Source organism: Salinivibrio sp. MA607, from assembly GCF_001996245.1.
In the GTDB taxonomy this organism is placed as follows: domain Bacteria; phylum Pseudomonadota; class Gammaproteobacteria; order Enterobacterales; family Vibrionaceae; genus Salinivibrio; species Salinivibrio costicola.
This window is the reverse complement of the sequence record NZ_MUFJ01000004.1, coordinates 57,672-115,342: the sequence shown is the minus strand read 5'-3', so window position 1 is coordinate 115,342 and position 57,671 is coordinate 57,672. Positions and strand designations below refer to the sequence as shown.

At 50.1% G+C, this 57,671-nt stretch carries 50 protein-coding genes, 1 tRNA gene and 1 pseudogene (2 of these 52 cut by a window edge); 22 read left to right on the top strand and 30 right to left on the bottom strand.

Annotated features, from left to right (window positions below; genetic code table 11):
• Together BZG81_RS03350 and BZG81_RS03345 are read right to left on the bottom strand one after the other, a co-directional pair.
• On the bottom strand, window positions 1-1,773 hold the 5' portion of the coding sequence (locus BZG81_RS03350; RefSeq protein ID WP_077676730.1) for an MFS transporter. The gene continues 90 nt to the left of window position 1, outside the view; the window shows 1,773 of its 1,863 coding nt (coding positions 1-1,773); the start codon lies at window positions 1,771-1,773; its stop codon lies off the left edge, out of view.
• Between the two features lie 115 nt (window positions 1,774-1,888).
• On the bottom strand, window positions 1,889-2,284 hold the full coding sequence (locus BZG81_RS03345) for an NINE protein (protein WP_077660660.1): 396 nt from the start codon (window positions 2,282-2,284) through the stop codon (window positions 1,889-1,891).
• A gap of 188 nt (window positions 2,285-2,472) precedes the next feature.
• Between BZG81_RS03345 and BZG81_RS03340 the strand changes: the two genes are divergently transcribed.
• Window positions 2,473-3,342 (top strand): Tim44 domain-containing protein, encoded by an 870-nt coding sequence (locus BZG81_RS03340; protein ID WP_077676729.1) that lies wholly within the window; start codon window positions 2,473-2,475, stop codon window positions 3,340-3,342.
• A 97-nt stretch (window positions 3,343-3,439) separates the two neighbouring features.
• On the opposite strand, the gene BZG81_RS03335 is transcribed toward BZG81_RS03340, so the two are convergent.
• Window positions 3,440-3,706: a YkgJ family cysteine cluster protein gene (locus tag BZG81_RS03335; protein WP_021022267.1), complete on the bottom strand. Its 267-nt coding sequence runs from the start codon at window positions 3,704-3,706 to the stop codon at window positions 3,440-3,442.
• 164 nt (window positions 3,707-3,870) lie between these two features.
• Here BZG81_RS03335 and BZG81_RS03330 point away from each other — a divergent pair, with 164 nt between their 5' ends.
• The 8 genes from BZG81_RS03330 (at window position 3,871) to BZG81_RS03295 (ending at window position 10,407) form a co-directional block, all read left to right on the top strand.
• Window positions 3,871-4,311 (top strand): YcgN family cysteine cluster protein, encoded by a 441-nt coding sequence (locus BZG81_RS03330; RefSeq protein ID WP_021022268.1) that lies wholly within the window; start codon window positions 3,871-3,873, stop codon window positions 4,309-4,311.
• Window positions 4,312-4,412: 101 nt separating this feature from the next.
• Window positions 4,413-4,772 (top strand): hypothetical protein, encoded by a 360-nt coding sequence (locus BZG81_RS03325; protein ID WP_077460358.1) that lies wholly within the window; start codon window positions 4,413-4,415, stop codon window positions 4,770-4,772.
• A gap of 49 nt (window positions 4,773-4,821) precedes the next feature.
• Entirely contained in the window at window positions 4,822-6,945 is a 2,124-nt protein-coding gene (locus BZG81_RS03320; RefSeq protein WP_108743462.1) for a protein-disulfide reductase DsbD family protein, read from the top strand.
• Window positions 6,942-7,460: a protein disulfide oxidoreductase gene (locus tag BZG81_RS03315; protein ID WP_077676728.1), complete on the top strand. Its 519-nt coding sequence runs from the start codon at window positions 6,942-6,944 to the stop codon at window positions 7,458-7,460. Before BZG81_RS03320 ends, BZG81_RS03315 begins: the two co-directional genes overlap by 4 nt.
• Window positions 7,461-7,489: 29 nt before the next feature.
• Window positions 7,490-8,221, top strand: coding sequence for a DsbA family protein (locus BZG81_RS03310; protein ID WP_021022272.1), 732 nt, complete (start codon window positions 7,490-7,492; stop codon window positions 8,219-8,221).
• Between the two features lie 119 nt (window positions 8,222-8,340).
• Window positions 8,341-9,321, top strand: a complete 981-nt coding sequence (dusC, locus tag BZG81_RS03305; RefSeq protein ID WP_021022274.1) for a tRNA dihydrouridine(16) synthase DusC — start codon at window positions 8,341-8,343, stop codon at window positions 9,319-9,321.
• 8 nt (window positions 9,322-9,329) lie between these two features.
• On the top strand, window positions 9,330-9,965 hold the full coding sequence (locus BZG81_RS03300) for a YecA family protein (RefSeq protein WP_077676727.1): 636 nt from the start codon (window positions 9,330-9,332) through the stop codon (window positions 9,963-9,965).
• Window positions 9,966-9,969: 4 nt separating this feature from the next.
• Window positions 9,970-10,407, top strand: coding sequence for a (deoxy)nucleoside triphosphate pyrophosphohydrolase (locus tag BZG81_RS03295; RefSeq protein WP_077646359.1), 438 nt, complete (start codon window positions 9,970-9,972; stop codon window positions 10,405-10,407).
• A 72-nt stretch (window positions 10,408-10,479) separates the two neighbouring features.
• On the opposite strand, the gene dsbB is transcribed toward BZG81_RS03295, so the two are convergent.
• Both dsbB and nhaB read right to left on the bottom strand, forming a co-directional pair.
• Complete coding sequence (gene dsbB / locus BZG81_RS03290) at window positions 10,480-11,019, bottom strand: disulfide bond formation protein DsbB (protein WP_077460364.1); 540 nt, start codon at window positions 11,017-11,019, stop codon at window positions 10,480-10,482.
• An 88-nt stretch (window positions 11,020-11,107) separates the two neighbouring features.
• Window positions 11,108-12,700 (bottom strand): Na(+)/H(+) antiporter NhaB, encoded by a 1,593-nt coding sequence (gene nhaB / locus BZG81_RS03285; protein ID WP_077460365.1) that lies wholly within the window; start codon window positions 12,698-12,700, stop codon window positions 11,108-11,110.
• A 393-nt stretch (window positions 12,701-13,093) separates the two neighbouring features.
• Here nhaB and fadR point away from each other — a divergent pair, with 393 nt between their 5' ends.
• Window positions 13,094-13,945, top strand: coding sequence for a fatty acid metabolism transcriptional regulator FadR (gene fadR, locus BZG81_RS03280; RefSeq protein WP_077660655.1), 852 nt, complete (start codon window positions 13,094-13,096; stop codon window positions 13,943-13,945).
• A 113-nt stretch (window positions 13,946-14,058) separates the two neighbouring features.
• Here fadR and BZG81_RS03275 read toward each other — a convergent pair whose 3' ends face one another.
• The 3 genes from BZG81_RS03275 to BZG81_RS03265 are packed head-to-tail and all read right to left on the bottom strand — an operon-like array spanning window position 14,059 to window position 18,887.
• Window positions 14,059-15,606: a SpoVR family protein gene (locus BZG81_RS03275; protein ID WP_077576297.1), complete on the bottom strand. Its 1,548-nt coding sequence runs from the start codon at window positions 15,604-15,606 to the stop codon at window positions 14,059-14,061.
• Between the two features lie 41 nt (window positions 15,607-15,647).
• Complete coding sequence (locus BZG81_RS03270) at window positions 15,648-16,919, bottom strand: YeaH/YhbH family protein (protein ID WP_077460368.1); 1,272 nt, start codon at window positions 16,917-16,919, stop codon at window positions 15,648-15,650.
• A gap of 33 nt (window positions 16,920-16,952) precedes the next feature.
• Window positions 16,953-18,887 (bottom strand): PrkA family serine protein kinase, encoded by a 1,935-nt coding sequence (locus BZG81_RS03265; RefSeq protein ID WP_021022282.1) that lies wholly within the window; start codon window positions 18,885-18,887, stop codon window positions 16,953-16,955.
• 279 nt (window positions 18,888-19,166) lie between these two features.
• Between BZG81_RS03265 and BZG81_RS03260 the strand changes: the two genes are divergently transcribed.
• Window positions 19,167-19,925 (top strand): MipA/OmpV family protein, encoded by a 759-nt coding sequence (locus BZG81_RS03260; protein WP_158009961.1) that lies wholly within the window; start codon window positions 19,167-19,169, stop codon window positions 19,923-19,925.
• 133 nt (window positions 19,926-20,058) lie between these two features.
• Here BZG81_RS03260 and BZG81_RS03255 read toward each other — a convergent pair whose 3' ends face one another.
• Together BZG81_RS03255 and gap are read right to left on the bottom strand one after the other, a co-directional pair.
• Window positions 20,059-20,940, bottom strand: coding sequence for a D-hexose-6-phosphate mutarotase (locus tag BZG81_RS03255; protein WP_077676726.1), 882 nt, complete (start codon window positions 20,938-20,940; stop codon window positions 20,059-20,061).
• Between the two features lie 113 nt (window positions 20,941-21,053).
• Complete coding sequence (gap, locus tag BZG81_RS03250) at window positions 21,054-22,049, bottom strand: type I glyceraldehyde-3-phosphate dehydrogenase (protein WP_021022285.1); 996 nt, start codon at window positions 22,047-22,049, stop codon at window positions 21,054-21,056.
• Window positions 22,050-22,234: 185 nt separating this feature from the next.
• Between gap and BZG81_RS15575 the strand changes: the two genes are divergently transcribed.
• Window positions 22,235-22,411, top strand: coding sequence for a hypothetical protein (locus BZG81_RS15575; protein ID WP_158011824.1), 177 nt, complete (start codon window positions 22,235-22,237; stop codon window positions 22,409-22,411).
• On the opposite strand, the gene BZG81_RS03245 is transcribed toward BZG81_RS15575, so the two are convergent.
• Window positions 22,385-23,233, bottom strand: a complete 849-nt coding sequence (locus BZG81_RS03245; RefSeq protein ID WP_077676725.1) for a DUF2989 domain-containing protein — start codon at window positions 23,231-23,233, stop codon at window positions 22,385-22,387. The two genes, BZG81_RS15575 and BZG81_RS03245, sit on opposite strands and share 27 nt — an antisense overlap.
• Window positions 23,234-23,386: 153 nt before the next feature.
• On the opposite strand from BZG81_RS03245, the gene BZG81_RS03240 reads away from it, so the two are divergent.
• On the top strand, window positions 23,387-23,668 hold the full coding sequence (locus BZG81_RS03240) for a YeaC family protein (protein ID WP_077460372.1): 282 nt from the start codon (window positions 23,387-23,389) through the stop codon (window positions 23,666-23,668).
• A 154-nt stretch (window positions 23,669-23,822) separates the two neighbouring features.
• Here the strand turns inward: BZG81_RS03240 and ansA are convergent, their stop codons facing one another.
• Entirely contained in the window at window positions 23,823-24,836 is a 1,014-nt protein-coding gene (ansA, locus tag BZG81_RS03235; protein WP_077576339.1) for an asparaginase, read from the bottom strand.
• A 132-nt stretch (window positions 24,837-24,968) separates the two neighbouring features.
• Window positions 24,969-26,855: a signal peptide peptidase SppA gene (gene sppA / locus BZG81_RS03230; RefSeq protein ID WP_077676724.1), complete on the bottom strand. Its 1,887-nt coding sequence runs from the start codon at window positions 26,853-26,855 to the stop codon at window positions 24,969-24,971.
• Between the two features lie 215 nt (window positions 26,856-27,070).
• Here sppA and BZG81_RS03225 point away from each other — a divergent pair, with 215 nt between their 5' ends.
• The 3 genes from BZG81_RS03225 (at window position 27,071) to BZG81_RS03215 (ending at window position 31,772) form a co-directional block, all read left to right on the top strand.
• A complete protein-coding gene (locus BZG81_RS03225) occupies window positions 27,071-29,083 on the top strand; it encodes an NADPH-dependent 2,4-dienoyl-CoA reductase (RefSeq protein WP_077676723.1) in 2,013 nt (670 codons plus the stop codon).
• A 72-nt stretch (window positions 29,084-29,155) separates the two neighbouring features.
• Window positions 29,156-29,704 (top strand): NAD(P)H nitroreductase, encoded by a 549-nt coding sequence (locus BZG81_RS03220; RefSeq protein WP_021022292.1) that lies wholly within the window; start codon window positions 29,156-29,158, stop codon window positions 29,702-29,704.
• 115 nt (window positions 29,705-29,819) lie between these two features.
• On the top strand, window positions 29,820-31,772 hold the full coding sequence (locus BZG81_RS03215) for a DNA topoisomerase III (protein WP_077676722.1): 1,953 nt from the start codon (window positions 29,820-29,822) through the stop codon (window positions 31,770-31,772).
• A gap of 59 nt (window positions 31,773-31,831) precedes the next feature.
• On the opposite strand, the gene BZG81_RS15845 is transcribed toward BZG81_RS03215, so the two are convergent.
• Together BZG81_RS15845 and BZG81_RS15840 are read right to left on the bottom strand one after the other, a co-directional pair.
• Window positions 31,832-32,155, bottom strand: a complete 324-nt coding sequence (locus BZG81_RS15845; protein WP_274533580.1) for a sulfite exporter TauE/SafE family protein — start codon at window positions 32,153-32,155, stop codon at window positions 31,832-31,834.
• 95 nt (window positions 32,156-32,250) lie between these two features.
• Window positions 32,251-32,589, bottom strand: a pseudogene (locus BZG81_RS15840) (sulfite exporter TauE/SafE family protein); the annotation flags it as partial.
• 232 nt (window positions 32,590-32,821) lie between these two features.
• On the opposite strand from BZG81_RS15840, the gene BZG81_RS03205 reads away from it, so the two are divergent.
• Window positions 32,822-35,782 carry a bifunctional diguanylate cyclase/phosphodiesterase gene (locus BZG81_RS03205; RefSeq protein WP_077676721.1) on the top strand — a complete coding sequence of 987 codons (2,961 nt, stop codon included), beginning with the start codon at window positions 32,822-32,824 and terminating at the stop codon, window positions 35,780-35,782.
• Window positions 35,783-35,893: 111 nt separating this feature from the next.
• Entirely contained in the window at window positions 35,894-37,972 is a 2,079-nt protein-coding gene (locus tag BZG81_RS03200; RefSeq protein WP_077676720.1) for an alpha-amylase, read from the top strand.
• Window positions 37,973-38,059: 87 nt separating this feature from the next.
• Here BZG81_RS03200 and BZG81_RS03195 read toward each other — a convergent pair.
• The 3 genes from BZG81_RS03195 to BZG81_RS03185 all read right to left on the bottom strand — a co-directional run bounded on the left by BZG81_RS03195 (window position 38,060) and on the right by BZG81_RS03185 (window position 40,379).
• Window positions 38,060-38,136 (bottom strand) — tRNA-Pro (locus tag BZG81_RS03195).
• Window positions 38,137-38,240: 104 nt separating this feature from the next.
• Window positions 38,241-40,121, bottom strand: a complete 1,881-nt coding sequence (locus tag BZG81_RS03190) for a DUF3413 domain-containing protein (RefSeq protein ID WP_077676719.1) — start codon at window positions 40,119-40,121, stop codon at window positions 38,241-38,243.
• A gap of 39 nt (window positions 40,122-40,160) precedes the next feature.
• Window positions 40,161-40,379 carry a YejL family protein gene (locus BZG81_RS03185; RefSeq protein ID WP_021022298.1) on the bottom strand — a complete coding sequence of 73 codons (219 nt, stop codon included), beginning with the start codon at window positions 40,377-40,379 and terminating at the stop codon, window positions 40,161-40,163.
• A 77-nt stretch (window positions 40,380-40,456) separates the two neighbouring features.
• Here BZG81_RS03185 and yejK point away from each other — a divergent pair, with 77 nt between their 5' ends.
• Complete coding sequence (yejK, locus tag BZG81_RS03180) at window positions 40,457-41,476, top strand: nucleoid-associated protein YejK (RefSeq protein ID WP_077676718.1); 1,020 nt, start codon at window positions 40,457-40,459, stop codon at window positions 41,474-41,476.
• A 56-nt stretch (window positions 41,477-41,532) separates the two neighbouring features.
• On the opposite strand, the gene nhaC is transcribed toward yejK, so the two are convergent.
• Window positions 41,533-42,975: a Na+/H+ antiporter NhaC gene (nhaC, locus tag BZG81_RS03175; RefSeq protein WP_021022300.1), complete on the bottom strand. Its 1,443-nt coding sequence runs from the start codon at window positions 42,973-42,975 to the stop codon at window positions 41,533-41,535.
• 563 nt (window positions 42,976-43,538) lie between these two features.
• Between nhaC and asd the strand changes: the two genes are divergently transcribed.
• On the top strand, window positions 43,539-44,663 hold the full coding sequence (gene asd, locus BZG81_RS03170; protein WP_021022301.1) for an aspartate-semialdehyde dehydrogenase: 1,125 nt from the start codon (window positions 43,539-43,541) through the stop codon (window positions 44,661-44,663).
• Between the two features lie 212 nt (window positions 44,664-44,875).
• Here the strand turns inward: asd and sodB are convergent, their stop codons facing one another.
• Window positions 44,876-45,460 (bottom strand): superoxide dismutase [Fe], encoded by a 585-nt coding sequence (gene sodB / locus BZG81_RS03165; protein ID WP_021022302.1) that lies wholly within the window; start codon window positions 45,458-45,460, stop codon window positions 44,876-44,878.
• Window positions 45,461-45,762: 302 nt separating this feature from the next.
• On the opposite strand from sodB, the gene grxD reads away from it, so the two are divergent.
• Window positions 45,763-46,101 carry a Grx4 family monothiol glutaredoxin gene (gene grxD, locus BZG81_RS03160; protein WP_021022303.1) on the top strand — a complete coding sequence of 113 codons (339 nt, stop codon included), beginning with the start codon at window positions 45,763-45,765 and terminating at the stop codon, window positions 46,099-46,101.
• Window positions 46,102-46,227: 126 nt separating this feature from the next.
• On the opposite strand, the gene BZG81_RS03155 is transcribed toward grxD, so the two are convergent.
• The 3 genes from BZG81_RS03155 to rnt form a co-directional block, all read right to left on the bottom strand.
• Window positions 46,228-47,550, bottom strand: coding sequence for a Na+/H+ antiporter family protein (locus BZG81_RS03155; protein WP_021022304.1), 1,323 nt, complete (start codon window positions 47,548-47,550; stop codon window positions 46,228-46,230).
• 361 nt (window positions 47,551-47,911) lie between these two features.
• Window positions 47,912-49,198 (bottom strand): outer membrane protein transport protein, encoded by a 1,287-nt coding sequence (locus BZG81_RS03150; RefSeq protein WP_077676717.1) that lies wholly within the window; start codon window positions 49,196-49,198, stop codon window positions 47,912-47,914.
• Between the two features lie 421 nt (window positions 49,199-49,619).
• Window positions 49,620-50,303, bottom strand: a complete 684-nt coding sequence (gene rnt, locus BZG81_RS03145; protein ID WP_077676716.1) for a ribonuclease T — start codon at window positions 50,301-50,303, stop codon at window positions 49,620-49,622.
• Between the two features lie 213 nt (window positions 50,304-50,516).
• Between rnt and motY the strand changes: the two genes are divergently transcribed.
• Entirely contained in the window at window positions 50,517-51,428 is a 912-nt protein-coding gene (gene motY, locus BZG81_RS03140; RefSeq protein ID WP_021022307.1) for a flagellar protein MotY, read from the top strand.
• Window positions 51,429-51,620: 192 nt separating this feature from the next.
• On the opposite strand, the gene gloA is transcribed toward motY, so the two are convergent.
• The 7 genes in view from gloA to rsxB are tightly spaced (at most 44 nt apart) and all read right to left on the bottom strand, a layout consistent with a single transcriptional unit that may run on beyond the window.
• Entirely contained in the window at window positions 51,621-52,037 is a 417-nt protein-coding gene (gene gloA, locus BZG81_RS03135) for a lactoylglutathione lyase (RefSeq protein WP_021022308.1), read from the bottom strand.
• Between the two features lie 44 nt (window positions 52,038-52,081).
• Entirely contained in the window at window positions 52,082-52,723 is a 642-nt protein-coding gene (nth, locus tag BZG81_RS03130; RefSeq protein WP_021022309.1) for an endonuclease III, read from the bottom strand.
• A gap of 12 nt (window positions 52,724-52,735) precedes the next feature.
• Window positions 52,736-53,434 (bottom strand): electron transport complex subunit E, encoded by a 699-nt coding sequence (locus BZG81_RS03125; protein ID WP_021022310.1) that lies wholly within the window; start codon window positions 53,432-53,434, stop codon window positions 52,736-52,738.
• A complete protein-coding gene (gene rsxG / locus BZG81_RS03120; RefSeq protein ID WP_077660640.1) occupies window positions 53,431-54,069 on the bottom strand; it encodes an electron transport complex subunit RsxG in 639 nt (212 codons plus the stop codon). The genes BZG81_RS03125 and rsxG overlap by 4 nt, the downstream gene beginning before the upstream one ends.
• A complete protein-coding gene (gene rsxD, locus BZG81_RS03115) occupies window positions 54,066-55,145 on the bottom strand; it encodes an electron transport complex subunit RsxD (RefSeq protein WP_077676715.1) in 1,080 nt (359 codons plus the stop codon). The genes rsxG and rsxD overlap by 4 nt, the downstream gene beginning before the upstream one ends.
• A 5-nt stretch (window positions 55,146-55,150) precedes the next feature.
• Window positions 55,151-57,454, bottom strand: a complete 2,304-nt coding sequence (gene rsxC, locus BZG81_RS03110) for an electron transport complex subunit RsxC (protein ID WP_077676714.1) — start codon at window positions 57,452-57,454, stop codon at window positions 55,151-55,153.
• Window positions 57,454-57,671, bottom strand: the end of a protein-coding gene (gene rsxB, locus BZG81_RS03105) for an electron transport complex subunit RsxB (protein ID WP_021022314.1). The gene runs 358 nt beyond the window's last position; only the last 218 of its 576 coding nucleotides appear in the window; its start codon lies beyond the right edge, outside the window; its stop codon occupies window positions 57,454-57,456. The genes rsxC and rsxB overlap by 1 nt, the downstream gene beginning before the upstream one ends.

The window sequence follows — 57,671 nt, the reverse complement described above, 5'->3', positions numbered from 1 at the left end:
CGTCACCTTAGACCAAAACCGTTTTGGAAGCTTTAACATCGCTTTGCCGCCATGGCGGCTGAAGTAACTGCCCCACAATCCTTGCAATGCAAGGGGCACAACGGGGACCGGTGAGCGTTGCAATATCATGTCCATACCCCGGCGGAACTGATCAACCTCCCCATCATAAGTAAGGTGTCCTTCAGGGAAAATGAGCACGACTTCGCCATTATCCAGCGCACGTTGGATCTCATTCATCGCGGTACGAATTGTGCGGCCACGATGACTAATGGGGATCACTTTTGAGGTGCGGAAAAACCAATGGAGAACCGGGATCTTGTATAAGTCTTCAAACATCACAAAGCGTATAGGGCGATGACAGGCGCCCGCGAGTAAAGGGGCATCCATGTAACTGACATGATTACAAATCAGCAGTGCGCCCCCTTTGTCCGGAATATGGTGCAGATCTTTGTGCGTCACACGGTATAAGGTGTGCGTGATCATCCAGGTAAAAAAGCGTAGAGCAAAAATAGGCACGAGCTTACTGACGTAAAGTGCGACCACCAGATTGAGTGAAGTGAGCAACAGGAAAAATTCCGCAATCGAGAGCTCAACGACCACCAACATGGTGATCCCCAGTATGGCACTGGCCACCATAAACAAGGCATTAAAGATATTGTTCGCGGCAATCACACGCGCACGTGCGGCTTTATCGGCGCGTTGTTGCATCAAGCTATACAGGGGCACAATAAATATGCCACCAAAAACGCCGATCATCAGCAGATCAATAAACACCCAAGTTAACGCCGGGTCGGTGACAAAAGCGAGCAAATCGGCGTGAGGTGTCGGGCTGGCCGGAGTAGCAAAAAATAGATGCAGTCCAAACACCGTTAAACCGATGCTGCCCAATGGCACAATCCCAGGTTCGATACGATGGCCAGAGAGTTTGTCGCACAATAATGCGCCGACCGCGATCCCAATCGAAAATAGCGTCAATAAAAACGAGACACCTGTTTCACCGCCCCCGAGCAGTGCCGTGTATTTCGGAAATTGTGTGAGATAACTTGCGCCTAAAAACCAAAACCAGCTTATGCCTAGTATCGCTTGCAGGGTTACCTTATCTTTACGCGCAAAGCGCAAGGTTTGCCGCATCAGTGATACGGGTTTGTAGCGTAAGTTGAGTCCGGGGTTACCTGCTGGCGCGGGGGGGATAGCATGAGCGGAGAGCACCCCCAGTAAAGCAAAGACGAGTACCGCAATCCCCGCAATAAGATTGGAATCAGGATGATGGGCGATAAAGCCCGCTAATAATGTCCCGAGCAGAATGGATAAAAATGTCCCCGTTTCTACCAACGCATTGCCAGAGACCAGCTCTTTATCACTCAAGGTTTGCGGTAACAGCGCATATTTCACCGGACCGAAAAAGGCCGATTGAGTGCCCATTAAAAACAAGAGAGCCAAGAGGACGATCCATGCTTGGACATACAGTGCGACGGCTGCACAAGACATAATCAGCACTTCCAGCCACTTTACTCGTCGCATAATCCACGCTTTATCGTGTTTATCGGCAAGCTCACCGGCAAACGCTGAAAACAAGAAAAAGGGAAGAATAAACAGCCCGGCAGCCGCATTGATAAATAAGGTGGCATCCATAGGGAGCTGATCTGCGGAGGCAAACGCGACCATAATCACCAATACGTTTTTATAAACGTTGTCGTTAAAGGCGCCCAGTGCCTGAGTAATAAAATAAGGCAAAAAGCGTCGCTCGCGCAAAAGTTGAAACTGTTGGCTCATGAGTGCATTGGTCCATTTTAGCAAGGCGGTCAGCGCGTTATACTAGCAATGCGAGGCGAGGGCGCAACCCATTAAAGATTGCGCCGTCATAACGTTAGCGGGGGATTAGCGATGATTACGAAAAGGTTTGCATGTTTTTAATCGAGACTTGCTCGTTCAAGGTCCAAAAGTCGTAGAGAATACCGACTAAGAAAAAGCCCCCCGTAAACAAGTAGATAATCCCCGTGATCCACTTTCCCATATACATACGGTGAATGCCTAAGACCCCTAGAAAAGTCAGTAAAAGCCAAGCAATGGTAAAGTCAGTCGAACCGCTACGAAAACGAAGGTCGGCTTCTTTATCCATGGCCGGAATTAAGAACAAATCGACAATCCAACCAATTAAAAACAGCCCTAGAGTAAAAAACCAAATAGTGCCGGTCACCGGTTTACCGTAATAAAAGCGGTGTGAACCAAGAAAACCAAAGATCCAGAGTAGGTAACCGACGAGTTTGCTGTGTGTATCATTCATGGTTCGGGCCTGTATGTGTCTTTAAGTTAGATAATGGCTTGGAGTGCAGTGGCGTCAAATGGTTCCTTAACGCGCAAAAACAACGGCGGAGAGGTGATGTTTGGTAACAATTTCTTTCCCCCCTTTAATTGACTTCATCGGTAAAGACTCTAGCATGAGAAGCGTCTTAAACCACAGATGATGCGATCATGAAAAAATTACTCTCTGTTGCAGCTTTGATGTTTGTCTTTGTTGTCACAGCGCCTTATGCAGAAGCGAAGCGCTTTGGCGGCGGCAAGTCCTTTGGTAAAAGCTTCAAAACGGCGCCAGCGCCAAAAAATAACACCACAAACACTAACACGCTCAAGCAAAATACCACCAAAAGCGGCAAAAAAGGGCTCGCGGGTGGTCTGCTGGGTGGCTTGCTTGCTGGTGGCCTGCTCGCGGCCTTCTTTGGCGGTGCCTTTGAGGGGATCCAGTTTATGGACATCCTGATCATGGGTCTGATTGCCTACTTTGCACTGAAGTTTTTACGCGGACTGACGCAAGCGAAGGCGGGGGCCCAAGCACAAGGGCCAGCCTATGCGGGTGAGAGTAAAGGTTATTATCATCAGCAACCTAATGCCTTTCGAAACCATGCGGCTGATAGCTCAAGCAGGGCTGCGACAGGTGGCTTTGGTGCCGACACGCAAAATGATGTGCCGTTTAACTTTCCGCCACAGTTCGATATGCAAAGTTTTTTAAGTGGTGCGCGTGAGCACTATCGTATTTTGCAAGGTGCATGGAACCACAATGAATTAGAAAAGATCCAAGAATACGTCACCCCTGAGCTATACAACGACTTAGCGGCAGAACGCGCGCGCTTAGGTACTGAGCAACATACCGAAGTGATGTACGTCGATGCAGAGATTGTCCGTGCTGATCACGACAGCCGTCGCGCACAGTTAAGCTTAAAATTCACCGGCCGTTATTGTGACCGTGTGGAGGGTGTCGAAGAAGATATTACTGATATCTGGCATCTTGAGCGTGACTTGTCCCAAGCCAATGCGCCTTGGCTGATTGTGGGTATCCAAAGCTAATTCTGCAGAAAAGCGCCAATAATACAGAAAGGCTAGTACTGCGGTAAAAACAAGCCAATATGATAAAAGCGCTAGCTTGTAGTGAGGTAGCGCTTTTTTATGTCGCCGCTTCCAGATATATCAAGTTGTCGAGCGCTTGTTGGTAATGATCGCCACAGACATCCGGGTCGGCGTCAAATGCGGCGCAAACGCCTGGGCGGTCGGGCGTACCGAAAAGCTGGCATAAATTGTTGTCATCGAGCTGCACACAGCGAGTGCCTGCAGGTTTACCATAAGGCATACCTGGAATGGGAGATGAAATACTAGGCGCGATGCAGCAGGCGCCACAGCCTAGACGGCACGAAAATGTCGATGCAGTGGGCATATTGTCGGCTTCCTCAATGTGCAGGGGCGGGCACTTTATCATTCGGCTGTACACTCTCCAACCCATCCCAATGCCTGCTTGCACTTTATCGCTATGATGGTTATAACAGCGGCGCAATGTCTTGCCGCTCCGCGCGGTTTTATTATAAAAAGAGAGCCAGCATCATGAGCACGCCCTTTTGGCAACAAAAAACCTTAGCGCAAATGAGCGATGAGGAGTGGGAGTCGTTATGCGACGGTTGTGGCCGTTGTTGTTTGCATAAGTTGATCGATGAAGAAACTGATGAACTCTACTATACCAACGTTGCCTGCAGTTTGTTGGATGATAAAACCTGCTCATGCAAAGACTATCCTAATCGTTTCTCGTATGAAGAGTCCTGTTTGAAGCTTACCCGCGACAAAATCGACGAGTTTTACTGGCTGCCAGAAACTTGTGCCTATCGTTTGTTGGCAGAAGATAAACCGCTACCTGATTGGCACCCGCTGATCACCGGATCAAAAGCGGCAATGCACAAAGCGGGTATTTCGGTCAAAGACAGCGTGGTGTATGAAATTGATGTGATTGACTGGGAAGATCATATTCAGCTTACCACGCGGCCAAGATAGGGATGCGAACCGTTAGCCTCCCGTTTGCCTGGCATCAAGGCTAACCCATTGTTTATTTTCGAGCGTGGGGCATAATGAGTGCCAACTCGACAGGAGGTGGGATGCAAAGGTACACGCGTCGTTCTAAAGCTGGCTGGGCCCTCGCGATAGCGTTATGGGTTCTGGCAGTGTGTGCCTTGCAAAATCAGCTTAGCCTGCAATCAGGGGCGCAAGCTGCCTGCCAAGTTGGCAACTTGGGAGAGCATGGTGATGAGGTCAATACAGTGGGCAAGAAATGTTCGCTGTCTGAGCAATTGATGCATCCTTCTGTTCTGACCCTGGATTGGCTGCCTTCTCCACTTTGGTGGTTGATTGTGTTGCTTGCCGTTATGGCAACCGTCAGCCTCGCGGTGGTATTACCCACACATGACCCACCCACGTATCGACGGCGGCATCTTTGCTTTTGTGTGTTCCGAGAATAAAGCGCCTTTTCTTTCCATGGCGTATTTATTTTCAACAAGGAACAGATTTATGACTCGAATCAATCACTATTGGCGCAGCGTAACACCAAGTAGCGTATGGCAAGCTTTGGTCTTACTACCGCTTTTGTCTTTATGTTTACTGTTACTCAGCCCTTCTGTACTGGCAAATACGCCCGATACAGGTTGGCTGTCTAACCCTGATCACCCCCCCGTTGAGGCGCGTTTAGCGCTCACTGGTCAAGGTAATCCAGAGACTCACCACCTCGATGGCTTGCTTTCCGTCCGTTTACAAGGCGATTGGAAAACCTATTGGCGCTCGCCAGGCGAGGGCGGGGTCGCCCCAGAGCTTATCATTAACGATAGCCAAAACTTGGATGATATTATCTGGCATTGGCCGGCACCTGAGCGCCATGAGTTACTTGGCTTGACCATGTTGGGCTACAAAGGGCAAGTGACTTTCCCACTGACCTTCAAGGTTGATACATGGCAACAGCCGGTTTCGTTGGATGCTACCTTGCGCTTGTCCTCGTGCACCAGTGTGTGCGTGATCACTGACTACCCCATCTCGCTCGACGTGACGCCCAGCGCACTGAAGGCTGATGGTGAGCGGATGTATCAGTTCAACCAAGCGATGAGTCAGGTGCCTAAGCCGCTACCTAGTGTGCAGGTTGAGTCTGCGGTCTGGGATGCTAACAAGCAGCAGCTCGCCGTCACTGTCACCGGTAACCAAGCTTGGCAACAGCCAGATATGCTGGTGGATGGCGAGGCGGTTATTGATGACACCTTTGGTGTACCCAGTCTCCACCGTGATGGCGACACCCTGACCGCGACCTTTGATGTCACCAATTGGATAGAAACCCCCAAGCTGACCGGTAAACCGATTCAAGTCACTGTTATTGATGAGCAGCTTCTGGCTGAGCACAGCACCACAGTGCGTGCCGGAAGTGTCGCGTCGCAAGCCGGATTATCTGTTTGGGTGATTGGTGGCATTGCCCTCTTGGGGGGGCTGATTTTGAACGTGATGCCCTGTGTGCTCCCTGTACTTGGACTCAAACTTAACAGCATTGTCGCCAACCCGAATGCCACCCGTCGGGCGGTTCGTAGCCAGTTTCTGGCCTCAGCTGCCGGTATTCTGGTGTCGTTTTGGGCGATAGCTGGGCTGCTGATGACATTAAAGCTAACGGGGCAAGCCGTGGGTTGGGGCGTCCAGTTTCAAAGTCCAATCTTTATCGGCGTCATGACGCTGGTCATTTGGCTATTCGCGCTGAGCTTGTTTGATGTGCTGCGTATTGATTTGCCATCAAGCTGGCAAACTTGGCTTGCGACACGCGGTGGCCACACAACAAGCGGTCACTTTGTCCAAGGGGTATTTGCCACCTTACTAGCCACACCATGCTCGGCACCTTTTTTAGGCACTGCGGTGGCATATGCACTGGGGGGATCCTTGACCGCGCTCTGGCTGATTTTTACCGCGCTGGCGGTCGGGATGGCGCTGCCGTGGTTGCTTGTGGCGGTTTTCCCTGGATTAACTCGCACGCTGCCTAAACCGGGTCCGTGGATGAATCACGTGAAACGGGTATTTGCGCTCTTGCTGGTTGCTACCACGGTGTGGCTATTCTGGCTGTGGATGCCTTATCTGGGCGTTGTTGGCGCTATCGCAGTGGGGGCACTGTTGCTTACTACCAGTGTGTGGCTGACATATCGTACCCTTGGTAAGCTGGCCGCGATTAAAGGCGCAGCTGGACTATTGGCCGTTATGGTATTAGCGATTGTTGGCGCCTCCTTGACGGCAGAGCGTTGGGCAACGCCGATGAACTCAGATCCGGATTGGGTGGCGTTGGATGAAGCTGTGATCGCTCAAGCGGTGGACCAGGGCAAGCTGGTGTTTGTCGATGTCACCGCGGATTGGTGTATTACCTGTCATGCCAACAAAGTGGGTGTGATATTGCAATCGCCCGTTTATGATGCCATTACCGCGTCTAATGTGGTAGCAATGCAAGGTGACTGGACCCGACCCAGTGAACGTGTGACGCAATATTTACAAAAGCACCAGCGCTATGGTGTGCCGTTTAATATTGTTTATGGTCCAGGTGCACCAAACGGCATTGCACTGCCGGTAATTTTGACCGATAAGACCGTCATGAGCGCGCTTGAGCAGGCAAAAAAACCATGACGAGCAGTAAAATGAAACGGCCGTGGCGTGAGCGGGTCAAACGTGGTGCGCGTGACGTGTGCTGGCTCATCGTGTTTGTGCTGATATCTAGCACTGCCGTCGATTGGTGGCGAAGCCGTGATATCGACACCAGTCAGTTTCCTGTGGACACGGTCCGCTTGCTGGATGGCCGCCAACAGGATTTGCTCGCCATGTCGCAGCACGAACCCGTGCTTATCTATGTATGGGCGAGTTGGTGCGGTGTGTGCCGTTTTGTGACTCCCTCGGTAGATTGGTTGAGTGATCATGCGCAGGTGGTCTCGATCGCGTTACGCTCGGGCTCAACGAAAAAAGTAAATGGATACCTTGCTCATCATGGTTACGATTTTTCGGTCGTCAATGATCCAGATGGACAACTCTCACGTCGATTGTCAGTGAAAGTGACGCCGACGGTAATGGTGGTTGAGCAAGGAAAAATCACCGCGATAACAACAGGCTTTACCTCACCGGTTGGCCTATGGTTAAGAATGTTGTGATGACGACAAACGCTAAAAAAGGAAACCGAATGTCCCTATCTCGTTTTTTTGCACCTTGGCTGGTGCTTCTTATGCTGGCTTTTCCGGTGAGTGCTAATACGCTATCTGATACGGAGCAAACACAGCTGGATGAAATCGTCGATTTGCTCGAAGCGAACCCTGCGCTGATTGCGAATCTTAACCAAAGCTTGCAAAAATATGTTGAGCAGCAAAAGACATTAAAACAAAACCTCGCCGCGCGCCGAGACTGGTTTGAGTCTGAGACCCATAGCTGGATTGGCGCGGAGGATCCGACGGTCACCGTGATTAACTTTATGGACTACAACTGTCCATACTGTAAAAAGCTTGAAGACGAGCTACAGAAACTGGTTGCCGCCCACGACGATGTGAAGGTGATTAATATTGCCGTGCCGCTAAAACAGCAGAATATCGAATCGCTTGATACCAACTCTGCCGTGTATGCGATGAATGTGTGGCTGGAAAAACCTGAGGCCTTTGCGCAGGTTCATGAATTATTGATGAAAAAGCGCGGTATGCATGATGCACGTTCTTTAGAGAAAATTGCGCAAAAAACCGATACCGAATCACTGCTTGCGGGCAAAGAGCGAACCGGAGAAGCGGTAGCTGACAATTACCGCGCCTTCATGGAGCTTGGGTTGCGTGGTACACCAGCGATGATTATTGGCGATCAAGTTGCACCTGGCTATCTACCCTATCCACAGCTAGAAGCCATGGTTAAGGCAGCCAAACAAGAAGGCTAAGCGTGAGTGATACTCGCTAACCATTTGAAAGCCAGTCAAAAGATGACTGGCTTTTTTTGTGTGCTGCGATTTGAGGGAAAAGCTGGCAAAATAGCGCGCCTTAACGGTAAAGGTACGGCATGAGTCAAACGAATTATCAATCACCACGCATTGTATTAGGCCCCATGGAAGGCGTACTTGATCCCTTAATGCGCAAGCTACTGACTGAGATTAATCACTATGATCTCTGCGTGACTGAGTTTGTGCGTGTGGTGGATCAGCGTTTACCGGAAAAAGTCTTTTATCGCTTCTGCCCTGAGTTACATCAAGGTGGCTTTACCGATGCGGGGACGCCGGTTCGGGTCCAACTACTGGGGCAAGATGTTGATGCGATGGCCAGTAACGCGCAGCACGCGATTCAGTTAGGGTCGCAAGGGATCGACATTAACTTTGGTTGCCCCTCTAAAACGGTGAATGGCAACCGCGGCGGCGCAGCGTTATTAAAGACGCCTGAGCATATCTACGAGGTGGTGAAAGCGGTGCGTGAAAGCGTCGCGCCTGAACATACGGTGAGTGCAAAAGTGCGTTTAGGATTCAATGATCTGGATGACTATTTAGACATTGCCCAAGCGGTTAATGATGCAGGAGCCGACGAGCTAGTGGTCCATGGCCGTACCAAGCGCGACGGTTACAAGGCAGGGACGATTCGTTGGGATTTAATTGCGGAGATTAACCAACAGTTTGCGATCCCTGTAACGGCAAACGGTGATATTTGGGGACGGGATGACGCGCTTAAGTGCCAAGCACTTACAGGCTGTGACACATTAATGGTCTGCCGTGGCGCGCTAAATATGCCCAACTTGGGTCAACATATTCGTGACAATGTTGAGCCCATGGATTGGCCTGCGGTGTTGGCCTTGTTAGTGCGCTATAGCGCACAGGAGCGCCAAGGAGACAAGGCGGTGTATTTCCCTAACCGCATTAAGCAATGGTTTAAGTATTTGCGTCAGTATTATCCGCAGGCTGACGCGTGCTTTAAGGTTATTCGCGTCCTTAATCGCGCTGATGAGATAGCCAGAGCGCTCGATAACGCGCGTGCGCAAACAGAATTCATAAAATAGGAAACCTTATGTCAACACTTATGACACTCTCTGATGACTGGGACGGCATGCCGGCCAGTTTTGTTGAAGGGGCGCTGCTGGCTGCCAACATTTGTCCTGTGCCGATGGACCCAGATACTTGGTTGTCGGTGTTAGTGACTGCCGGGGTTGAAGACGATGAAGTCGTGGCGCTTAATGACAAGGACAAGCAGGCCATACTCGCGCACCTGGAGCAGCAATATCATGCGTTGATGCGTAATGCTTACACCTTGCCTGACGCGTTAATGATTGCGATGCGCGGCGAGCTCGCACAAGCCTTTTCAGAAGGGTTTCTTGCCGTATGGCCCCATATTGAGCCGCATTGGCATGATGTCACACTCAATGATGGTAGCCGCCGCATGCTTTCCGCATTAGTGACTACTATGCTGCTACTGCATGACGAGGCCGGTACCTTAGCGCAAATGAAAGAGGTAGGGATTGATGTTGAGCCTGGCCAATATGTTGAGCAATTAGATCTTATGATCCAAGAAGTCGCGAAAGCGGCCGATGAAGCACAACAAGGAACGCACGGCGCGCATCAGGTGAATCCGTTTAAATCGGTTGGCCGTAATGATGCCTGCCCGTGCGGTAGTGGCGCTAAGTTCAAAAAATGCTGCGGGCGTTAATCGGATGATATCAGCAGCGCAGACGACTGCAATTCGCGTAGTGGCCGGTGTGGCCACGCACAGTCACCACGTTTTAGTGGCGCAACGACAGCCAGATTCGCAGTTTATCAGCTGGTGGGAATTTCCTGGCGGCAAAGTCGAGCAAGGCGAGACCGACCAGCAGGCACTTAAGCGTGAATGGCTTGAAGAGTTCGGCGTTGAAATCAACGTCGGCGCACCCATCGTCGAAACCGAATACGATTATGGCGACAAGGTGATTTTACTGTGCAGCTATTGGTGCGAGATCCTGGATACGCCATTAACGTTGAAACAGCATCAGGCCGTGTACTGGAGCGACCCCCAGCGGCTTGACCCCGGGGTATTTAGCGCCGCAGATCGGCCGTTAATACGTCAGTTGTGTCATTCAGTAAGCGACCATCAACTCATGCAAAGCGCCGAGTAAATCGGCGTTTTCTTTTTTTATCCGGTTATCTTGGTGCCTAGTGCCTAGTGCTTAGTGCATAGCCGCGTGTTATTAAGAAAAAATCCGACGCGGTGGGCGACCGATAAACTGGGCGATAACCACCAGCCCCCAGATCACGAGCATGGCCGAGAAGATGCCCACCAGCCATTGTGGCATGGACCAACCTAACCATTGCCAGACCACTTTACTGCAATCTCCAGACGCTTCAAACACCTGAGGCAGCCACTGGTTTAAAGGGGCCCAAGAAGGGAAGTTTACCGCCACATCACAGGTGGGGCCAAAGAGTTGGTTAGGATCGGGGAATTGATAACTGACATGCTCTAATGAAAGCTTTAGCCCCCAAGCGGCGGTGATGCCATAGGCCAGCAACCCTAGGGTGCGCCAAAAGGGCTCCTCGGGAGCAATCAGTCCGAGTAACGCTGCCGTGCCCACACCAAATAAGGCGACACGTTCATAAATACACATCACACAGGGCGCAAGTCCTTGGCCATGTTGGAAATACAGCGCGGTTGCTTCGAGGCCAACCACACAGAGAAGCAACAACAGCCAGGACGCTCGGCTGCGAGAAAATTGATTTAAGGCGCGCCACATAACTCACTCCTGATAAAAAACAAGGCTCTACACTGAGAGCCTTGCTATTCAATCGTTTGTTGAGACGAAGGTCAATGATAGAAATGCGTTAGTGCGCACTGGGTATCGCTTGTTGGGTCATATGGATGGTTTCAGATATCCAGCCTTGGTGTAGCATCCACTCGGTTGCTGGCACCAAAAAGAACTCGATACCCATCACGCCCAATAAGCCCATCACAATGGTATAGGGCAGTGCCATATACACCATGCGCCCGTATGACAGGCGTAGCAAGGGAGCCAGCGTCGAAGTAAGCAAGAACAAAAACGCAGCTTGACCATTAGGGGTCGCAACGGACGGCAAGTTAGTCCCTGTATTGATAGCGACCGCCAACATATCAAACTGCTCGCGATCAATGACCCCATTGAGGAGCGCTGTTTTCACCTCATTGATGTAGACGGTCCCCACAAAGACATTATCAGACACCATGGACAGCAAGCCGTTTGCTACATAAAACATGGTAAGTTGCAAATGGCCTTCCAATGACAGCACCAGATCAATCACCGGTGCAAACAAGTGCTGGTCAATAATCACCGCGACTATTGAGAAAAAGACCGCCAATAGCGCAGTGAAAGGGAGTGCCTCTTCAAACGCCTTGCCGATATGGTGTTCATCGATTACCCCGGTAAACGAGGTGGCCAAGATAATAATACTGAGACCAATCAAGCCGACTGCGGCTAAGTGAAGGGCAAGGGCGGCAATCAACCAAACGGCGATCAACGCTTGAACCACGAGTTTGGCCACATCTTGTGGCGTGCGTTTGGCGCGTTGTACTTTATCGTACTCGACCAATATGTTTAGCACGTTATTCGGCAATTTTGCCCCGTATCCAAACCAGCCAAACTTTTCAACGATTATGCAGGTTAACAAACCAGCAAAGAAAACGGGCAGGGTCACCGGTGCCATGCGTAGGATAAATTCACCAAAATGCCAGCCAGCTTGATCGGCAATAATCAGGTTTTGCGGCTCACCGACCATCGTCATCACGCCCCCGAGTGCAGTTCCCACCCCGGCATGCATCAATAGACTGCGTAAGAAGGCACGATAATTCTCCAGATCGTTGCGGCTAAGCTCATCACTTAAGCTGTCATCTGAGGTGTGGTCATGGGCGGCACCAAGCTCCTTCCCCGAGGCAACGCGGTGATAAATAGAGTAAAAGCCGACGGCGACACTGATCACCACCGCGATCACGGTTAAGGCATCAAGGAAGGCCGAAAGCGCTGCAGCCGCGCTGCAAAATGCTAATGAAAGGGCAATTTTAGAGCGAATGCCCAGTAGTATTTTGGTGAAAATAAAAAGCAACAACTGCTTCATGAAGTAAATGCCGGCGACCATAAAAACAAGCAGCAGCAGAACTTCTACGTTGGCTACCAGCTCGTGCTTAACTTGATCTGGGCTGGTCATCCCTATCGCGACCGCTTCAATCGCCAATAGCCCGCCAGGCTGAAGTGGGTAGCATTTTAACGCCATGGCCAGAGTAAAAATAAACTCGACCACCAGTAGCCAACCGGCCATGAAAGGGTTAATCGAGAAAACGATCGGATTAATAATTAAAAAGCCAACAATGGCCAGCTTGTACCAATCAGGGGCTTTGCCGAGAAAGTTCTTTAAAAACGCGGTGCTGAGCGTAATGGTCTTAGCCATAATGATAGTCTCATTGTTATCTATGTCTCTTAACGCGCACGGATGGGCGAGTTACGTGCTACATCGCTTAGTGTGGTGAGCCCATAAAGCTCGCACGCGAGAGGGTGACAGTTAAAAGTGACGGTACGACTATCGGTATGAGTTACCCGTTCAGAGCAACGAAGGATAGCCTTGTCAGACAGTAAGTGTGCGCCAGTTTGCCTTAGACATATTTTGTTACATCTTGTATGACGTAGTTTTGCGAGTTATGCCCAAATTTTCATTGATCTGGTACAAAAAGATAGCAGATGTCACGCGATTGGTGGCGATATCACAGAGCTGTTTCTGCAACTCATGACTAGTGGTATGATGACTTATTAATCAGAGCAAGAAGCAAATTGGAATTTAGATTCAATGGTTATAAAGGCGGATAGCCCAGCAACATTTGCTGAAAAATATATAATTGAAAGTATTTGGAACAATCACTTCCCAAAGGGCTCTATTTTACCCGCAGAGCGTGAATTGTCTGAACTCATTGGCGTGACGCGCACCACGTTACGGGAGGTGCTTCAGCGCCTCGCCCGCGATGGTTGGTTAACCATTCAACATGGCAAACCTACTCGGGTCAATGATTACATGCGAACGTCGGGGCTCAGTATTCTTGATACGCTGGTGACCCTGGAAGGGCAGGACGTGCACGGGGTTCTCGAGGATTTACTTGCGGCGCGGACAGACATCAGCGGTGTCTATATGCGTTATGCAGCTAAAAATCGCCCGCAAGACTGCTTGGACCTAATTGATTTGGTTATTAAGCGCTGCCAACAAGTGCTTGAGTGCGAGCGCTTTGAACAGTTCTTAGATCTGATTGATGAGAAAAGCGAAGTTCTGAAAGACGTCAAAAAAATTCAGGACAAATATGGTAAGCAGGATCCTGAGCTGTGTGAGCGTATTTGTATGGGCCGTGCTTTTAATCATTTCGATTATCGCTTGTTCCAAGGCATGGCGCACTTCTCTGGCAATAAAGTCTATGTGTTGACGATTAATGGTATGCGCCAAATTTATTCACGCGTGGGGGGCTATTACTTTATGGACCGCCGTGCCTGTGAAAATGCGCTGAGCTTTTATAGTGATCTACGCGAAATGGTGGCCAATAACCAACATCCAGCCATTGGTGACCGGGTAAAACAATACGGACGTGAGTGCGGGGGCTTATGGTTTAGTAACCGTGAGACCATTGCCTCTCACATGGCTGAAGAAGAAGCATAGGTCTTGGCGTAAAGGCACATAAACCTGAGCGTGCATAACAAAAGCCGCCGTGATGAAAGCATCAGGGCGGCTTTTTAATGGCGCTGGATGTCCCCTTAGGCTGGGGACTGTTCCTAATGGCTACCCATTAACATATCAGGATCAAACTGGGGACGCTTGGGACAACTGCTAAGAATTTTTCCACGTCCTTCGCTGGTTTCTTCTTCCAAAACCACTTCAAACCCCCAGAGTCGGTGGACATGTTTTAACACTTCTTCATGAGAGTTGGCGAGCGGAATACGGTTATGCGGCACATACCTCAGTGTGAGTGAACGATTACCGCGCAAATCGACATCAAAGACTTGAATGTTTGGCTCGCGATTACTCAGGTTATATTGTGCTGATAAGTCTTCACGTAGCTGACGATACCCTTGTTCATTATGAATGCTGGTGACTTCAATATAGTTTTGTCGATCGTCGTCATTGACCGCAAAAAATTTCATATCCCGCATCACCTTGGGGGACAAGAACTGACTAATAAAGCTCTCATCTTTAAAGTTTGCCATCGCAAAATGGACCGTCTCAAGCCAGTCTTTGCCGGCAATGTCAGGGAACCAGTATTTATCCTCATCGGTTGGCTCTTCGCACATGCGGCGAATGTCCTGAAACATGGCAAACCCGAGCGCGTAGGGATTAATGCCGGAATAAAACTGACTATTGTAGGGCGGCTGCGCGACCACATTCGTATGGCTATGTAAAAACTCCATAATAAAGCTATCCGTGACCAAGCCTTCATCATAAAGGTGGTTAAGAATAGTGTAATGCCAGAAGGTCGCCCAACCTTCGTTCATCACTTGCGTTTGTTTTTGCGGATAAAAATATTGGCTCACTTTACGGACGATCCGCACAATCTCGCGCTGCCAAGGCTCTAGGAGTGGGGAATGTTTCTCAAAAAAGTAAAGCAGGTTTTCTTGTGGCTCTGATGGAAAACGGCGCGTTTCTGCCTCCTGCTCTTTTTTCCCGCCTGGGATGGTCCGCCACAGTTCGTTAACTTGGGTTTGCAGATAATCTTCTCGTGCTTTCTGGCGTGCTTTTTCCTCGGCAAGTGAGATCTTTTGCGGACGTTTATACCTGTCGACGCCATAGTTCATCAGCGCGTGGCAGGAGTCGATCAGGTTTTCGACTTCCGCGAGGCCGTACTTTTCTTCACACTCGCTAATGTAGTGTTTGGCGAACAGCAGGTAATCAATGATCGAGCCGGCATCGGTCCAGGTTTGGAACAGATAGTTGCCTTTAAAGAAAGAGTTATGACCATAACAGGCATGCGCCATGACTAGCGCTTGCATGGTGATAGTGTTTTCTTCCATAAGGTAGGCAATACACGGGTCCGAGTTGATCACAATCTCGTACGCCAACCCCATGTACCCATGCTTATAGTTGCGCTCGGTTTCAATAAATTTTTTGCCGAATGACCAGTGGTTATAGTTGATGGGCATTCCCACACTGGAGTAAGCATCCATCATCTGCTCGGCGGCGATGATTTCGATTTGATTGGGATAGGTGTCGAGCTTGTAGTGTTCGGCAACCCGTTTAATTTCCTTGTGATACTGCTCAAGCAGGTCAAAGGTCCAATCCGGCCCATCGTGGAGTGGAGTCTTGTGTTTACCTTTGGTGACAGCCATACCATGCCTCCCTGATAAAATGCGTCTATGCCGGTATGGCGTCAGGCTTCGACCTGACGCTTAAACAATTCGCGAAATACGGGGAAAATCTCTTCCGCGGAGCGAATGTTCTGCATAGCAAAATTGTCATGGCTTTCGGCGAGTGACTGATACTCACGCCACAGTGTTTGGTGCGCACGACGTGTTATTTCAATATAGGCGTAATAGCGGCTCACCGGTAACAGCGTTTTTTGCAACAACTCGCGACAGCCCGGTGAGTCGTCAGCCCAGTTATCGCCATCTGAGGCTTGAGCGGCGTAAACATTCCATTCTGTCGGGTTGTACCTGTCTTTGATGATGTCATCCATCAGTCGCAGGGCGCTAGACACAATGGTGCCGCCGGTTTCTTGCGAATAAAAGAACTCATGTTCGTCGACTTCTTTCGCCTGCGTGTGATGGCGAATAAATACCACCTCGACATTTTTGTAAGTCCGTGAGAGAAACAGATACAGCAGAATATAAAAACGCTTAGCAATGTCTTTGGTGGCTTGGTCCATCGAACCAGACACATCCATTAAGCAAAACATCACCGCCCGACTATTTGGCTGAGGTCGCTTCTCGTAGTTTTTGTAGCGTAAATCGAAGGTGTCGATAAACGGCACGGCAGCAAGTTTGTTTTTGAGTGCCGCGATCTCTTCTTCGAGGCGTTTTTCTTCTAACGGTTGAGCAGGCTCAGCACGTTGAATCTGTCCGAGTGCTTGTTCAAGCTCAGCGAGCTCGCGGCGTTTTCCGGCTGACATCGCCGTTCGCCTCGCAAGCGAATTTTGTAAAGAACGGACGATAGCGATATTGGAAGGCACGCCGTTTGAGGTATACCCAGAGCGGTGTGTTTTGTACTCCACCATTTTCGCCATCTGGTTCTTTTTTAGATTCGGTAGTTCGAGATCTTCGAACAACAGATCCAAGTATTCGTCTTTCGAAATTTGGAAAACAAACTCGTCTTGTCCCTCACCATCTGGACTTGCTTGCCCTTCACCGGCGCCGCCGCCTTCGCCACCCGGTGGGCGAGCGATACGATCGCCAGGACTAAATTGGTCATTACCCGGGTGGACAGCCTCCCGCTGTCCCCCTTTGCCTTGGTGAAACGTGGGTTCACGGATGTCGCGTGATGGAATCGAAATGTCCTCACCACTTTCGATATCGGTGATCGAGCGATTGTTGACGGCGTCGGCAATGGACTCTTTTATCTGCCGCTTGTGGCGGCGTAGAAAGCGCTGCCGGTTGACAGTGCTTTTGTTTTTGCCATTGAGACGACGATCAATAAAATGCGCCATAACTTTCTCCCGTCATCTGCGTCAACCCGTAGGCTACGACGATTTACGCACGCGCAAATACCATTCGGCGAGCAAGCGAACTTGCTTGCGGGTATAGCCTTTTTCCATCATTCGGGCGACAAAGTCGTCGTGTTTTTTCTGCTCGTCGCTTGAGGTCTTAGTATTGAACGAAATCACCGGCAGCAGATCTTCCGTATTGGAGAACATCTTTTTCTCAATCACGGTTTTCAGCTTCTCATAACTGGTCCACGCCGGATTCTTGCCTTCATTATTCGCTCGAGCACGGAGCACAAAGTTAACGATTTCGTTACGGAAATCTTTCGGGTTACTGATACCCGCTGGCTTTTCGATTTTCTCCAACTCGCCATTAAGCGCTGAACGATCAAACAGCTGACCAGTATCTGGGTCGCGGAATTCTTGATCTTGAATCCAGAAATCGGCATACGTGACATAGCGGTCAAAAATATTCTGGCCGTACTCAGAGTAAGACTCGAGATAGGCGGTTTGGATCTCTTTGCCAATAAACTCGATATATTTAGGAATTAAGTAGCCCTTCAAGTGCTCTAAATAGCGCTCGGCGACCTCTTGTGGGAATTGCTCCCGCTCGATTTGCTGCTCCAGGACATAGAACAAATGCACAGGGTTAGCCGCGACCTCGGCGTGATCAAAGTTGAAAACACGTGACAAAATCTTGAAGGCAAAACGGGTTGATAGTCCATCCATACCCTCATCGACCCCAGCAAAATCTCGGTATTCTTGGTAAGACTTGGCTTTTGGATCGGTATCTTTGAGTGTTTCCCCATCATACACACGCATCTTCGAATAAATGCTTGAGTTTTCAGGATCTTTTAAGCGCGACAATACCGTAAAGCGCGCCAGAATATCGAGTGTGCTTGGCGAGCAAGGCGCATGGCGTAATTCACTGGTCGCCAACAATTTGTCGTAAATATGGATTTCATCCGAAATTCGCAAACAATAGGGTACTTTGACAATGTAAACCCGGTCGAGGAAGGCCTCGTTATTTTTGTTATTGCGGAATGACTGCCATTCGGATTCATTTGAGTGGGCCAAAATGATGCCGTCAAATGGCAATGCCGAAAGCCCTTCTGTACCGTTGTAGTTACCTTCTTGCGTTGCCGTGAGTAGGGGATGAAGCACTTTAATCGGTGCTTTAAACATCTCGACAAACTCCATCATGCCTTGGTTAGCCCGGCAAAGCGCACCGGAGTAAGAATAGGCATCAGGATCATCTTGTGAATAATGTTCAAGTTGGCGAATATCCACTTTACCAACCAAGGCAGAGATATCCTGGTTGTTTTCATCGCCTGGCTCCGTTTTGGCAACGCCAACTTGATTGAGAATAGAGGGACGGAGCTTAACCACTTTAAATTGGCTGATATCGCCGCCAAATTCTTTTAATCGCTTAGCGGCCCAAGGCGACATAATATGTTGAACGTAGCGCTGTGGAATGCCATATTCTTGTTCGAGTAGGTGGCCATCTTCAGTCGCATCAAACAGGCAAAATGGGTGATCATTCACTGGGCTACGTTCGCCATTGGCGGTTAGTACATAAATCGGCATCTGCTGCATCAAGCTTTTTAGCTTCTCGGCCAATGACGATTTCCCCCCACCGACAGGGCCCAGTAAGTAAAGAATTTGTTTGCGCTCTTCTAAGCCTTGAGCGGCATGTTTAAGGTATGAGACGATTTGCTCGATCGAATCTTCCATACCATAAAAGTCTTTGAACGTTGGGTAACGTGAAATGACACGGTTAGAGAAAAGTCGGCTGAGCCGAGGGTCGAGCGAAGTATCAACCTTTTCCGGTTCGCCAATCGCCATCAGCAAACGTTCCGCGGCATTGGCATACGCGCCGCGATCATCTCGGCATAGATCCAAGAATGCTTGAAGGCTCATTTCTTCGTCTTTCGCTTCTTCGTAGCGCTGACGATAGTGATCAAAAATAGTCATGGTCTTGCCCCCTAAATCGTCTGATAACTCGAAAAGAAAAGGCGCAAAGTTGGCTGGATGTTCCCTTTCCTTTTTATAAGGTTAGACCGCATTGCTCGATCTTGCGTGAAAGAATTGTTTGTTTTTTCGATAATTTTTGTTGAGTGATTTGTATGCCTGTCTTGCCAATATATTGACAGCGGGTGTTCAAGCTAGTGATATATGCTGGTGGTGATTATTTTGCCAGCTAGGGGGACTGGGCTTACATTGGCCAGCCGTTAAACAATAARGGAAAGGATGATGAATATAGCAAGAGAAACGGCTTGGGTAGTGTGTGCGTTGGCACTGACTTCCGGCAATGTTTATGCAGACACGCGGGTATCAGCAGGGGTGATCGGCGCGTTTTCACCCCAGGTGTACAAAGACACGGATACCGACCCACTTGTGGTACCGACAGTCAACCTTGATACCGACCACTTTTACTTTCGCGGTCTCACTGCCGGCGCACGTCTGGCACCGAAAGACTCGACACACAATCTCGTCGTATCAGCGACCTATGACCCTCGTCGTTTCGATCCTGCCGATACCGACGATCCGCAATTGAGCCAGCTCGACAAGCGCGATGCATCGATTGTGGCAGCGCTTGCCTACCAATACCATTCACCTATCGGACGTTTTCAGGCGGCTGTTGGCGAAGGCGTGACCCATGATAGGGACGGGGTATATGGCGAAGTGAGTTGGAAATATGGATTTAATCACCCGCGTTGGGGCGTCTCTCCGGAAGTAGGGTATGCCTACAATAGCCATGAGTTAAATAAGCACCTTTATGGGGTCAGCGCCACTGAAGCATCGCGTGTTTCAGGCATTGAGGCGTATGAGCCAGGCTCTGCGGGCCATTACTTTGTTGGTGCCAGTGGCTATTTTATGCTGACCGAGCGCATCCAACTGCTTGGTGGTGTGCGCTATACCAACCTCGATGATGAAATAGCGAACAGCCCAATGGTGGACCAATCTACCGCCGCTTCCGGCTATCTCGGTGTTAATTATGTCTTTATGTAGCCAGGTGTTTATGTAGCCAAGTCTTTATGTAACCAAGTCTTTATATAAAAAAGTCTTTATATAAAAAAGTCTCTATATAAAAAAAGTCTCTATGTAACAACGCGGCCACCTTATACCAAGGTGGCCGCTTTGTTTAGCGTCGCGCTTTTTCATCACATAACGTTGTGGCCAGGGTATAGGTTTGCCCTGGCGATACCAGGGTATCTGGTTGCTCAAGCGCGGCCTCAATGCAAACAAAATGTTGATAGCCATCGTCATCCATGTCTGCCATTTGTACTGAGGCAGCTTGTCCAGGGTTCCATATCACCGCGCTGGTCGCGTCTTGGTTGGTGACATAAACGCGACGGTTACCGGCCGGATCGGTGAGTGACAGTGTATCGCGCGCCCCGGTATAAATGCGATCCACGGGGCTTTCAAACGTGACCTTTCCCGGAGCAGGTTGAGCCGCACCGGCACTGAAATTATCGAGGTACTGATTACCAACCCCGTCTATATAAGCCTGCTCGCTGTCCGCGACGGTCAGGTAGCTGTGTAACGCGCCGCCCATCCTCCAATCATGCTGATCGGTATTGGTGACGGCGAGGGAAATCGTGGCTTTTTGTGTCAGGGTGAAAGTGATGGTTGCTTCAAAACGATGGGGCCAGAGTGCCATTGACTGGGCAGATTCAGACAGCTTCAGTTGCACAATCACGCCATCCGGTTGCTCGTCAACCTGCGCCAATTGCCACATCTGTCGACGCGCAAAGCCATGCGAAGGCGAGCCCGATTGTCCAAACCAAGGCCAACAAATAGGGACGCCGCCTCGTAATGGTGTTTGCGCATCGTAGACGGCGTTGCGACTCATCCAAACCAGTGAGGATTCACCTGTAGGCGCAAAGGAGAGTAAGTGTCCGCCGAAAAGACTGATGGTGGCGGCGCACGATGGGTGACTCACGCGAAGAATCGGGACCGATTGCCGATAGCATAAATCGACCGAGGCGGAGAGTTGACGTTCAAAAAGCAAAGACATGGACATAGCTTAAACCTCTTCGGGGAGTGTCTACGAACAAAAACCGGCTCATTGGATAGGCGCCAGATACACAAAAGGCGGCTCTAGGCCGCCTTTATCGATACTATTGTAATTGCTACTTACTTAGAGATGTGTGCAACTAGGTCAAGTACTTTGTTTGAGTAGCCGATTTCGTTGTCGTACCAAGAAACCACTTTCACGAAGTTGTCAGTCAGCGCGATACCTGCTTTAGCATCGAATACTGAAGTTTGTACTTCGCCGATGAAGTCTTGAGAAACAACTGCATCTTCAGTGTAACCAAGTACACCTTTCAGCTCGCCTTCAGACGCTTCTTTCATTGCCGCACAGATTTGGTCATAAGACGCTGCTTTTTCTAGGTTAACAGTCAAGTCAACCACTGAAACGTTGGCAGTTGGCACACGGAACGCCATACCAGTTAGTTTACCATTAAGCTCTGGCAGTACTTTACCAACCGCTTTGGCTGCACCTGTTGAAGATGGGATGATGTTCTGAGATGCACCACGGCCGCCGCGCCAGTCTTTCGCAGAAGGACCGTCAACGGTTTTCTGAGTCGCAGTGGTTGCGTGAACAGTGGTCATCAGGCCAGATACGATACCGAACTTGTCGTTCAGTACTTTCGCGACAGGCGCTAGGCAGTTCGTGGTGCAAGATGCGTTAGAAACGATATCTTGACCCGCGTAATCGCTGTGGTTAACACCCATAACGAACATTGGCGTTGCGTCTTTTGATGGACCAGTTAGAACAACTTTCTTCGCACCCGCTTGGATGTGTTGACGCGCTGTTTCGTCAGTTAGGAAGATACCGGTCGCTTCAGCAACAACGTCAACACCCACTTCATCCCACTTAAGGTCTGTTGGGTTACGTTCTGCTGTTACGCGTACGGTTTTGCCGTTAACGATCAGGTTACCACCTTCAACTTCTACGGTGCCGTTAAAACGGCCGTGAGTTGAATCGTATTTCAGCATATAAGCCATGTATTCAACGTCGATAAGATCGTTGATTGCTACCACGTCGATGTCGTTACGTTCTACAGACGCACGAAATACGAAACGGCCGATACGGCCAAAACCGTTAATACCTACTTTGATAGTCATTATGTTGCTCCACAACTTAATTTCTAGTGAGATTAAACTGGTAGTAAAATTACAGAATAGGACCCCGCCATGCAAGGGTAATCGCAGCCAAAATTGTCTAAAATCAAAAAAAAGTACGGATTTTTTTTACATCGCCTAAACATTTGGCGCCCTTACGGCCATGCCTGTGTTGTCTTTAATCAACCGTGGATAAAGAACAATCAGGCTTGGCGCAACAACTGGTACTTGATAGCGTAGAAGCAGAAGGGCAATTACGAAAGGTAAACTGGTACGACAAGTTTGACGTGACCGGTTTACCTTTGATTGAGCGTTGCTTTTTACTGAGTGGTTGCCTTTTACTGAGTAATGGGTGCGAGCAATGACGCTTGAAAATTGCCATCGTCGATCGCGGCTGATATTTCAAATGCCAATTGCTGCAGTGACGTCTCCTGTTGTTCGCTCAGTGTGTAAAGTCGAGACAAACGATCACTGTTGGCAATGGGAAGATTGTAACTTTGCCCCACTTTCGCCCACAAATACGCATGTTCAAAGCGTTTAAGCGCATGATTGGTGGTGGCGAGTGATTTAATCACCTCTGGAATCACGTCTTGCTTTACGGTGAGATCGCGGCCGTCATACAGCTCCAACGCGTGCAATAAAATCTCCACGGTTTTAGCTTTATCCCGTGAGACATAATAGGTCGCCAGACCAAGTTGTAACTGGGGCGTTTCCAGATGGGGAGTGCCTTCAAGCTTTAAAAACTGGGGTAGGGCGCCGTTGTCACCCTGAGACCAACGGTAGTAAATCACCGGTGGTTGATAAGAGGCTTCCAGTTCATCTTCCAAACGAGCAATCGCATCATAAGCATGGTAGACCGCCTCCGTACGCTTGGTTTTGCGTTGTTTGAGTGTGGTAGGCTCAATTTCAGCTACCAGCTCCATACAGCGCAAGTACGCCTTTGTTTGCTTGAGTTCGGTAAGTTTATTGAGATCGGTTGGCTTTTGGTCAACCGCCAAACGATCGAAAATCAGGTCCGAGCGCTCAAATCGGCATTGTCCGTCGCCAATGTTTAGCCCTTCGCATAATTCGGGGTGCGTTTCGCACACTTGATTGGTGGTCGGTTGTCCATCGCAGCCGACGAGTAGCAGTAAACTCGTGACAAGACCGAGACGATAAACGTAGCGAGTAAGTAATCGTAAATTCATTATTTGTCGTACCCTGAGTCAACTACGTCGAGTATACGTTATCTTTGAGTGTAGTTGATGCGTAAAAGCGTGATAAAGCGCACTGTGCTAAACATGCCGTCTACCGACCAAGATCAGGCATAATAGTCGGACCCGGACCACACAGAGGTAATCATGGATATAGAACAAGTCTTAAAAGCAATGACGCCTGAAATATACGATCGTTTGTGTTACGCGGTAGAAACCGGTAAATGGCCTGATGGTACCAGCCTTAATCAAGCACAACGCGATCAAGCCTTGCAAGCCGTTATGCTTTACCAATCACGTCATAACAGCCAGCCTCAGCATATGACGGTCGCGAAAGGGGGTCAGGTGACTTGGAAATCAAAAGCCGAGCTCAAGCGTGAATTTGCCGGTCAAGATGGGCAGCGCATCGATATTGAGACCAAGCACTAGTGCTAACCCAATCAGCACCAATGCTGATCGAATAGATTGGGTGGCACGCCTTGTGGGATATGCTTTGCTGAACTTGTCCTCGCTAAAAAGTAAACGCCGGCATTCGGCCGGCGTAATCGTCACAATAGCGTTCACTGTCACTTCTGTTCACACGCTAATAATAGCTGAGCTCACCACGTAAATCTTTTTGCACCCAAGTTCGCAAGGTTTCAAAGGGTAATGACTGACTGAGCAAGAAGTGAAGCTTGGCTAACGCCGCTTCGGGTGTCATGTCATAGCCACTCAGTACACCCGCATCGGCCAGCGCACAGCCGGTCGCATAGCCACCCATATTGACCCGTCCTGCCAAGCATTGAGTGAGATTCAACACCAGCACACCGCGATCCGTAGCCTGTTTGAGTAAATCGAGTAACTCGGGATTTTGTGGTGCGTTGCCGACCCCAAAGGTTAATAAGATCATCGCATTGACGGGCTGTTTAAGCGCATTTCTGACAACGTCTGGCGAAATGCCCGGATACATCATGATCACGGCAACCGGTTGATCGCTAATAGTATGGACCTTAAACGGCCCTTGCGAAGGTTGATTGAGCTTGTCCGCTTTTACCTCAATATGAATCCCAGCTTCAAGCAACGCTGGCAAGTTGGGTGAGGTAAACGCGTTAAACCCGTCAGCATGCGACTTAGTGCTCCGATTGCCGCGCAGAAGTTGGTTGTTAAAAAACAGCGTCACTTCGTTCACCGGATAATTCGATGCAATATGCAGTGCGTTGAGCAGGTTGGCTTGCCCGTCGGAACGCAACTCAGCAATCGGGATCTGGGAGCCGGTGACAATGACCGGCTTTTCTAAATTTTCTAACATAAATGACAGCGCCGATGCTGTGTATGCCATGGTATCTGTGCCATGCAATATCACAAAGCCGTCATATGCGTGGTAATTTTCGCCAATATCGTCCGCAATCCGTTGCCAATCCGTTGGCGTCATGTCCGATGAATCAATGAGTGGTTCGTACTCATGGATAGTAAAAAGCGGCATTTCTGGACGATGGAATTCAGGCATGTTTTCCAACTGTTGCTGGAGAAAGCCGGACACTGGGACATAACCATGATCAGATTTTTGCATCCCGATCGTGCCACCAGTGTAAGCAATATAAATATGTTTACGTTCCATCATGTCAAATCTGCATTTAATGAGCGTGAGCACAGTATACATGTAACGATTACATCGGTAATACCGAGCGACACACAGAATAGAAGAAAAACAGAGAAGAGGCCCTGACCGAACGGCCAGGGCGAGTGGTTCCTACTGATACTCACAGTTTAAGCAGAATAAGTAACGACCTTGCGGATCGTTAAACTTTTCCAGCAAGTTTAACGACTGCCACTGGGGCGATGCCGTCAACTGGCGCGCAATCGATGGCATTGTCGCTTGCACCGCTTCACCGAGCACGTTGGCGCTTTGCCCCAGCACTTCGTTGATAAATTGCTCAAACGGCGTCAGTGGCTGTTGCATCCAATCTAGTTGATAGTTTTCGAGGTTAGCCAGTTCAGCGGCGGCAGACACGGCGTCGTCAAAGTCACCCAAGCTGTCAACTAATCCCAAACTCAAGGCATCTTGTCCCGTCCATACGCGACCTTGAGCGACTTGGTTTGCCTTTTCCATCGACATATCGCGATGGTTGCTGACCAATGACAAGAAGCGATGGTAACCATGCTCAATGCCTAACTGCATGATATCTCCTACCTCGTCTGGCAGTGCCCGCGTTACGCCAACCCCTGCAAACGGTGTGGTGCCGACACCATCAGACTGCACGCCGAGATCACCCAGCGTATTCTCAAAGGTGGTGAACAAGCTAAAAATACCGATTGAGCCGGTAATCGTGGTGGGCTGAGCGATAATACGATCGGCGCTGGCAGATAACCAATAACCGCCAGAGGCGGCGACACTCGACATCGAGACCACCACAGGTTTACCCGCTTCGCGTAGCGCATCCACTTCATTACGGATAATTTCAGAGGCGAATGCACTGCCCCCCGGACTATCGACGCGAAGCACGACCGCTTTCACACTGCTGTCAAGGCGGGCATCGCGCAGCATAGCGGCAGTGGTATCGCCACCCACGGTCCCTGGGCGCTGACGTCCATCCATGATCGGCCCACTGGCGACCACGACGGCGATATTATCACTGCCTGGCAGGCTAAAGCCGCTTTGTATTTTTGGCAGATAATCGTAATAGCCGGTGTATTCGAAGCTGTCTTCACCGTCACTGCCAAATTTATCGGCCAAATAGCGACGAATTTGCTGACGCGTCATGCGCTTATCGACAATGCCAAGATGCTCAGAGAGGGCGGCAAAATCGCCATCAAAGTCACGCAATGAGGCGAGTAATTGCTTCGCGCTCGGGGACAGAACACTCGGCTCGATGCCACGATTGTTCGCCACATCGCTGACATAGGCATCCCACAGCTGAGATAACCAAGCTTGATTGGCTTCTCGGGCAGCGTCTGACATATTGTTGCGTGTGTATGGCTCCACAAATGACTTATAAGTACCGACTCGGAACACGTGTGTGCTCACATCGAGCTTATCGAGTAGGTCCTTCCAATATAAGTTGTAACTGCCGTAACCTTGCAACATCACCATACCATCGGGTGACATCAGGACTTCATCGGCATAACTGGCCAAGTAATACTGGCTTTGACTGTAGGTGCCGCCAATTGCAATCACAGGTTTACCGCTGTTTTTGAAGTCCTCGATGGCTTTGGCGATGTATCGTAGCTTGGTCAGACTGGTAGAAGGCATATCGCCTAGGCTTAATACTAAGCCATTAATCTGTTCATCCGTCGCGGCATGGCGCACGGTATCAACAATATCAAACAACACGTTCTCGGTTTCTATCGGTTGTCCGAGCGCATTGCGAGATAAGGTATCAACAGGACTTAAGCGCTGTTGTTGTTCAACAATAGGGCCGTCAATATTGAGTAGGAGCGCCCGTGGCTCTGGCTCACTTTGCGCCACTTTTGCGGTAGCGGGGTCCTTTGAGGTCAGCGGCGTATCGGCAGTAAAAGCAAAGTAGATTGCCACGATCACGCCTATGAAAAGGACGTTTAACAAAAGTTGGCGGGCGAAACTGAGAATACGCCACAACCATCGGAATAGGGATGCAATAAAGCGAAACAGTTTTTTCATACGTGAGTCCATCGGTGCATGTCGCTGATATCCTAGCTGATCAGAGCTCAGATCGATAGGCTATCAACCGCGTCATTGTTCTATAATACCGAGCGAAAGTCCTACCCAGATCAATAATTCACGATTTTATGTTGCCAGATTGTAAACGAATGTTTGAAATCACGTGTCCGTCAGCGCTATAGTCTGGTCAGACCACAACAATAAGTGAGCAAGCGATGGAACAGCACCCTTATCCCCACATGCTAGCCCCGCTCGATCTTGGGTTTACTACCCTGAAAAATCGTGTCTTGATGGGCTCAATGCATACCGGGCTTGAAGAAGCAAACGATGGTTTTAAAAAATTGGCGGCTTTTTATGCTGAGCGAGCCAAAGGTGAGGTGGGGCTCATTGTAACAGGCGGATTTTCGCCTAATTTTCGTGGCCGTCTGACCCCATTTAGTGCCCAGTTTAGCTCTGGACGCGCGGCGCGTGCACACCGCGCAATCACCGAAGCTGTTCATGAAAATGGCGGCAAAATCGCGCTGCAATTACTTCATGCCGGTCGCTATGCGTTTCATCCGTTCGCCCAAAGTGCGTCAGCGATTCGCGCGCCAATCAGTAAGTTCACCCCGTTTGAAATGAGCGAGCGGGCGATTTGGCGTACGATTAAAGCCTTTGGCCGCAGTGCCGCGCTTGCTCGCGAAGCTGGCTATGACGGGGTCGAGATCATGGGCTCTGAAGGCTACCTGATCAATCAGTTTTTCTGCCACCGCGCCAACCGCCGTTATGACCAATGGGGCGGGCCAGTCGACAATCGTATGCGGTTTGCGGTTGAAGTGATGCGAGCGGTGCGTCAAGCCGCCGGTGATGACTTTATTGTTATTTTTCGTCTATCGATGCTGGATTTGGTCGAGCAAGGCAATACCTTTGAAGACGTGGTCACGCTCGCGAAAGGCCTAGAAAAAGCAGGCGTCACTATTATTAACACCGGTATTGGCTGGCATGAAGCGCGAGTGCCTACTATCGCGACCCAGGTGCCACGAGGCGCATTTAGCTGGGTCACTGAAAAACTAAAAGGCGAGGTATCGGTGCCGTTAGTCACCTGTAACCGTATTAATACCCCAGAGGTTGCCGAGTCGATTCTCGCCAAGGGGCAAGCGGATATGGTCTCCATGGCGCGCCCATTCTTAGCCGATGCTGAATTCGTTGCGAAGGCCAAAGCCGACCAGTCGAATGACATTAATACGTGTATTGCCTGCAACCAAGCCTGTCTGGACCATGTCTTTAAAGGCAAGCGTGCCAGTTGTTTGGTTAACCCTAAAGCTTGTTATGAAACCGAGCTCGTGGCAACGCCTGTACGCCAAGTGAAACAAGTGGCGGTAATTGGTGGCGGAATGGCCGGGATAAGCTGTGCCACTGAAGCGGCTGAACGCGGACATGACGTGACCTTGTTCGAAAAAGCGGATCGGCTCGGCGGCCAGTTTAATTTAGCGATGACGATTCCGGGAAAAGAAGAATTTAAAGAAACCATTCGCTACTACCTTAGACGATTGGAAAAAGCAGGCGTGACGGTCAAGCTTAATCAAGCCACTGATGTCGATACATTGCGTGCGTTTGACGATATTGTTGTCGCCACGGGTGTGAAGCCACGCCGTCCCGCCATTGAAGGCATTGATCACCCGAGCGTTATTGATTATCAAACCTTTATTCGTGAACAGCCTGAGCTGGGGAGCCATGTCGCCATTATCGGTGCTGGTGGGATCGGCGTTGATGTCGCGACCATGATTACCGAACCCAAAAATCAAAGTTTGGACGCTTGGCTCAATGAGTGGGGAATCGATAAGACTATTACCCACGAAGGCGGACTCTACCCTGGGCACGATACGCTTAGCGACAAGCAGGTGTGGGTATTGCAGCGTCGCGAAGGACGAGTCGGAAAAGGTCCGGGCAAAACCACCGGTTGGATCCATCGAAAAACGTTACAAAAGCGTGGTGTGAATCTTGTCGGTGGCGTGAGCTACCATAAAATTGACGATGAAGGCCTGCATATCAGTGTTAAAGGAGAAGCACACCTGATCCCTGCCACCCAGATCATCTTGTGTGCGGGGCAAGAATCGGTGAATACGTTGGCCGAGCAGCTTGATGATGCCAGTGTCTCTTACCATTTAATTGGTGGTGCCGAGCATGCGGGAGAGCTCGATGCGAAGCGAGCCATTCGCCAGGGGATTGAGACAGCCTTGGCGCTTTAGCGGCGGGAGTCTGTGCTAATATGCTGATATCCGCTCATGCAGTGAGCACTAAACGGTTAAAAAGGATAAACCATGGACGCACTTGATTTGCTATTAAAGCGCCGCTCTGTGCCACGATTAGCAGCGCCAGCGCCGAGCGGTGAAGCACTAGAAAACATTATTCAAGCAGGATTACGAGCCCCTGATCATGGCGCACTAACGCCGTGGCAGTTTGTGATTTGCGAGGGAGATGGGCTGACGCGGCTTTCAACCATTTTAGCCGAGGCAGCACAGGCCAACGGCGCGGATGAAACGGCAGTGAAAAATGCCAAAAACGCACCCTTTCGGGCCCCGATGGTGGTGGCCGTGATTGCGCGTACACGTGTGCATGACAAAGTTCCGACCATTGAGCAGCATATTTCTGCGGGATGTGCGACGCATGCGATGCAAATGGCAGCGGTCGCACAAGGGTATCAGGGCTTTTGGCGCACTGGCGCATTTGCATACCACCCCGCTGTGAGAGAGGCGTTAGCCGTTGAAGGCGATGATCATATCGTGGGTTTTTTGTACTTAGGAACGCCTGATTGTGCGGCGGCTAATGCGCCTAAACGCGATACTAGCCAGTTTGTCTCTTATCTTTAAGCCACGAGAAGGGCTTGGTTAATCGAGTAAACCTGTGCATATGTACAGGTTTTTTATTGCGCCTCGATCGTGCTTTGCATACCATGCGGACAGCGACTGATAAAGAGACTCTGTCATGGCACGATTATTTATTGCGGAAAAACCGAGTTTAGGGCGCGCAATTGCCGCAGGCCTGCCTAAGCCTCATAAAAATCAGAAAGGATACATTGAAACAGGGCAAGGCGATGTGGTCACCTGGTGTATTGGCCACTTACTCGAACAAGTCGAGCCCGAGGCTTATGACAGCCGCTATAAAAAATGGCATCTGGCTGACCTTCCTATCGTGCCTCAACAATGGCAATTGCGCCCACGCAAAGCCGCCTCGGGCCAGCTGTCCGTGGTTAAAAAACTGATTAAGCAATTTGATCAGCTGGTTCATGCCGGCGACCCAGACCGCGAAGGGCAGCTGCTGGTGGATGAAGTGATTGACTATGCGAAGGTCAGTCAGAGCAAAAAAGCCAATATAAAACGCCTTTTGATCAGTGATTTAAACCTCTCTGCGGTAAAAAAATCGCTCAGCAACATGCAAGACAATAAGGGTTACATGCCCTTATCTGTTTCCGCGTTAGCTCGGTCACGTGCCGATTGGGTCTATGGGATGAACCTAACGCGCGCTTATACCCTGCTAGGGCAACAGGCCGGTTATCAAGGCGTATTGTCGGTCGGGCGGGTACAAACGCCGGTGCTTGGCCTGGTGGTGCGACGCGATCACGCAATCAAACATTTTATTCCCCATCCGTATTATCAGCTCGACGCCATCATTGCTCATCAAGGGAGTGAAATACGCGCGCGATGGCAGCCCAGTGACGCCTGCGCCAAATGGCAAGACGAGCAAGGGCGCGTACTTTCTCGGTCACTCGCCGACAATGTCGCCAATCGAATTACGGGGCAGCCAGCCACGGTCACTGACGCGGAACGTCAGCAGCGAAAGCAAGCGGCGCCACTGCCTTATAACTTGTCAGCCTTGCAAATAGACGCATCAAAGCGATTTGGTTTTAGCGCCCAAAAAGCCCTGGATGTGTGCCAACAACTGTATGAGCGCCACAAGATCATTACCTATCCGCGATCGGATTGTCGTTACTTACCTAAAGGGCACTTCGCTGAGGCGCCCAAGGTGTTGGCAGCGATTAAAAAGGGGTGTCAGACACTGATCCAGGCTTGTGACAGAGCGGATCCAAAACGCAAAGGCAAAGCATGGAACGATGCCAAAGTCGGTGCGCACCATGCGATTATTCCAACCGCGAAAGCTGCGCCTGCGAGCTTGTCAGGCGATGAAGCGAAAATTTATCAGCTGGTGGCGCGCCAATATGTGATGCAGTTTTATCCGCCTGCCGAGTATGCAGAAGGAAAACTGGTGTTCGATATTGCCGGTGGCTGTTTTATTGCCAAAGGCAAGGTGCTCACTCAAGCGGGCTGGCGCGCGCTGTTGCCCTCCACGCAAACCGCAGACAGTGACGCCACGCCTTTGCCCTTAATGGAGAAAGGTGAGCAAGCGCAGTGTGAGCGTGGCGACATTAAAGACTGCATGACCGAGCCACCGGCTGCGTTTACCGAATCCAGTTTGTTACAAGCGATGACCGGCATTGGCCGCTATGTGCAAAACAAAGCACTGAAAGAGATACTACGAGAAACCGATGGGCTCGGGACCGAAGCCACTCGGGCTGGGATTATTGAGCTGTTGGTAAAACGTGGTCTTTTGAATCGACAAGGAAAAACACTTCACGCGACAGCCAGTGGAACGGGATTAATTGATGCCTTACCCGACAGTGCGACCTACCCGGATATGACCGCTGATTGGGAGCGGCAGCTGCAAGATATGGCGGACCGACAATGCGCGTATCACCCCTTTATGCAAGCGTTAACCGACAAGGTCGCGGGCTTGATTGAAAGTGTAAAAACCTCACCACCGCCTGCCTCTTTGCAAGGTTTACCGGCTGCGCCGGCAAAAACATTTAAACGTAAAACACGGCGCACCAGCAGTCGTCGTAAAGGAGCGGCGAAATCAACGGGTAAGACCGCGGCACAATAACCGCACCAGTATACTCGATCAAAAAATGCAGTGTTCGCCCGACAACAGACTCGCTGTCACTAAAATAAATAGGCGGCGAGACAACCGACCAACGTCATCACAAACAAAAAGAGTTTTAATAGCTTGGGATTCGCGGAGATAGCAAATCGTACCGCAATCCGTGCCCCGACCATGGTCCCTATCGCCAGGATCAGCCCTGGCGCCCAGCGGATCAGATCATCGGCAATAAACACCAGCAGTGAAAGAGAGGTGAAAGCTAAGGTGCATGCCAGTTTGAGTGCATTACCACGGACCAAGTCGTAGTGTAAGGTGCCACATAGCGCGGCGAGCAAAACAAATCCGACCCCTGCTTGTACGAATCCGCCATAAAAGCCTGCGAGCATAAGACCAAACCATGCGGTGGGTGTGTCAGCCACCTTTTTGACTGGCGTACCGGCGGGGGGCCAAAAGTGGCTGGCTTAACCAGCATCACTACCGTCATGGTCAGCAAGGTACCGAGTAGCAAGGGTTTGACCCAACTGGTTGGCAACCATGCAGCGGCCAATGCGCCGCACAAGCCCCCGATTAAATTCGGTATCAATACCGGAATGATATCCTGAGTATCGAGCTTGTCATGTTGACGAAACCCGCTCATCCCTGACGCACACTGTAGCCATACCGCCACCCGATTGGTGGCGTTGGCGACATCGGCAGGCATGCCCATCACCATCAATGCAGGTAATGTTAGGTTAGAGCCACCACCCGCGAGGGTATTGATAATCCCGGCGATCACGCCCAAGCTCACCAAGATAAAACTGTATTCGAGACTGATCGCCATACACGCTCCTTGTTTGCAATCTCTTGTGTTTTTTGGATAAAGGCGGTTCGATTGTATCGCCAATGTGTGTATGTAACCGTTTGATCTTACGCATACAGAGCCTGTGTAATGCGGTGAAACTGACCGGTAACACTGGCGATTCTCTCTATGCCCTTTATAATCACGTGCTACACCTGAGGTTTTTGGTTAATGTTCGCTCCATAAGCAGGGCGAGATAAGGTTGTACCAGGTCATGCAACAAGCTGTTCCATCGGCACTTGATAAAGTCGCCCGCCGCTCGGCGCGAGTCGGATTCATTTATAATGTGGTTATCTCCGTGATGGTATTCATGTTTGCGGTGGTTTCCGTGGAGTTTTGGCTATATCAACAAGCCCATGACCAAGAAGTAAAAGACGTTCGTAACGCCTTGTTGGCCTACCGCTCGCGGATTGAGCTTAAAGTGACGCAGAATGTCGATTTAAGTCATGGACTGACCACCTATATCAGCTTAAATCCAGATCTGACGCAAGACCAATTTTCCCGCTTTGCCAGCCAGTTAAAAGCCAAATCTCCTCATATCCTCAATTTTGGCGCCGCGCGTAATTGGGTGATCAGTCATGTGTATCCTGAGAACCTAAAAACATCGTTAGTTGGGACGCGTTACCATGATGTGCCTGAGCAATTAGCCCATGTGCGAGCGGCGTATGCCTCCAGTGAGCCCGTGATTTCAGGGCCGGTCGATCTTCTTCAAGGCGGAACCGCCTTAATTGCACGTCAATCGATCATCAATCAAAACACAGGGTTACCCTGGGGCGTGTTATCCACGGTGCTCGATATTGATAGCCTTTTCTCCGCAAGCTTTGCCGAAGGCGAGGCGTATCCAGTGCGTGTGGTGTTGCAAGAAAAATCGACCGCCGAGGGGAGGTTTACCCCCATTTACGGTGAGCCTTCGATCTTAACGCAGTCCCCTGAATCCGTCGCAGTGAGCTTGCCTTCCGGCCACTGGCGCTTATTGGGGATCCCGCAAGACGGTTGGAAAAGTTTGCATCCTCACCCCACGGTATGGGGGGTTGGCTTGATTATCCTAGGGTTTTGGCTCGGCGGGTTATATGCTCGATTAAATGCTGGACGCAGCTTTGCGCAGTCGATTGGTCGCATGGTTGATGATAGTTACCGCTTTAGGAGTATCTTTAAACGCCATGATGCGGTGATGATGTTACTGGATGCCAAAAGTGGCGAAATTTTAGATGCTAATGACAGTGCCCAACGTTTTTATGGCTATGACCATGCAACGCTCACAGCGATGAGTATCAGCGAGATTAATACACAAGTCGACAGCACCCTCAAACAAAGCCTTTCACAGGCGAGACAGCGCGAGAAAAACTGCTTTATTTTTGAACATCGGCTAAAAAACGGTGAGAGTCGCCAGGTCGAGGTTCATTCATCCCCGATCACCGTTGGTAACGCCCGCCTGCTGTTCTCGGTTATCCACGATGTATCTGAACGGTTAGAGGTTGAACGTAAGTTGATGCTCAATGCGAAAATCTTTGAGCAATCGAGCGAAGGGGTGCTGATCACGGATGCGCAAGGTGCTATCGTCGCCGTCAATGGTGGCTTCAGTGCGATCACCGGGTATCAAGAAGAAGATGTCGTCGGCGCAATGCCATCCATCCTGAATTCGGGCCGTCATGACGCACATTTTTTCGCCGAAATGTGGCAGCAGATACATCAAGAGGGACATTGGAAAGGCGAAATCTGGAATCGCCGTAAAGATGGTATCGTGTATCCACAGCTTCTCTCGATCAGTGTGGTAAAAGATGACGCCGGTGACGTGGTGAATTATATCGGTGTTTTCTCTGATATCACCCAGCTTAAAGACTCAGAAAAAAAACTGATTGATTTGGCCCACTATGACTCGCTAACCGGATTACCGAATCGCCTGCTGCTTACGTCGCGCATTCGTCAAGCGATGAATAGGCAATCGGTCCAGCGTAACCAGCTGGCGTTGATGTTTCTCGATCTTGACCAGTTTAAGTTCGTCAATGATAGCCATGGCCATACCGTCGGTGATGAGCTCCTTAAATTAGTCAGTCAGCGCTTAGAGGGTCTGTTAGAGGAGGGCGATACCTTAGCCCGCCTCGGTGGCGATGAATTTGTGATCCTACGGGTGATTCATGCTGATGATAATGCCTGTATTCGCTTATCTGAAGATGTGATCCATGCCATGAATCGCCTGTTTATGCTCAAAGGTGGGATCGACGCTCAAATCGGTGTCAGTATCGGCATTGCCCAATATCCAGAGAATACCGCGAGTACTGATGATCTGCTGACGTTTGCCGATTCGGCGATGTATCACGCGAAAAAATCGGGGCGAAACACCTATGCGTTTTACAATGATGCGTTGACGGTAGAAGCGAATCACAAGTTACGTTTGGCGGTCGAGCTACGTCAGTGTGTGCAAAATGAAGAGTTAGAATTATATTACCAACCCCAGGTCGATCTGGTGACCGGCGATATTATTGGCGTCGAGGCGTTATTGCGTTGGCATCACCCAGAGCGGGGGCTGTTATCACCGTTTCACTTTATTGATGTCGCCGAAGAGCGCTCGATTATCCACGATATCACGCAGTGGGTGGTTGAGACTGGATGTCAGCAATTAAAAGTCTGGCAGGATGCGGGCGTCAACGTGTCTATGGCGGTGAATATCTCGCCGCGCAACCTTGCCGACGTGGCCTTTACGCAAGTGGTGTTTGAGGCCTTGGACCGCACCGGCGCCGATCCGCGCTTTTTAGAGTTAGAAATTACCGAAAATACCTTGATAGAAAACCAAGCCAACGCGTTAAAAGTGCTGGAGCAATTACGTGATAAAGGGGTTGGGATTGCGATCGACGATTTCGGCACTGGCTATTCATCGATGGCTTATCTCAAGCGCTACCCCATTTCAAAATTAAAAATTGATCGTCATTTCATTAAAGACATACAAAGCCAATCACCCGATGAACAAGAAGTGGCAATTGTGTCGGCTATGATTGCCATGGCCGATAGCCTTGGGATGGGGGTCGTTGCTGAGGGCATTGAGACCTTGCATCAACAGGCGATTTTGCATGAATTGGGCTGCACCTTTGGTCAAGGGTTTCTCTATCGCCGTCCTATTCCCGCCGTGGAGATGAGCGAATTGTTAGGCCTGGATCCGGAGGGAGAGTGCGGCGCGTAATCGGCTCCTCCTCTAACTGTCATCGCTCACAATTTTAGGGCGCAGAGGCAGGAATGATGTCAATGCCTTGCTGTTTTTTTACCCTGATAGAAAATGGCAAGGAGCACAATCATGACTTTTTTCTTTCCTCGACAGCGGCTGGCCATCGCGGTAGCGGCCTCGTTGACTATGGCAGCGTCGTTTTCCACTGCGGCGGCCCCGCATATCACGGTAACCACAGCAACGACACAGTCTGATCGACCGCTTGATCCCAACGCCCCAGCGGTCTTCTCGTTAGGTAAGAACACCTACCAAATCAGTGTGGAAGGGATAGCAGGTGACTGTCAGGCCGCGTCTCCCGAGAACGCGAAATTTAATACGCCCATTCCGCTTTCTTGCCAAGATCAGACAAACTTTGAACTTACCGTGCGTTTTGCTGGGGATTACGGGTTTTATTATCAGCCAGAGACGGAAACAATCCGCGTTAAACGTGAACCGAAAAAGACCGCATCAAGGTTTAAACGCCCGTTGCCCGATGTCCAGTGTCACCGCTATCAAGGTGGGCCGGTCACCCTCTCTTTGGGAGAGAGTTTTGCCGATGGCACGCAATTAAAAGAGGCGCTCAGTGGCCAGGTTGTCACGGTGAAAAATCACAGCGTGACGCTCACCCCAGCCTCTGAAAGTGGTGGGTTGGTGTTGCTCGCCCCGGTTACAGCACCAGAGCCAGATTTTACCTATCGCAATGCAAACATTTATTTTGTCATGGTGGACCGATTCAGTAACGGCGATCCGAGTAACGATCACAGCTATGGGCGGCGTCAGGATAAAGCGCAAAACATTGGCACTTTTCATGGCGGAGATCTGCAAGGCGTGATCGACAAATTGGATTATATCCAATCGCTCGGCACCGATGTGATCTGGTTATCGCCGATCGTAGAGCAGGTTCACGGGTTTGTCGGTGGTGGCAGCCAAGGGGACTTTCCGTTTTATGCCTACCACGGCTATTGGTCGCGTGATTTTACCCAAGTAGACAACAACTTTGGTGATGATGCCACACTAAAAAAATTGGTCGACGAAGCGCATCAACGCGGACTAAAGGTGTTTCTGGACGCAGTCGTCAATCACCCAGGTTACGCAACGCTCGCGGATTTACAGCAAGACGGGATTGAGGTAGTCAATGACACTGAATTACCGGCGCAATGGCAAAATTGGCAGCCCGGTGACGGACAAAGCTGGCATGACTTTCATGATGCGATTGATTATAAGAGCACGAATTGGCAGCAGTGGTGGGGAAAAGACTGGGTACGCGCAGGATTACCGGGGTACGATGAGCCTGGCAGCAGTGATAAAACGCTGACCTTAGCCGGATTGCCTGACTTTAAAACTGAATCTTCGCAACCGGTGACCCCGCCACAATGGTTGCTCAACAATCCCGGCACGCGAGTAAAGGTGCGAGACAATTACACAGTGAGTGATTACTTACTTGAATGGCAAACCCAGTGGGTTGCGCGTTTTGGTATTGATGGTTTTCGTGTTGATACCGTCAAGCATGTTGATGGTGAGGTTTGGCGAGCGTTAAAAGCACACGCCTCGGAGGCATTGAAAAGCTGGCGCGCCGCTAATAATCAAACGGGCGAGCCCTTTTGGATGATGGGAGAAGTATGGGGGCACAATGCCTACCGGAGCCCTTATTTTGACCAAGGCTTTGATGCACTGATTAACTTTGATCTGCAAAAGCGGATGGACAAAGGGGCGTATTGTTTAAGTGAAATGGAAACCACGTATCACGCGTACGCTGAGACCATGCAAACAGAAGCGGATTTCATTCCGGTTAGCTATATGTCGTCTCATGATACCGAGCTCTTTTTTAGCCGTTTTAAAGATGCCAGCATGCAACGCGGTGCTGCCAACGCATTACTTCTGGCGCCCGGTGCGGTGCAAGTCTATTACGGTGATGAAGTTGGACGTGATTTAGGCCCTTACGGCGATGACTTTCACCAAGGAACACGCTCGGATATGGTGTGGCAGCGTAACGCCATGCAGGCGGGGTTATTAAACCATTGGCGAAAAGTGGGGCAGTTTAGGCAACGCCACCCTGCGGTAGGCGCGGGCACGCACCAAGTGATCCCTCAACCAGGCGCGTATGTCTTTTCCCGGCAATATGGAGAAGACACCATTGTTGCCGCGTTTGTCGGGCGCCAAGCCGAATAAGTGTCCGCCGCGAACAGGATGTTTATCCTTGTTGAACGTACCATACGAAAAAGCCCGTCACTCATTGAGCGACGGGCTTATATGTATTGGTCGGTCTGACTGGATTTGAACCAGCGACCCCTGACACCCCATGACAGTGCGCTACCAGGCTGCGCTACAGACCGACTAAGCGCTATATTACGAATCGACCTAATGACTGTCAATTGCTAAACGCGGTTGTTTCCCGGTTTTTCAATTGTTTGGCTACTTATGCGCCACTTATTGGCCATTATTGCGGCTCGTGATCCTCAGGATAATAGAAACGCTTTAATTCGTGCATCACTTGCATCAATAGTGACAACTGGGGCTTGCCTTCGGGAAGTGGGGTGTAGTGGCGATCATAGACTTTATAATTGCCAAATTTATCCACCACCGTGGTTTTTTGTGGCTGTATCACCACAATATCGCGACTGTCACCGGCCAACACCCATTTGCGTGATTGGCTCTCGAGCTCAAACAGATTCACACCGCTACTGTAACTGTTGGCGGGTGAGCTCACCGATAGCATCGACTCCATCAATGTCGGTGCCACATCAAGGTGGCTACTGTAATGATTGATCTGCTCGGCCGGTTGATTAGGCCAGTGCATCACCATCGGTACTTGAAGCTGATAACGGCTGTAGTTTGAGTTCGACCCCCAACTATTCATCCCGGTTTCATTAAATTCCATGCCGTGGTTTGCCGTAATCATCACTACGGTATTGGCTAGCTTTCCCGAAGTCTCAAGCTGTTGAATCAGTTCGCCCAATTGCTCATCCAGATAGTGAGCGGCATTGTTATAGCTATTTTTGAGGACCAAGCCTGTTTGCTGGTCGACACCGGCCATTCCACTGTTAAGCGCTGGTTGGAAAGGTTGCGCATAGTCGCCGCCTTGCTCATATTCATTCACCGTGGCGAGCTCTAAATAACCAAACCAAGGTGTATTTGCTTGGCGCCCTTGTAGCCAGCTTTGCATCGAGGTGATCGCACTGGCATCGGCCTGCCAAGCCGGTGCCTCTGACTGTGTATCTCGGTCGAGTGCGCGACTAAAAATACTTTGATAGTAAATGGGGTTAGAAAAGTTATCGCCACTGAACAGCCCGAGTTGATAGCGACGTTGATTGAGTGTATCCATCAATACAGGACGCAAACCCTCAGTTCGCGCGCTTTGCGCATAGCTGCCCGGCAGTCCATAAAAGAAACCAAACAAACCGGCCATATCATCGTTGCTGCTACTGAAGTGATTCTTAAACCACAGATTATCGGTAGCGAAACGATGCAGGTGAGGCATAGTGACTGGGTTAAGCATATCGGCACGCAACCCTTCAACCATCACCACCAATAAGTTTGGGCGGTATTTGTTGGCGTCTGACGCAAATGACAGTGGCTCCAACGGATAACGAATCACCTCGCTGGTTTCTTGGCCGCGCTGCTCGCGTAGGCGTTGATACTCTTGTCGATCGAGCAAGCCATACTTTTCCATAAAGGTTTTTGCTGTCATCGGGTACGAGACAGGAAAGGTCGAACGCTGCGCCGTGACCGGGCTATAAATGAACGCATCGGCCCAGATATGGATTAAATGGCTGGCAATAAAGCAAAGAGCAAACACGCTGGCAACCGGAACACCAACGCGTTTACGGGTTAATTTACGCAGCTTACGCCACACCCACTCGGCCATGACCAGCTCTAAGATAAAGATCACCGGCCCAGCAATAAATAAATACTGCCAGTGGGCATTCATATCGGTTTTTTCGCCGCTTAAAAGCAGCTCCCACACCAAGGGGTTAAGATGTAGGTGTAAGGTTTGATAGGCGTAAATATCTAGCAGCAATACCATCATTCCGACAGTCGCGACTATTACCGCAAAAAGCCGCATAAGACGCTGAGACGGGATGATAAAACTGGCTGGAAAAATGATCAGAATATAAAGCGCAAAAACCAGGAAACCGAAGTGGCCGACCCAGTTAAAGATCAAGTAGCTTTGCCCTAATAGGGTGTCTGGCCACCCAGATTGGCTGATATAGCGGGTGCCCAGCAACATAGCGGCAATGATGTTGAAAAAGCTAAACCAATGCCCCCAACTGATCAGCTGGGATACTTTGTCGCGATACGATGTTCCGCTATCAACCATACAAATTTATTCTTCTCTGATTAGATACTGCTGCAAGCGTTATTGGTTATCGATGGATGCCATTAATGCTTGGGCGAACTTCTCGGCAAATGCCTGACGTTGTGCGGCAGGAATATTGTGGTTAAGGATATTGGTGGCGACATTCCCAATCACCATCAGTGATAAATCCGTCGATGCATCGTGTTGCTCTAACACATTGACAACATCACTGATAATACGTTCCACTTGCTTATCATCATATTTTGAGGTTACAGGCATAAAATCGTCTTGTCTTCTTAAAACCAAAGCAGCGTATAATAACCCACACTTTAGTCTTACTGAAAATCTTTTCAATCATGACCCTCACGCTTTCTAACGTAATATTACATCAAATTGTCAAACAAGCTGATGATTCGCTTAATGTTCAGCTTCGCGACGGACCATTACCGCTCAACGAACAAACCGAAAATCTGATGGCCGATGTACATCGGGTTTATCATGCAAAAGCAGGCAAAGGGTTTGCGTTGTTCGACACCGAGAGTGAATTCCAGCAATGGTTAAAGGCTTACCGCGCTGACGAACTGGACTTTCGAGCCTTTTCTGAACGTGCCGTTGAACGTCTGCGCGCTGAGCTCGCGAAATACTCATTTGCCGATAGTGGCACCTTGGTGATGGCGCATTATCGTGCCTTAGCCACTGACTACGTATTTATTGGTGTGGTGGAATCAAAGCACAGTTTACGTGTCACGGACGAGCTTGACGTTAACGCCACCGAATACCTAGATGTCAGCAAAATGGATATCGCGGCACGGATTGATTTGTCTACCTGGGAGACGGATCCGGCATCAAATCGTTACTTGTCGTTTATCAAAGGGCGAGTTGGGCGCAAAGTTGCAGACTTCTTCCTTGATTTTTTGCAAGCGGAAGTGGGCATGGACAGTAAACAGCAAAACCAAGTGCTGATGCAGGCGGTTGAGGATTACTGTGATGATGCCCGTTTGGATAAAGAAGAGAAGAACAACTACCGCAAGCAGGTGTATGACTACTGTAACGATCAGCTTAAAGCGGGTGATGAAGTGGTGGTCAAAGAGCTCGCGGAGGAATTGCCAGCGACCCCCGAAGGAACGGACTTTTATCAATACACCAACCAGCAAGGCTATGAACTGGAAGCGCAGTTTCCTGCCGACCGCACCACCATGCGCAAGTTAACTAAATTTGTCGGATCGGGGGGTGGCTTATCGGTCAACTTTGATGCCATGTTGATGGGGGAGCGCGTGTTCTACGATCCAGACACAGACACCCTTACCATAAAAGGGACGCCCCCAAATTTGCGTGATCAACTACAACGCCGTTTATCCAGTCGAGACGATGAATAAAAAAAGCGGGACACGGCTAGCGTGTCCCGCTTTATTTTAAGCGATTTTATTGCTCGTTAGGCACGCTCTGGCGCAGACGCTATTGCGGTTGTATCTTCTTGCGCTTGCGCGGCCTGGTTTGGCTCAACCTTATCGACAAACCAACCGAAGTAGCTGGTCACGATGGTGACGGCAATACACACAAAGCTTAACCACATGAAAGGTGCATAAGACAAGGTGGCGACACCAAGAATACTGGCCATATAAATACCGTTATCACTCCATGGCACCATGCCTGAGGTTAACGTGCCACCAAATTCAGCGTTACGAGACAAGTTTTTACGTTGATAACCCAGTCTGTCGTAGTTTTTGGCACAGATTTTAGGGGTTAAGATTAGCGACACATACATGGCCGAGCCGAATACGTTCCCCATAAAGGCGGTGCCGATGGTGGAGGTTGCCAAGCTACCTGCACTGTTAACGCGACGCTCAAACAAGCTGGCAATGGTATGCAAGACCCCAACTTTTTCGAGCAAGCCACCAAAACCTAGACCAAACACAATCACAGCCACGGAACCGAGCATAGAAGACATGCCACCGCGGTTGAGAATTGCATCGATAAAGTCGACACCCGATGAGATAGAAAACGGCGCCCACGCGGTATTAATGGCGTTCACGGGGGTCATATCTTGCAGCATTACAGCCCAAACCACACCCAGTAATGAACCAAAACTAATGACCGGGAAAGACGGTAATCGCATTGCCAGCAGCGCGAGGACAATCAGCACCGGCACAAAGGATAGTGGTGAAATCACAAACTGATCTTGCATCGCTTGCTTCACCATCTCTACTTGGCTCATATCCACATTGCCTGCGTAGTGCCAGCCAATCAGAGTAAACAGAATACCGGTAATGATGTAACTGATCAGTGCAATCGGCAGCATGCCTTTAATGTGCTCAACGATTTCGACGCCAGACATTGACGAGGCAAGGATCACTGAATCAGACAATGGCGACATTTTATCACCAAAGTAGCACCCTGAAAGAACGGCACCTGCCGTCATTGGGGCAGGGATCCCAAGGCCTTGACCAATCCCCATCATAGCAATACCCGCGGTTCCGGCAGCCCCCCAAGAGGTGCCCGTCGCTAAAGCGGTTAACGAGCAAATCAACATGGTCGCTAAAAGGAAGATAGAAGGGTGGATAGCTTTAAGACCATAGTAAATAATAGTGGGGACGATCCCGCCTGCAATCCAGGTACCTACCAATGCGCCAACCGATAGAAGTATTAAAACGGCGCCTAAGCCGTTAGAAATTCCTTTCGTGGCAGCACTTTCAAGATCTTTGTATTGATGGCCAAGTTTTAACCCCAATCCCATAATCACAAACCAGCCGATAAATAAGGCCAGTTGAATGGGGAGGTCTAATTTGGCGGTAAACGAAAACGCGAGCGCCAAAAAGGCGCCAAGTGCTAATACCACCTGAATGATGGAGGGTAATCGAGCTTGCTGTGTTGTCATAACTTAACCTTCTTCACGTCGCTTGCTGGGTAACCGGTCGCTTGCGGGTTACCGATAGCGTTGAGCGAGTCAATATCATTATCGGAAGGTGGATCGTCTGTGATTGCGCGACTACTCCCTGCGCGATTTAGCGATGCCTTAAGCAACAACCAAACTCACATCACTGTCCTTGTTTCAGTATCCTTTGTTCCATTTGTGAGGGGCCCTACTCTAGCTAACAGAGTAAAGTGATGGGAAACATTTTTGTCGCTTATGTGAGTCGCGCGCGAATTAAGTTACATCCTGACATAATTAGTTAATATATGGTTATTTTAAGGGTGTTTAAATGTTTCAATATTTTGTTTTGTCTGTGTTTTTCAGTTTGTTTTTTAGACGCCTGTACGTTAAATCAAGTTAGACATAGGTGACGGAAACTTGAAAATGAGGTCATTTAATAAGCAGGCAGAGGCGTTAACCTGACGACCGTGATAAGACGTGTTAGTATCAAAAACGTTTTTTCACTGACTGTCAGGCAACCATATGCTGTTGTTAACGGCGGTCACACAACATGGAGTGTGAAAATTATGATGCGAGTAGGTTTAGTTGGCTGGCGCGGCATGGTGGGATCGGTGCTGATGCAGCGCATGGTAGAAGAAAAAGACTTCGACCATATCGAACCTGTGTTTTTTAGCACCTCACAAGTCGGGATTGCAGCGCCGAATTACGGCAAAGATGCAGGCATGTTACAAGATGCCTATGACATTGAAACGCTCAAAACCCTCGATGCTATTATCACCTGCCAAGGCGGCGATTACACCAACGATGTTTACGCAAAACTGCGTGAATCAGGTTGGAAAGGCTATTGGATTGATGCAGCGTCATCATTACGAATGGCAGATGATAGTATCATCACCTTGGATCCGATTAACTTCAAACACATCCAAGCGGGGATCCATAACGACACGCGCACGTTCGTCGGCGGTAACTGTACGGTTAGCTTGATGCTGATGGGCTTAGGCGGTTTGTATCAAAACGGTCTGGTTGAGTGGATGACCGCGCAAACGTACCAAGCGGCGTCTGGCTCAGGCGCAAAACACATGCGCGAGCTGATCAGCCAAATGGGTGTCATCAATGATTCAGTGAACACTGACTTGGCAAGCCCTGCAACATCTATTCTAGATATTGACCGCAAAGTGGCTCAAACCCTGCGCTCGAGCGATTTTCCTAGCGAGCAGTTTGGTGCGCCACTCGCAGGCTCATTGATCCCTTGGATTGACGTCAAGCGTGACAACGGCCAAAGCAAGGAAGAGTGGAAAGCCTCGGTTGAAACCAACAAGATCCTAGGGTTACAAAACAATCCGATTCCTATCGACGGGACTTGTGTCCGTGTGGGAGCCATGCGCTGTCACAGCCAGGCGCTGACCATCAAGTTGAAAAAAGCGGTGCCGATGGATGAGATTGAAGACATGATTGCGTCGCACAATGACTGGGTCAGCGTGGTGCCTAACGAGCGTGACGTGACCATGACGGATCTGAGCCCAGCAAAAGTGACAGGCACCATGTCTGTGCCAGTGGGTCGTCTCCGTAAACTGGCGATGGGGGATGATTTCCTTAATGCCTTTACTGTGGGTGATCAGCTGTTATGGGGAGCGGCAGAGCCGCTACGCCGCACGCTGCGGATTATCTTGTCAGAAAAAGAACAAGATTAATTCTCTTGGACTTATCAAGTTCCGTTAAGCCGTCAACCTAGTTGGCGGTTTTTTTTGCCTAAAATGCGAGTTTGCAAAGCGTATCAGGCATAAAAAAAGGAGGCGATAAACGCCTCCTAGTGATTGGTAAGCCTGGGTTTACAAGCGCCTAGGTTTGCAAGAGCCAGGGCTTGCAACAGACCTTTTTCGTGCTCGGTCTGTTGGCGATTGGTTTAGCCTGCGAAGTTTTTCGCGACGAAGTCCCAGTTAACCAGTTTCCAGAATGCAGCGAGGTAATCTGGACGCACGTTACGATAATCGATGTAGTACGCGTGTTCCCAAACGTCGACAGTCAACAATGGCGTTTCACCATCGTGAGTCACGGGTGTTTCGGCATTCGAGGTGTTGACGATTGCAACCGACCCGTCTGCTTTTTTCACCAACCAAGTCCAGCCTGAGCCGAAGTTAGTCACAGCAGCATTGGTGAACTGAGTTTTAAACTCGTCAAACGAACCAAATGCTTTGGTGATCGCGTCTGCAACGTCACCTGTTGGCTCACCGCCGCCATTTGGGCTCAGGCAGTGCCAGTAGAAGGTGTGGTTCCACACTTGGGCCGCATTATTGAACACGCCACCTGACGAGGTCTTGATAATGTCTTCGAGTGATTTACCTTCGAAATCTGTGCCTTCGATCAAACCGTTCAACTTCACCACATAGGTGTTGTGGTGCTTGTCGTAGTGGTAGTCGAGTGTTTCTTTTGAGATATGTGGTTCTAGTGCGTCTTTTGCGAAAGGTAATTCAGGTAGTTGGAATGACATTGCTATATATCTCCGTTTTTATCGTGAGAGTGCTTCCTGTAGTCGATCACTGACAATGCAGGGGCAAATACGAATAACTGACAACGGATGATCACTGACTACCCATTGCCGTTATCGCCACCTAACCATCGAGTGTGACTACTATTTTCGTTTTGCTGTATCTAGTTTAGCAAGTTTTTACTTTATTAAAAGGATCGCAGCAAAATTTTTACGCTTAATCCCACAAAACATTTAGGCATTTTTTTCCAGCCTGTTAACCAGTAGAATCAAAATAAGATTCACAGACAGTGTTCGAGGAAGCAATGGAAACAATGGACAAAATTAAGCAGCAAATCGAAGAAAACGCGATTCTGCTATACATGAAAGGGTCGCCGAAACTACCAAGCTGTGGTTTTTCGTCACAAGCCTCTCAAGCGCTGATGTCGTGTGGCGAGAAGTTTGCTTACGTGGATGTGTTGCAAAACCCAGAGATCCGCGCAGAGCTACCTGTTTACGCACAGTGGCCAACATTCCCACAGTTGTGGGTTGACGGAGAGCTGGTTGGCGGGTGTGACATCATCTTGGAAATGTTCCAAAAAGGTGAGTTACAGCCACTGGTCAAAGAAGCGGCCGCGCGTCGTGATGCGAGTGAAAACGAGTAATTGTTCGCGTTTATCCGGCTCTCGCCGTATCACTGAAGCGAGCCGTATCAGGTAAAAAGCCACGTTATAAAACGTGGCTTTTTTCTTGTCTATACCGCCTTTTTACTCACATAGCGCGTTCACGCCCTAGAGCATCATCGCGGCTAACCAGCCGAAGGCAATTAATGGCAGGTTATAGTGGATAAAGGTGGGGACCACGGTATCCCAAATGTGTTCATGTTGGCCATCGGCGTTCAGGCCCGACGTTGGACCCAAAGTAGAATCCGAAGCGGGTGAGCCAGCATCGCCCAGGGCGGCGGCCGTTCCCACCAAGGCAATGGTTGCCATCGGCGAGAAGCCAAACGCCAGTGAGAGTGGCACATAAATGGTAGCGATAATCGGAATGGTCGAGAACGACGAGCCGATCCCCATGGTCACTAGTAAACCGACAATCAACATCAAAAACGCCGCGAGCGGTTTGTTATCGCCAATCGAGCCTGACAAAGAAGCGACTAAGGACTCCACACCACCCGTTGCTTTCATTACCGCGGCAAACCCAGCGGCGGTGATCATAATAAAGCCGATCATCGCCATCATGTGTACCCCTTTGGTAAACACATCCTGGGTGTCTTTCCAACGGATCACGCCGCCAAAGGTAAACACCATAAAGCCGGCCAATGCGCCGACAATCATCGACCCTGCCATCAGCTGCACGCTTAACGCCGCGACAATCGCAATGCCTGCAACCCACAGGTTACGGGGGCTAATGGCGTGGTTTTCCGGCTCAGCAGTGAGGACGTCCCCTTCACTGTATTGGCGTGGCTGGCGATAGCTGATAAAGGTCGCGATCAGCAAGCCTACTACCATCCCGGCTGCCGGTAATAACATTGCCGTCGGCACCTGGCTGGCGACCACGTTTAGGCCATTGTCATTGAGGTTTTTCAGCAAAATATTATTCAAAAAGATGCCGCCAAAGCCGACCGGCAACACCATATACGGCATGATCAAACCAAAGGTCAGCACACAGGCGACCAGGCGACGATCGAGCTTTAAGCGTTGGAACACATGCAATAAAGGTGGGATCACAATAGGAATAAAAGCGATGTGGACCGGAATCGCGTTTTGCGACGAAATAGCCAAAAGGCCTAATAAGACCAAGACCACATATTTAAAGGTGGCGGTATTGGCATCGGTGGGGCGCGCGTTAAGCTTGCGGATCACCGAGTGCGCGAGAACATCGGTGATCCCTGAACGGCTAATTGCGACCGCAAAGGTACCGAGCATCGCATAACTGAGCGCAATAGTGGCACCACCGCCAAGGCCGCCTTCAAAGGCACTGATGGTCTCGGAAATACTGAGCCCACCGACCAGGCCACCAAGGACCGCACTAAAGGTGAGTGCGACGACGACATTGACGCGCATAAGGGCCAGTGCCAGCATGACACAGACTGAAATGACTACCGGGTTCATGGAAACGTTCCTGTTATAGGGGTTATCACTGCAGCGTTGCCGCAGGGGTTATCTATGATTTTGTAATTAAGCTACCCAGTTTGCGCAAAATTTTGTCTGTGTCGAGGGGAAATCGTTTTTTTTTGGTTACTTTCTTTCATGCTTGTCAGCGTTGCTGAAATTCGCGACTAGTAAAGTAGGCAAAAAGGGCGCGGCGGCGCCCCAGGGATGGGTTCACGGCATGTCTGTGTGCGGGGCTTGGTCGCGTTATTCCATCATAGCGGCCAGCCATCGCTTCTAATGTCATTTAAGGCGGGATACTAGATCGAAAAAAGCCGGCCTATGTAGGCCGGCTCGTTGGGTTATGGCTAGGTAGCAGTATTTAGAACAAGTAGTTCAGCTGCAAACCGTAGATGTAAGCATCGCCACCGGCTGAGAACGCAAATCCGTCTTCGGTGCCTTCAACTTGGTCACCATCAAGGAAGGCAAAACCCGCATCAACAGAGAGGTTGTCATTGGCGGTATAGGTAGTACCTAGGCTCCACCAATGGCGGTCTGAATCAGGAATGCTTAGAGTGCGTTTTTCTGCTGACACCGGACTTTCATCATAGGCATAGCCGGCACGGAACGCCCAATGATCGTCCATGGTGTAAGTCGCACCCAGCGCATAACGCCAGCTGTTATCCCAACCTTCTTCTTTTCTCAAGCACTGGCCTGACGTTCCATCATTACATTGTGCACTGGTTGCTTTCAGCTCTTTAAAGGTATCCCAACCGACATACATCGCACTATAGTGCATTGCAATTTGTTGATTCAGTTGGTGGAAACCAGAGAATTCAATAACCTCAGGAAGGCTGAGCTCTAGTTCACCATCGACCTTTTGGTTGGATGAAGATAACCCCTGATAATCACCTTCAAGGGTTACATCGGTTTGTGAGCGATAGGTGAGACCAAAGCGGTTATTTTCATCAAGCTCCCAAAGGGTACCGAGGTTCCAGCCAAAACCCCAACCATCTCCTTTTAGATGAGCGACACGATCTGAAGCTGCACTTGTCCCTGGAAGTTGCGATGTTCCGGCTCCTGCACCCGCAAACCGATTCAACTCTGCATCGGCGTAAATGGCACTGATACCCGCACCAATACTCCACTGGTCATTCAATTTATAAGCAATATTAGGATTAAAGTTCATGGTGACCAGAGCAGTATCACCCGCGCCAACGCCTGCCGCAAAGTCTTTGGAGTATTCGGTTGATAAACCAAAATTAGAGAAAGCCGAAAAACCAACGGCTAGTCGATCATCAATCGGCTGAATTAGATGGAAGTTAGGGACATATTCGGTGGGAGCGAGATCTTTTTCTTCTGTTGATAAGCCCAATGCTTCTAACTGAGATTTCGGAACAGCACCGTTACTGGCACTTTCAACATCTGCATGCACCTCTGGGTCAATAATGGTCAAGCCGCCCGAGAATGCGGTGGTGTTAAAACGGGTTAGGGCAGCAGCGTTGCGTGCGCCGACGGCGGCATTGTCTGCGATAGCGGCTTCACCGGCAAAAGCACGCCCCAAACCGGATACCGAGGTTTCTGATACTTGGAAGCCGGCACTGTGTGCTTGTACGGCTAACAAAGATAAACTGGTTGCCACTAGCGATTTCTTAAATAGTGATGACATAACGCGCCTCACTCCTATGTTAATTAAGCTTCTTGTTCTTTGGGGCCGCCGCTTCAAAGCCCATCTTACGTGGGCGAGAGAAGTGGTCGGATGTTCTACAGGTTCAATACTGGCACCAATTTCGCGTTTGTTAAAGGTTGGTTTCAAAACGGATACCGCACGATGTCACCTGGTTGGGCTGATAATGTTTCTATCGATTGTTTTAAGTAAATACTCTAAAGCGTCTATTACTCATCTCAGCCCGTGTTTGGCGTAATWTGGATAAATTAATTCTGTCGCTCACTCCTTATGTGCCTGTTTAATCGTGGTTAATATGCTGGCTAAATAGAGGCCAAAATAAGATCACAAAAATGTGACAACAAACAAGTTGTTAACAATTAAAGCATGCATTTATTGCTGCAACGGATAACCGTGGGTCGGCTCATGCGCTCGGATTTGATTCGGGCGTCTCTTCCTGCGCGTCAGGTGCAGAGGGCAAAGGCCAGCCGCCTAGGCGCTTCCAACGATTAACAATTTCACAAAATAGCTCGGCCGTACGCTCGGTATCGTAAAGGGCGCTATGGGCTTCTTTGTTATCAAAAGCAATATCAGCGGTTTTACAGGCTTTAGCCAGCACGGTTTGCCCGAGAGCCAAGCCGCTTAAAGCCGCCGTGTCAAAGGTGGCAAAAGGGTGGAAGGGGTTACGCTTTAGTTTCGCGCGCTCGGCGGCGGCCATCACAAAGCTGTGATCAAAATTGGCATTGTGGGCGACCATAATGGTGCGCTGGCACTCTGCCGCTTTTTGCTCTTTACGGATCAGTTTAAAAATCTCTTTTAAGGCCTCGCCCTCATCAACCGCGCCGCGCAAGGGGCTATAGGGATCACGAATGCCGGTAAATTCAAGGGCCGCTGGCTCTAAGTTGGCGCCTTCAAAAGGCGTGACATTAAAATGCAATGTTTTATCCGGAGCGAGCCAGCCTTGCTCATCCATTTTTAAGGTTACCGCGCAAATTTCGAGTAATGCATCGGTGTTGGCGTTAAACCCGGCTGTCTCCACATCAACAACAACGGGAAAGTAACCACGGAATCGGGCCTTAAGGCTGTTTAGATCGCTTTCTTGGCTCATGCAATGTCACTTTACTTACAATAATCAGAGCATGATTATCGCAAATCCGGACGATAAGCTAAAGTCACCATCTTGCCGGTCGATATCTTTACCGTTACTCTTGTTGGTTAAACCGTCTCTCACTGCTGGGTGCATCCTCTTTAGGTGTGCAAATATGCCACTCCAAGGATCATAAAGCCTGTGCAGAGCCTCATGCGAAGTTCGGAGTCCAGAATGGCGTCTCGCCTTTTTAAGCCATGCCTGATTAATAATGTGTTGCCGGGCGCGCTGGCCCTCACCGTGGGTCTATTGAGTGCGGGTAATGTTTATGCAAACAAGCAATATGTCGCATCGCTTGGCGAGTCGAACTGGGCGGTGACCATAGATACACCGATCGAGTGCCGCCTGCAGCACAATATTCCTGGATACGGGCTCGCGTCGTTTACCTCGCGCGCCAGCAAAGACATGAATGTAGATTTCGAGTTGGAGATGCAGCGTCCTATGGGCGAGACAGCGCCGGTATCTTTGCTATCCATGCCGGCCGATTGGATGCCCGGTGAACCGGCCCGATACATGGACCAGCTTAAGTTTTTCCAACAGTTTGATGGTTATGTCGGCGGCCAAACGGCCTGGTCGATGTTGAGCGAATTGGAAGAAGGTCGCTTTCCTACCTTTAGTTTTCAAGATTGGCGGCGCCAACAGCGTCAAATCGATGTTGCTCTCTCTGCGGTGGCGTTTGGGGCACCGTACCAAGAATTTAGCCAATGCTTAAACACCTTATTGCCTTACGCGTTTGAGGACATTTCCTTTACCGTGTTGCGCTATCAAGAAAACAGCGATGAGCTCACCAAAGCGAGCCGCCAACGCTTAACCCAAATTGCCGAATTTGTCCGCTATAGCGATGATATTGATTTGGTCCTGGTCGCCACTTATTCCGATGCACGAGGCACACGCGCCGCCAATCAACAAATGTCGGAGCGGCGGGCGAAGAAATTACGTGACTACTTTACCTCTTTGGGCTTGCCTGAGGACAGGATCACCGTTGAAGCCTATGGCGAGCGCCGGCCGGTCGCCGATAACGAGGATCCCATTGGCCGAAGTAAAAACCGTCGTGTGGTGATCTCTCTGGGTAGGACCTTGTTATAAGGCACAGTCAACGTTCAGCGAGTAGGCGGACGTTCAGCCGAGGTGGGATGACAAACCAAAAGCGAACCTTAGTTCCCAGCGACAGAAATAACAAAGCCCTGCGGTTGAAGCAGGGCTTTGTTGTCTTGGCTATGTCGCTATCACCAAGGCTCACTCTGTTAAGCGTGTGAGCTTCATGAGAGCAGGTGTCAGTTAACCGTTTAGGCCAGCAGACGCGCTCTTGTTTTGAATAAGTTCGAGCTTATAACCATCAGGGTCAGTGACAAAAGCGATTTCAGTGCTGCCACCTTTTACTGGACCTGGCTCGCGAGTGATATTGCCGCCGGCTTGGCGAATTTGATCACAGGTGGCGTAAACATCGTCGACACCGATCGCAATATGACCAAAGGCGTTGCCGTGATCGTATTCCGATTCGCCCCAGTTATAGGTCAATTCGATCACTGCACCGTCAGACTCATCGCTGTAACCGACAAACGCCAAGCTATATTTATACTGCTCGTTTTCATTGGTGCGTAACAAACGCATACCCATTACGTCGGTGTAAAATTTCACTGCGCGATCCAGATCACCGACGCGGATCATGGTGTGTAGAATTCTGCCGTTAGACATGACGTTGCTCCTTTATTACTTGCCAGTGCTCGCCTGAAATAGCGTTAGCTGTCTGGATAGACTTTATCTTTATACTCACATAAATCTTCAATGATGCAACTGCCACAGCGGGGTTTGCGTGCCAGGCAGGTATAGCGTCCGTGCAAAATAAGCCAATGGTGCACATCGACCTTAAACGCTTTGGGCACCACCTTGTTCAGTTTCTCTTCCACGTCATTGACGTTTTTACCCATCGCAAACTTGGTGCGATTAGAGACCCGAAAAATATGGGTATCGACCGCAATAGTGGGCCAACCAAATGCGGTATTGAGCACAACATTGGCCGTTTTTCGCCCGACACCGGGTAAGGCCTCCAGCGCTTCGCGGTTTTCTGGCACCTCACCACCGTGCTGTTCGATCAGCGCACGACAGGTCTTAATCACGTTCTCGGCTTTGGAATTAAACAGGCCGATGTTTTTGATATAGGACTTCACCCCATCCACACCTAGTGCCAATAAGCCCTCTGGAGTGTTGGCCACCGGGTAGAGTTTATCGGTAGCTTTATTGACACTCACATCGGTAGCCTGGGCAGACAGTAACACTGCAATCAACAACTCGAAAGGGGTAGACCAATGCAGCTCTGTTTGCGGTGTTGGGTTGTTGTCCCGCAGCCGCTCCAAAATCTGTTGTCGTTTTTCTTTATTCATTTCCCTATCCCGTCACTGATTGCCGGTGATCCGCGCACGTTCAATCACTGGTTTCTGCTCGGATTCTGTCTTACTGGCAAGATGGGTATCAATGATGTTTTTCAGAGCGATCAAAAAGCCCACCGCTAAAAATGCACCGGGTGGCAATATCGCCAATAAGAATTTGGTATCGAATTGGAAAATTTCAATCCGTAGTACCGAGGCCCAATCACCGAGTAACAGATCGGCGCCATCAAACAAGGTGCCGTTACCAATAATCTCTCGAATCGCGCCGAGTATCACCAGCGCTGCGGTCATGCCCGTTCCCATCCAAAACCCATCACTAACCGATAAGCCAACCGGGTTTTTTGAGGCAAAGGCTTCAGCGCGGCCGATAATAATACAGTTGGTGACAATCAAGGGGATAAAGATCCCGAGTGACTGATAAAGGCCGTAAGCATAGGCATTCATCACCAATTGCACACAGGTGACCAATGAGGCGATCACCATCACGAAAATTGGGATACGCACTTCTTTAGGCACCCATTCTCGGATCACCGACACGATTAAGTTGGAACCCACTAGCACAGCCAGTGTTGCAATGCCGAGGCCCAGCGCATTGGTGACGGTGGCAGAGACTGCCAGCAGTGGACACAACCCCAGCAGCTGCACAAAGGCGGGGTTGTTGCTCCATAAGCCATTTTTCATCAGCGCTTTGTGGTCACTGTTCACGACGCACCTCCGCAATTGACAGGTTGGTTAAGCAAGGTAGCTTGTTGCTGGCTTACAAACCAGGCCGCTTTTTTTACCGCAGTAACCACCGCCCGGGGGGTAATGGTCGCACCGGTAAACTGATCGAACTGACCGCCATCTTTTTTGACCGCCCAGCGTTTATCGTCTTCACTGGTCACTGTCTTGCCGCTAAAGCTCCGTACCCAGTCCGACACACGTAAGCTCACTTTGTCTCCCAGGCCTGGGGTTTCATTGTGCTCGAGGACCCGTACGCCCAAGACTTGATGACTGGTCGCATCCATCCCGATCAGCACTTTTATCGCGCCATTGTAGCCATTGGGGGCGATGGTTTGAATGGCGACCGTGGTCACCTCATCGTTCAAGGTGCCGACATAAAAAGGTTGCGCCTCGTCAGTGCCGAGTGCGTCCGAGTTTGTCACCAGGCGGCAGCTTTGGTGAAGCGGATTATCATGGCGCGCTTTTGGGATCACTTGATTGAGCGCTTTGGATAACTGAATTTGTTGTTGCTCTTTTATCGTGTCTTCAGTCAGCGCATTGGTAACCGCCACTAATGCGGTGGATAAGAGGGCTGCGATCGCCAAGATGCCCCCATGTTTTCGTATTGTTTCAATCATGACTGTGACTTCTTCTCTGCCCGCTTATTCGCATGGCCGTAAGTTCTCGGTTTGGTGTAGTAATCAATCAAAGGCACGCATAAGTTAGCGATAATCACTGCAAACGCGACACCGTCGGGGTAGCCACCCCAAGTACGGATCAAGTACACCAACACCCCAATGAGGCCGCCGAACCACAAGCGCCCTTTGTCCGTCGTGGATGCGGAAACCGGATCGGTGGCGATGAAAAATGCCCCCAGCATGGTCGCACCAGACAACAAATGAATCAGCGGCGACGCTAATTGATCGGGCGCAATCAAGTGGCCCAACAGTGCGCTTGATAATAAGGCGGTGAGTACCGCAACCGGAATATGCCAGTTGATCACACCGCGTTGAATCAATACCAAACCACCGAGCAGATACAGCGTATTCACCCAGGCCCAGCCTTTGCCACCAACGGCAGAAAATATAGGCTGTTGCAAGGCCTCACTGACGGTTTGTCCACCGGCTAATGCGGTTTTTATGGTGTCCAGTGGCGTGGCCATGGTCGCACCATCGACGGTCATACGGAGTTGGTTAACACTAAAACCGTCCAACGTATAGCCACTGAAAATAGTGGCTAGGGTATCACCGAAGGTTAACGCATGGGTGGCAAGGCTTTCGGGCGGTAGCCAGGTGGTCATTTGTACTGGAAATGCGATCAACAACACTACATAGCCAACCATGGCGGGATTAAACAGGTTTTGACCTAGCCCGCCATAAATATGCTTGGCAACGATGATAGAAAACGCGGTACCAATTACGATCACCCACCAAGGTGCCATCGGGGGGATCGCGACGGCCAAAAGAAATGCAGTGAGCAGCGCGCTATTGTCACGTAAATAGGCCATCACCGGGCGGCGACGTAACCGCATCACCAGTGCTTCTGTTGTCCAGGCGGTTAACACGGCGAGCGTTAGCTGGATTAATACTCCCCATCCAAAGAAATACCACTGTGCCGCGAGTCCTGGTAATGCGCACAGGAGAACGGTCAGCATAATATGGCTGGTGGAGCGCTTATTGTGGGCGTGTGGTGAACTTGCAATGAAAAACGCCACGTTGATTATTCCTTATTATCTTGTTTTTGTTGAGCGGCTTTACGCGCTTTGGCRCGAGCAACGGCAGCGGCGACAGCGGCTTTTTTATCGCTGGCTTCGCCAGTGTCTGACGTTTTGTTGGCTGTTGCGGTTTGGCTTTCAGCCGAAGCCGACGAATCAGCGCTTGATTCGCCTTGTTGCGCCGCTTTTCGGGCTTTGGCACGGGCAACGGCAGCGGCGACAGCGGCTTTTTTATCGCTGGCCTCGCCAGTGTCTGACGTTTTGTTGGCTGTTGCGGTTTGGCTTTCAGCCGAGGCCGATGAATCAGCGCTTGATTCGCCTTGTTGCGCCGCTTTTCGGGCCTTGGCACGGGCAACGGCAGCGGCGACAGCGGCTTTTTTATCGCTGGCTTCGCCAGTGTCTGACGTTTTGTGGGCTGTTGCGGTTTGGCTTTCAGCCGAGGCCGATGAATCAGCGCTTGATTCGCCTTGTTGCGCCGCTTTTCGGGCCTTGGCGCGGGCAACGGCAGCCGCTACGGCGTCTTTTTTACCATCTTGGTTGTCAGTGTTTTCTGATCCTGCCTGCGACGCTATGGCTTGCGCGGGTTTTTGCGTCTCTTTCGCCGCCTTACGCGCTCGGGCTTGCCGTTTGCGCTCCTCGCGCAACTTCATCATTTCACTGTTATCTGGCTCATCACTGCCGGTTTTCGCTGCCTCGGCTTGCTTGGCTTTTGCGCGTGCAATCGCAGCGGCGACTGCGGGTTTCACGTCGTTATCCGCCGATTGCGCCGCTTTTTTCGCCTTCACCCGTTCAACTGCAGCGTTTAAGGCATCGCCAGAGCCGGCATTTTGCTGTGCGGCTTGTTTGCGACGTTCCGCTGCTTGGCGGTGTTTTTCTTCTCGCTCTTGTTTTTCTCGTTCCATCCGCGCTTTTTTGGCTTCAAAGCGTTGGCGCGCCCGTTCGGCCGCCTCTTTTTCTGCTTCAATCTCGCGGATTTCGGCTTTGGCTTGGCGATAATATTGCACCAGCGGAATCTCACTAGGACAGACGTAGGCACACGCGCCACATTCAATACAATCAAATAGATCGTAGTCTTGGCATTTGTCATAGTCTTGATCTTTCGCGTACCACTGCAGCTGCTGCGGGAGAAGATGCGCGGGGCACACATCGGCACAGGCACTGCACCGAATACAGGCCATTTCTTGTTTGGCTGGTGCTATTTCTTTGCGGGTTGGCACCAACACACAGTTAGTCGTTTTGGTGATGGGCACCTTAGCGTGAGGCACCGTAAAGCCCATCATCGGGCCGCCAATAATCACCCGTGGCTGTTTTTTATCTGCTTTATAGCCGTGCTGAGCTAATAGTTCGCCAATCGGCGTGCCCAATAGTGCCCAGCGGTTTTGCTGGGTTTTGAGCGTTTTCCCGGTCAGGGTTACCACGCGCTTGATAAGCGGCTCACCGTCTAGCACGGCGCGCTTAATCGCGTATGTGGTGCCAATATTTTGCATCAACACGCCGATGCTGGCCGGAAAGGCTTTGGCCGGTACCTCTTTTCCTGTGATCAGTTGGATGAGCTGTTTTTCACCCCCTGATGGGTATTTGGTCGGCACAACTTGAATGAGGATATCGTCCTCCACCGCGTCGACAGCGGCATTTAACGCAGCAATCGCCTCGGGCTTGTTATCTTCAATACCAATCACCGCCAGTTTTGGCTTCACAATGTGGTTGAGAATTTGGATTCCCGCGACGATTTCATCGGCGCAATCTTGCATCAAGCGATCGTCGGCGGTGATATAGGGCTCACACTCGGCGGCGTTGATGATCAGTATCTCGGTTCGTGCGAGGCCGGTTTGTAGTTTACGGGCGGTAGGGAAACCCGCTCCCCCCATTCCCGCAATGCCCATTGCGCGAATATGGTCAATCAGGCGTTCAGGTGTTTGGGTGTGATACTCAGCAAAAGCGGGTTTTGCGCCCCATGTATTGTCACCGTCCGGTTGAATTACAACACAGCGATCGGATAACCCAGAAGGGTGGGCGATGGTTCTATCTTCAATTGCAATCACGGTGCCTGAGGTTGGAGCATGCACCGGCACACATTGCTGAATGTCGGTTTCGGTGAGAGCTTGTCCAGCGAGGACCTGATCGCCTTGGCTAACGAGTAGTTTGCCTTTACTGCCAATATGTTGTTTTAACGGAATAACCAGTTCAGATGGCAGTATGTGCTCAAGAATCGCGTTTTGGTTAGATTGGGTTTTGTGCTCGGGTGGATGAATACCGCCGTGAAAATCCCAGATCTGACCGTGTTTAATTTGTTCAATGAGACTTTCCATCAGGCGCGTGCCCCCTGATTGTCGGTTATGTTTACTACCGGAATTTGGTCGAGCTGCCACTTCCAGGTTTCTGGTGTGTCCTGGACGGGGATCATTTCAATGCAATCGGTCGGACAGGGTGCTACACAGAGATCGCATCCAGTGCAATCTTGTTCAATCACGGTATGCATGGCTTTGGTGCTACCGACAATCGCATCAACAGGACACGCTTGAATAC

What these genes read in the sequence shown, in the direction of transcription:
- BZG81_RS03240 (WP_077460372.1), top strand. Translation starts at nt 23,387, where the DNA reads ATGGATATAGAACAAGTCTTAAAAGCAATGACGCCTGAAATATACGAT.
- grxD (WP_021022303.1), top strand. Translation starts at nt 45,763, where the DNA reads ATGGAAACAATGGACAAAATTAAGCAGCAAATCGAAGAAAACGCGATT.
- BZG81_RS03325 (WP_077460358.1), top strand. Translation starts at nt 4,413, where the DNA reads ATGCAAAGGTACACGCGTCGTTCTAAAGCTGGCTGGGCCCTCGCGATA.
- BZG81_RS03265 (WP_021022282.1), bottom strand. Translation starts at nt 18,887, where the DNA reads ATGACTATTTTTGATCACTATCGTCAGCGCTACGAAGAAGCGAAAGAC.
- BZG81_RS03190 (WP_077676719.1), bottom strand. Translation starts at nt 40,121, where the DNA reads ATGGTTGATAGCGGAACATCGTATCGCGACAAAGTATCCCAGCTGATC.
- sodB (WP_021022302.1), bottom strand. Translation starts at nt 45,460, where the DNA reads ATGTCATTCCAACTACCTGAATTACCTTTCGCAAAAGACGCACTAGAA.
- BZG81_RS03295 (WP_077646359.1), top strand. Translation starts at nt 9,970, where the DNA reads ATGATATCAGCAGCGCAGACGACTGCAATTCGCGTAGTGGCCGGTGTG.
- BZG81_RS03330 (WP_021022268.1), top strand. Translation starts at nt 3,871, where the DNA reads ATGAGCACGCCCTTTTGGCAACAAAAAACCTTAGCGCAAATGAGCGAT.
- nhaB (WP_077460365.1), bottom strand. Translation starts at nt 12,700, where the DNA reads ATGGCTAAGACCATTACGCTCAGCACCGCGTTTTTAAAGAACTTTCTC.
- rsxG (WP_077660640.1), bottom strand. Translation starts at nt 54,069, where the DNA reads ATGATTGAAACAATACGAAAACATGGGGGCATCTTGGCGATCGCAGCC.
- BZG81_RS03185 (WP_021022298.1), bottom strand. Translation starts at nt 40,379, where the DNA reads ATGCCTGTAACCTCAAAATATGATGATAAGCAAGTGGAACGTATTATC.
- fadR (WP_077660655.1), top strand. Translation starts at nt 13,094, where the DNA reads ATGGTTATAAAGGCGGATAGCCCAGCAACATTTGCTGAAAAATATATA.
- yejK (WP_077676718.1), top strand. Translation starts at nt 40,457, where the DNA reads ATGACCCTCACGCTTTCTAACGTAATATTACATCAAATTGTCAAACAA.
- motY (WP_021022307.1), top strand. Translation starts at nt 50,517, where the DNA reads ATGGCGTCTCGCCTTTTTAAGCCATGCCTGATTAATAATGTGTTGCCG.
- dsbB (WP_077460364.1), bottom strand. Translation starts at nt 11,019, where the DNA reads ATGTGGCGCGCCTTAAATCAATTTTCTCGCAGCCGAGCGTCCTGGCTG.
- BZG81_RS03225 (WP_077676723.1), top strand. Translation starts at nt 27,071, where the DNA reads ATGGAACAGCACCCTTATCCCCACATGCTAGCCCCGCTCGATCTTGGG.
- BZG81_RS03155 (WP_021022304.1), bottom strand. Translation starts at nt 47,550, where the DNA reads ATGAACCCGGTAGTCATTTCAGTCTGTGTCATGCTGGCACTGGCCCTT.
- BZG81_RS03200 (WP_077676720.1), top strand. Translation starts at nt 35,894, where the DNA reads ATGACTTTTTTCTTTCCTCGACAGCGGCTGGCCATCGCGGTAGCGGCC.
- sppA (WP_077676724.1), bottom strand. Translation starts at nt 26,855, where the DNA reads ATGAAAAAACTGTTTCGCTTTATTGCATCCCTATTCCGATGGTTGTGG.
- BZG81_RS03345 (WP_077660660.1), bottom strand. Translation starts at nt 2,284, where the DNA reads ATGAATGATACACACAGCAAACTCGTCGGTTACCTACTCTGGATCTTT.
- BZG81_RS03220 (WP_021022292.1), top strand. Translation starts at nt 29,156, where the DNA reads ATGGACGCACTTGATTTGCTATTAAAGCGCCGCTCTGTGCCACGATTA.
- BZG81_RS03340 (WP_077676729.1), top strand. Translation starts at nt 2,473, where the DNA reads ATGAAAAAATTACTCTCTGTTGCAGCTTTGATGTTTGTCTTTGTTGTC.
- BZG81_RS03255 (WP_077676726.1), bottom strand. Translation starts at nt 20,940, where the DNA reads ATGTCCATGTCTTTGCTTTTTGAACGTCAACTCTCCGCCTCGGTCGAT.
- ansA (WP_077576339.1), bottom strand. Translation starts at nt 24,836, where the DNA reads ATGGAACGTAAACATATTTATATTGCTTACACTGGTGGCACGATCGGG.
- BZG81_RS03275 (WP_077576297.1), bottom strand. Translation starts at nt 15,606, where the DNA reads ATGGCTGTCACCAAAGGTAAACACAAGACTCCACTCCACGATGGGCCG.
- BZG81_RS03260 (WP_158009961.1), top strand. Translation starts at nt 19,167, where the DNA reads ATGAATATAGCAAGAGAAACGGCTTGGGTAGTGTGTGCGTTGGCACTG.
- BZG81_RS03245 (WP_077676725.1), bottom strand. Translation starts at nt 23,233, where the DNA reads ATGAATTTACGATTACTTACTCGCTACGTTTATCGTCTCGGTCTTGTC.
- BZG81_RS03270 (WP_077460368.1), bottom strand. Translation starts at nt 16,919, where the DNA reads ATGGCGCATTTTATTGATCGTCGTCTCAATGGCAAAAACAAAAGCACT.
- BZG81_RS03315 (WP_077676728.1), top strand. Translation starts at nt 6,942, where the DNA reads ATGACGAGCAGTAAAATGAAACGGCCGTGGCGTGAGCGGGTCAAACGT.
- gloA (WP_021022308.1), bottom strand. Translation starts at nt 52,037, where the DNA reads ATGTCTAACGGCAGAATTCTACACACCATGATCCGCGTCGGTGATCTG.
- BZG81_RS03205 (WP_077676721.1), top strand. Translation starts at nt 32,822, where the DNA reads ATGCAACAAGCTGTTCCATCGGCACTTGATAAAGTCGCCCGCCGCTCG.
- BZG81_RS03310 (WP_021022272.1), top strand. Translation starts at nt 7,490, where the DNA reads ATGTCCCTATCTCGTTTTTTTGCACCTTGGCTGGTGCTTCTTATGCTG.
- dusC (WP_021022274.1), top strand. Translation starts at nt 8,341, where the DNA reads ATGAGTCAAACGAATTATCAATCACCACGCATTGTATTAGGCCCCATG.
- BZG81_RS03215 (WP_077676722.1), top strand. Translation starts at nt 29,820, where the DNA reads ATGGCACGATTATTTATTGCGGAAAAACCGAGTTTAGGGCGCGCAATT.
- BZG81_RS03335 (WP_021022267.1), bottom strand. Translation starts at nt 3,706, where the DNA reads ATGCCCACTGCATCGACATTTTCGTGCCGTCTAGGCTGTGGCGCCTGC.
- rnt (WP_077676716.1), bottom strand. Translation starts at nt 50,303, where the DNA reads ATGAGCCAAGAAAGCGATCTAAACAGCCTTAAGGCCCGATTCCGTGGT.
- BZG81_RS15845 (WP_274533580.1), bottom strand. Translation starts at nt 32,155, where the DNA reads ATGCTCGCAGGCTTTTATGGCGGATTCGTACAAGCAGGGGTCGGATTT.
- nhaC (WP_021022300.1), bottom strand. Translation starts at nt 42,975, where the DNA reads ATGACAACACAGCAAGCTCGATTACCCTCCATCATTCAGGTGGTATTA.
- asd (WP_021022301.1), top strand. Translation starts at nt 43,539, where the DNA reads ATGATGCGAGTAGGTTTAGTTGGCTGGCGCGGCATGGTGGGATCGGTG.
- BZG81_RS03150 (WP_077676717.1), bottom strand. Translation starts at nt 49,198, where the DNA reads ATGTCATCACTATTTAAGAAATCGCTAGTGGCAACCAGTTTATCTTTG.
- nth (WP_021022309.1), bottom strand. Translation starts at nt 52,723, where the DNA reads ATGAATAAAGAAAAACGACAACAGATTTTGGAGCGGCTGCGGGACAAC.
- gap (WP_021022285.1), bottom strand. Translation starts at nt 22,049, where the DNA reads ATGACTATCAAAGTAGGTATTAACGGTTTTGGCCGTATCGGCCGTTTC.
- BZG81_RS03300 (WP_077676727.1), top strand. Translation starts at nt 9,330, where the DNA reads ATGTCAACACTTATGACACTCTCTGATGACTGGGACGGCATGCCGGCC.
- BZG81_RS03320 (WP_108743462.1), top strand. Translation starts at nt 4,822, where the DNA reads ATGACTCGAATCAATCACTATTGGCGCAGCGTAACACCAAGTAGCGTA.